The 57,140-nt window shown below is 61.5% G+C and carries 52 protein-coding genes and 2 tRNA genes (1 of these 54 cut by a window edge); 35 read left to right on the forward strand and 19 right to left on the reverse strand.

Translation table 11 applies throughout. From position 1 onward, the window contains the following. Positions 1 to 40: 40 nt before the first annotated feature. The 4 genes from RRB22_05325 to hemA form a co-directional block, all read right to left on the reverse strand. A complete protein-coding gene (locus RRB22_05325; protein ID MDT8383817.1) occupies positions 41 to 451 on the reverse strand; it encodes a hypothetical protein in 411 nt (136 codons plus the stop codon). A gap of 86 nt (positions 452 to 537) precedes the next feature. Further along, positions 538 to 1,407 (reverse strand): peptide chain release factor N(5)-glutamine methyltransferase, encoded by an 870-nt coding sequence (prmC, locus tag RRB22_05330; GenBank protein ID MDT8383818.1) that lies wholly within the window; start codon positions 1,405 to 1,407, stop codon positions 538 to 540. A gap of 8 nt (positions 1,408 to 1,415) precedes the next feature. After that, positions 1,416 to 2,501, reverse strand: coding sequence for a peptide chain release factor 1 (prfA, locus tag RRB22_05335; protein MDT8383819.1), 1,086 nt, complete (start codon positions 2,499 to 2,501; stop codon positions 1,416 to 1,418). 148 nt (positions 2,502 to 2,649) lie between these two features. Beyond that, complete coding sequence (hemA, locus tag RRB22_05340) at positions 2,650 to 3,918, reverse strand: glutamyl-tRNA reductase (protein ID MDT8383820.1); 1,269 nt, start codon at positions 3,916 to 3,918, stop codon at positions 2,650 to 2,652. A 481-nt stretch (positions 3,919 to 4,399) separates the two neighbouring features. Between hemA and RRB22_05345 the strand changes: the two genes are divergently transcribed. From RRB22_05345 to RRB22_05385, 9 genes are all read left to right on the forward strand, one after another. Next, positions 4,400 to 6,124, forward strand: a complete 1,725-nt coding sequence (locus RRB22_05345; protein ID MDT8383821.1) for a tetratricopeptide repeat protein — start codon at positions 4,400 to 4,402, stop codon at positions 6,122 to 6,124. A gap of 10 nt (positions 6,125 to 6,134) precedes the next feature. Then, positions 6,135 to 6,758, forward strand: coding sequence for a lipoprotein insertase outer membrane protein LolB (gene lolB / locus RRB22_05350; protein ID MDT8383822.1), 624 nt, complete (start codon positions 6,135 to 6,137; stop codon positions 6,756 to 6,758). 254 nt (positions 6,759 to 7,012) lie between these two features. Then, a complete protein-coding gene (ispE, locus tag RRB22_05355) occupies positions 7,013 to 7,942 on the forward strand; it encodes a 4-(cytidine 5'-diphospho)-2-C-methyl-D-erythritol kinase (protein ID MDT8383823.1) in 930 nt (309 codons plus the stop codon). A 49-nt stretch (positions 7,943 to 7,991) separates the two neighbouring features. After that, positions 7,992 to 8,066, forward strand: a tRNA-Gln gene (locus RRB22_05360). A gap of 135 nt (positions 8,067 to 8,201) precedes the next feature. Beyond that, entirely contained in the window at positions 8,202 to 9,140 is a 939-nt protein-coding gene (locus RRB22_05365; GenBank protein ID MDT8383824.1) for a ribose-phosphate diphosphokinase, read from the forward strand. Positions 9,141 to 9,348: 208 nt separating this feature from the next. Further along, a complete protein-coding gene (locus RRB22_05370; protein MDT8383825.1) occupies positions 9,349 to 9,984 on the forward strand; it encodes a 50S ribosomal protein L25/general stress protein Ctc in 636 nt (211 codons plus the stop codon). A 49-nt stretch (positions 9,985 to 10,033) separates the two neighbouring features. Continuing rightward, positions 10,034 to 10,615 carry an aminoacyl-tRNA hydrolase gene (gene pth / locus RRB22_05375; protein ID MDT8383826.1) on the forward strand — a complete coding sequence of 194 codons (582 nt, stop codon included), beginning with the start codon at positions 10,034 to 10,036 and terminating at the stop codon, positions 10,613 to 10,615. A 65-nt stretch (positions 10,616 to 10,680) separates the two neighbouring features. Continuing rightward, positions 10,681 to 11,772 carry a redox-regulated ATPase YchF gene (gene ychF / locus RRB22_05380; protein MDT8383827.1) on the forward strand — a complete coding sequence of 364 codons (1,092 nt, stop codon included), beginning with the start codon at positions 10,681 to 10,683 and terminating at the stop codon, positions 11,770 to 11,772. A gap of 189 nt (positions 11,773 to 11,961) precedes the next feature. Further along, positions 11,962 to 12,038, forward strand: a tRNA-Met gene (locus RRB22_05385). Positions 12,039 to 12,192: 154 nt separating this feature from the next. Here the strand turns inward: RRB22_05385 and RRB22_05390 are convergent. Both RRB22_05390 and RRB22_05395 read right to left on the reverse strand, forming a co-directional pair. After that, the gene (locus tag RRB22_05390; protein ID MDT8383828.1) at positions 12,193 to 12,738 is read right to left on the reverse strand and encodes a hypothetical protein; all 546 of its coding nucleotides are present in this window, start codon (positions 12,736 to 12,738) and stop codon (positions 12,193 to 12,195) included. 4 nt (positions 12,739 to 12,742) lie between these two features. Beyond that, positions 12,743 to 13,255, reverse strand: a complete 513-nt coding sequence (locus RRB22_05395; protein ID MDT8383829.1) for a phage tail protein — start codon at positions 13,253 to 13,255, stop codon at positions 12,743 to 12,745. A 655-nt stretch (positions 13,256 to 13,910) separates the two neighbouring features. Here RRB22_05395 and RRB22_05400 point away from each other — a divergent pair. From RRB22_05400 to RRB22_05455, 12 genes are all read left to right on the forward strand, one after another. Then, a complete protein-coding gene (locus RRB22_05400; protein MDT8383830.1) occupies positions 13,911 to 14,270 on the forward strand; it encodes a DUF2934 domain-containing protein in 360 nt (119 codons plus the stop codon). A gap of 148 nt (positions 14,271 to 14,418) precedes the next feature. Beyond that, positions 14,419 to 15,885, forward strand: coding sequence for a potassium transporter TrkG (locus RRB22_05405; GenBank protein ID MDT8383831.1), 1,467 nt, complete (start codon positions 14,419 to 14,421; stop codon positions 15,883 to 15,885). Next, positions 15,882 to 16,547, forward strand: a complete 666-nt coding sequence (locus RRB22_05410) for a TrkA family potassium uptake protein (GenBank protein ID MDT8383832.1) — start codon at positions 15,882 to 15,884, stop codon at positions 16,545 to 16,547. The genes RRB22_05405 and RRB22_05410 overlap by 4 nt, the downstream gene beginning before the upstream one ends. 69 nt (positions 16,548 to 16,616) lie before the next feature. Continuing rightward, positions 16,617 to 17,801 carry an acetate/propionate family kinase gene (locus RRB22_05415; GenBank protein MDT8383833.1) on the forward strand — a complete coding sequence of 395 codons (1,185 nt, stop codon included), beginning with the start codon at positions 16,617 to 16,619 and terminating at the stop codon, positions 17,799 to 17,801. A gap of 71 nt (positions 17,802 to 17,872) precedes the next feature. Continuing rightward, positions 17,873 to 20,257, forward strand: coding sequence for a phosphoketolase family protein (locus RRB22_05420; GenBank protein MDT8383834.1), 2,385 nt, complete (start codon positions 17,873 to 17,875; stop codon positions 20,255 to 20,257). A gap of 57 nt (positions 20,258 to 20,314) precedes the next feature. After that, on the forward strand, positions 20,315 to 21,388 hold the full coding sequence (corA, locus tag RRB22_05425) for a magnesium/cobalt transporter CorA (GenBank protein MDT8383835.1): 1,074 nt from the start codon (positions 20,315 to 20,317) through the stop codon (positions 21,386 to 21,388). A gap of 151 nt (positions 21,389 to 21,539) precedes the next feature. Beyond that, the gene (locus RRB22_05430) at positions 21,540 to 22,172 is read left to right on the forward strand and encodes a YchE family NAAT transporter (protein ID MDT8383836.1); all 633 of its coding nucleotides are present in this window, start codon (positions 21,540 to 21,542) and stop codon (positions 22,170 to 22,172) included. 37 nt (positions 22,173 to 22,209) lie between these two features. Next, the gene (gene glgP / locus RRB22_05435) at positions 22,210 to 24,723 is read left to right on the forward strand and encodes an alpha-glucan family phosphorylase (GenBank protein MDT8383837.1); all 2,514 of its coding nucleotides are present in this window, start codon (positions 22,210 to 22,212) and stop codon (positions 24,721 to 24,723) included. 90 nt (positions 24,724 to 24,813) lie between these two features. Beyond that, positions 24,814 to 27,123, forward strand: coding sequence for a GNAT family N-acetyltransferase (locus RRB22_05440; GenBank protein ID MDT8383838.1), 2,310 nt, complete (start codon positions 24,814 to 24,816; stop codon positions 27,121 to 27,123). A 46-nt stretch (positions 27,124 to 27,169) separates the two neighbouring features. Next, positions 27,170 to 27,805: a peptide-methionine (S)-S-oxide reductase MsrA gene (msrA, locus tag RRB22_05445; protein ID MDT8383839.1), complete on the forward strand. Its 636-nt coding sequence runs from the start codon at positions 27,170 to 27,172 to the stop codon at positions 27,803 to 27,805. Between the two features lie 246 nt (positions 27,806 to 28,051). After that, entirely contained in the window at positions 28,052 to 28,378 is a 327-nt protein-coding gene (locus tag RRB22_05450) for a hypothetical protein (protein ID MDT8383840.1), read from the forward strand. A 104-nt stretch (positions 28,379 to 28,482) separates the two neighbouring features. Then, positions 28,483 to 29,040: a hypothetical protein gene (locus tag RRB22_05455; protein ID MDT8383841.1), complete on the forward strand. Its 558-nt coding sequence runs from the start codon at positions 28,483 to 28,485 to the stop codon at positions 29,038 to 29,040. Between the two features lie 42 nt (positions 29,041 to 29,082). Here the strand turns inward: RRB22_05455 and RRB22_05460 are convergent, their stop codons facing one another. Beyond that, the gene (locus RRB22_05460) at positions 29,083 to 29,394 is read right to left on the reverse strand and encodes a hypothetical protein (protein MDT8383842.1); all 312 of its coding nucleotides are present in this window, start codon (positions 29,392 to 29,394) and stop codon (positions 29,083 to 29,085) included. 183 nt (positions 29,395 to 29,577) lie between these two features. Next, a complete protein-coding gene (locus RRB22_05465; protein ID MDT8383843.1) occupies positions 29,578 to 30,921 on the reverse strand; it encodes a sodium:alanine symporter family protein in 1,344 nt (447 codons plus the stop codon). A gap of 216 nt (positions 30,922 to 31,137) precedes the next feature. Between RRB22_05465 and RRB22_05470 the strand changes: the two genes are divergently transcribed. After that, positions 31,138 to 31,665 (forward strand): acyloxyacyl hydrolase, encoded by a 528-nt coding sequence (locus RRB22_05470; protein ID MDT8383844.1) that lies wholly within the window; start codon positions 31,138 to 31,140, stop codon positions 31,663 to 31,665. A gap of 96 nt (positions 31,666 to 31,761) precedes the next feature. Here RRB22_05470 and RRB22_05475 read toward each other — a convergent pair whose 3' ends face one another. Further along, the gene (locus tag RRB22_05475) at positions 31,762 to 32,133 is read right to left on the reverse strand and encodes a response regulator (GenBank protein MDT8383845.1); all 372 of its coding nucleotides are present in this window, start codon (positions 32,131 to 32,133) and stop codon (positions 31,762 to 31,764) included. Between the two features lie 321 nt (positions 32,134 to 32,454). Here RRB22_05475 and tsaA point away from each other — a divergent pair, with 321 nt between their 5' ends. Then, a complete protein-coding gene (gene tsaA / locus RRB22_05480; protein MDT8383846.1) occupies positions 32,455 to 33,171 on the forward strand; it encodes a tRNA (N6-threonylcarbamoyladenosine(37)-N6)-methyltransferase TrmO in 717 nt (238 codons plus the stop codon). 271 nt (positions 33,172 to 33,442) lie between these two features. Then, positions 33,443 to 35,830: a PAS domain S-box protein gene (locus RRB22_05485; GenBank protein ID MDT8383847.1), complete on the forward strand. Its 2,388-nt coding sequence runs from the start codon at positions 33,443 to 33,445 to the stop codon at positions 35,828 to 35,830. Between the two features lie 137 nt (positions 35,831 to 35,967). On the opposite strand, the gene RRB22_05490 is transcribed toward RRB22_05485, so the two are convergent. Beyond that, the gene (locus RRB22_05490) at positions 35,968 to 36,792 is read right to left on the reverse strand and encodes an arsenite methyltransferase (protein ID MDT8383848.1); all 825 of its coding nucleotides are present in this window, start codon (positions 36,790 to 36,792) and stop codon (positions 35,968 to 35,970) included. A gap of 91 nt (positions 36,793 to 36,883) precedes the next feature. Next, entirely contained in the window at positions 36,884 to 37,246 is a 363-nt protein-coding gene (locus RRB22_05495) for a metalloregulator ArsR/SmtB family transcription factor (protein MDT8383849.1), read from the reverse strand. A gap of 130 nt (positions 37,247 to 37,376) precedes the next feature. Between RRB22_05495 and rep the strand changes: the two genes are divergently transcribed. Further along, positions 37,377 to 39,386, forward strand: a complete 2,010-nt coding sequence (gene rep, locus RRB22_05500) for a DNA helicase Rep (GenBank protein MDT8383850.1) — start codon at positions 37,377 to 37,379, stop codon at positions 39,384 to 39,386. 155 nt (positions 39,387 to 39,541) lie between these two features. Next, a complete protein-coding gene (locus RRB22_05505) occupies positions 39,542 to 40,132 on the forward strand; it encodes a thioredoxin fold domain-containing protein (GenBank protein MDT8383851.1) in 591 nt (196 codons plus the stop codon). 26 nt (positions 40,133 to 40,158) lie between these two features. Here RRB22_05505 and RRB22_05510 read toward each other — a convergent pair whose 3' ends face one another. Both RRB22_05510 and RRB22_05515 read right to left on the reverse strand, forming a co-directional pair. Beyond that, positions 40,159 to 40,902, reverse strand: a complete 744-nt coding sequence (locus tag RRB22_05510; GenBank protein ID MDT8383852.1) for a LytTR family DNA-binding domain-containing protein — start codon at positions 40,900 to 40,902, stop codon at positions 40,159 to 40,161. Beyond that, a complete protein-coding gene (locus tag RRB22_05515) occupies positions 40,899 to 42,032 on the reverse strand; it encodes a histidine kinase (GenBank protein ID MDT8383853.1) in 1,134 nt (377 codons plus the stop codon). The genes RRB22_05510 and RRB22_05515 overlap by 4 nt, the downstream gene beginning before the upstream one ends. A 196-nt stretch (positions 42,033 to 42,228) precedes the next feature. Between RRB22_05515 and argH the strand changes: the two genes are divergently transcribed. The 3 genes from argH to RRB22_05530 all read left to right on the forward strand — a co-directional run bounded on the left by argH (position 42,229) and on the right by RRB22_05530 (position 46,314). Next, a complete protein-coding gene (argH, locus tag RRB22_05520) occupies positions 42,229 to 43,620 on the forward strand; it encodes an argininosuccinate lyase (protein ID MDT8383854.1) in 1,392 nt (463 codons plus the stop codon). Next, positions 43,602 to 44,630, forward strand: coding sequence for a DUF3187 family protein (locus RRB22_05525; GenBank protein ID MDT8383855.1), 1,029 nt, complete (start codon positions 43,602 to 43,604; stop codon positions 44,628 to 44,630). The genes argH and RRB22_05525 overlap by 19 nt, the downstream gene beginning before the upstream one ends. A 409-nt stretch (positions 44,631 to 45,039) precedes the next feature. Further along, a complete protein-coding gene (locus RRB22_05530; protein MDT8383856.1) occupies positions 45,040 to 46,314 on the forward strand; it encodes a DEAD/DEAH box helicase in 1,275 nt (424 codons plus the stop codon). Here RRB22_05530 and dbpA read toward each other — a convergent pair. Further along, positions 46,311 to 47,699, reverse strand: a complete 1,389-nt coding sequence (dbpA, locus tag RRB22_05535; GenBank protein MDT8383857.1) for an ATP-dependent RNA helicase DbpA — start codon at positions 47,697 to 47,699, stop codon at positions 46,311 to 46,313. The genes RRB22_05530 and dbpA overlap by 4 nt on opposite strands. A 19-nt stretch (positions 47,700 to 47,718) precedes the next feature. Then, the gene (locus RRB22_05540; GenBank protein ID MDT8383858.1) at positions 47,719 to 49,332 is read right to left on the reverse strand and encodes an ABC-F family ATPase; all 1,614 of its coding nucleotides are present in this window, start codon (positions 49,330 to 49,332) and stop codon (positions 47,719 to 47,721) included. Between the two features lie 367 nt (positions 49,333 to 49,699). Between RRB22_05540 and RRB22_05545 the strand changes: the two genes are divergently transcribed. Continuing rightward, positions 49,700 to 50,632 (forward strand): PDC sensor domain-containing protein, encoded by a 933-nt coding sequence (locus RRB22_05545; GenBank protein ID MDT8383859.1) that lies wholly within the window; start codon positions 49,700 to 49,702, stop codon positions 50,630 to 50,632. Positions 50,633 to 50,764: 132 nt separating this feature from the next. Then, complete coding sequence (locus RRB22_05550) at positions 50,765 to 51,793, forward strand: lipid A deacylase LpxR family protein (GenBank protein ID MDT8383860.1); 1,029 nt, start codon at positions 50,765 to 50,767, stop codon at positions 51,791 to 51,793. 113 nt (positions 51,794 to 51,906) lie between these two features. Here the strand turns inward: RRB22_05550 and ampE are convergent, their stop codons facing one another. Together ampE and ampD are read right to left on the reverse strand one after the other, a co-directional pair. Continuing rightward, complete coding sequence (ampE, locus tag RRB22_05555) at positions 51,907 to 52,881, reverse strand: regulatory signaling modulator protein AmpE (GenBank protein MDT8383861.1); 975 nt, start codon at positions 52,879 to 52,881, stop codon at positions 51,907 to 51,909. A 73-nt stretch (positions 52,882 to 52,954) separates the two neighbouring features. After that, a complete protein-coding gene (gene ampD, locus RRB22_05560) occupies positions 52,955 to 53,515 on the reverse strand; it encodes a 1,6-anhydro-N-acetylmuramyl-L-alanine amidase AmpD (GenBank protein ID MDT8383862.1) in 561 nt (186 codons plus the stop codon). An 86-nt stretch (positions 53,516 to 53,601) separates the two neighbouring features. On the opposite strand from ampD, the gene RRB22_05565 reads away from it, so the two are divergent. Beyond that, complete coding sequence (locus RRB22_05565) at positions 53,602 to 53,949, forward strand: glutaredoxin family protein (protein MDT8383863.1); 348 nt, start codon at positions 53,602 to 53,604, stop codon at positions 53,947 to 53,949. A gap of 17 nt (positions 53,950 to 53,966) precedes the next feature. After that, positions 53,967 to 54,194, forward strand: coding sequence for a DUF2835 domain-containing protein (locus RRB22_05570; GenBank protein ID MDT8383864.1), 228 nt, complete (start codon positions 53,967 to 53,969; stop codon positions 54,192 to 54,194). 28 nt (positions 54,195 to 54,222) lie between these two features. Here the strand turns inward: RRB22_05570 and RRB22_05575 are convergent, their stop codons facing one another. After that, a complete protein-coding gene (locus RRB22_05575) occupies positions 54,223 to 54,510 on the reverse strand; it encodes a pentapeptide repeat-containing protein (protein ID MDT8383865.1) in 288 nt (95 codons plus the stop codon). Next, complete coding sequence (locus RRB22_05580) at positions 54,507 to 56,087, reverse strand: sensor domain-containing diguanylate cyclase (GenBank protein MDT8383866.1); 1,581 nt, start codon at positions 56,085 to 56,087, stop codon at positions 54,507 to 54,509. Before RRB22_05580 ends, RRB22_05575 begins: the two co-directional genes overlap by 4 nt. 340 nt (positions 56,088 to 56,427) lie before the next feature. Here RRB22_05580 and RRB22_05585 point away from each other — a divergent pair, with 340 nt between their 5' ends. Next, positions 56,428 to 57,051, forward strand: a complete 624-nt coding sequence (locus tag RRB22_05585) for a hypothetical protein (protein ID MDT8383867.1) — start codon at positions 56,428 to 56,430, stop codon at positions 57,049 to 57,051. A 3-nt stretch (positions 57,052 to 57,054) separates the two neighbouring features. After that, positions 57,055 to 57,140 carry the beginning of a tetratricopeptide repeat protein gene (locus RRB22_05590; GenBank protein MDT8383868.1) on the forward strand. 1,426 nt of this gene lie beyond the right edge of the window, so only the first 86 of its 1,512 coding nucleotides appear in the window; its start codon is at positions 57,055 to 57,057; its stop codon lies off the right edge, out of view.

Consider the following 57,140-nt stretch of genomic DNA (forward strand, 5'->3'; position numbering starts at 1 on the left):
GTCGACAGCTCGGGGTCGGGAGCTTGCCGCCGGCAAGGGTTTACAGATAATGCCGCATATACTCCGGTCGTTGGTCACGACAGCCGTGTTGGCGCTGATGGTAACAGCTGACGAAGATGTCGAGTGTGGAGCTGGCCTGATCGTGCTGGTAGCCCCAGTTCACCAGCTGGGTCTCTTCCGTGTAGTAGAACAGTGCGCGTTTCATCTTGCTGAGCAGGCTGTTGTCGAGGTGATAGCCGACCTCCGAGAGCGCGGTCTCGATCACCTGCAGGCTGATCTGGCGAAGGTCGTACCGCACCTGGATGCACTGTGGCGTCAGTGCGCGAATATCCGCGATGCCGGACACTCCCATCAGCAGGCGCAGGGTCTCGCGCGCATCGTTGGCGGCGGGGTCCTCGTTGCGGAAGTGGATTTCGTGCTGCTTGATGAAATCGATGTGTGCCGGATCCATGCACTGATCCTAGCCCGAAAACGGCGCAAATTCTATGCGAAAGTGGGGTGCGCGTGCATGCGGGGCGGAGCGCGGGTGGTGGGGGATTAACCGGGCCAGCAGCCCAGGGTCACGCGTGGCTGGTGCGCCAGGTCCTCGATGGTCTGTACCTGCCGGTAGCCGAGCCCGGTGAGGCAGGCACGGGTCGCCGGACCCTGATCAAAGCCGTGTTCCAGCAACAGCCAGCCCGCGGCATGCAGGTGCTGGCGGGCGGTGTCGCCGATGGTGCGAATATCCGTCATGCCATCCGGGCCGGAGTGGAGCGCCGACAGCGGCTCAAAGCGCAGGTCGCCCTGTTGCAAATGGGGGTCGTCGGGATGCACGTAGGGCGGGTTGGAGATGATCATCTCGAAGCGTGTGTCCGCCAGTGGCGCAAGCCAGGCCCCCTCGACAAAACGGATATTGGGCACCGCGTAGCGCACGGCGTTGTCGCCGGCAACGGCCAGCGCCGCGGCGGAGAGGTCCGTCGCCACCAGCCGGCAGCCCGGCCGTTCGCGGGCGATGGCCAGGGCAATGGCCCCGCTGCCGGTGCCGAGATCGGCAATCTGCCAGCGGGCCTGCGGCGGAATCCTCTCCAGCGCCTGTTCCACCAGGGTCTCGGTCTCCGGGCGGGGAATCAGGGTGGCGGGCGTCACGCGGAGTGTCATGTCCCAAAATTCACGCTCGCCCGTGAGGTAGGCGATGGGTTCACCGGCACAGCGGCGAGCGAGCAGGGTCAGAAATGCGGCGGACTGTTCCGGCTGCGGTGCGTGTTCCGGCCAGGTGTATAAAAAGCTGCGGCTCTGGCGGAGCGCGTAGGCCAGCAGTATTTCGGCCTCCCGTCGGGCCTCGTCCGCCGTAGTGTGCGCGCCTAACTGCTGCTGCGCCGCCTGCAGGATGTCGCGGATACCGCCGGTACTGTGGCTGGCTTTGCCCATGACGGATGTTAGTCGTCGCTCAATTCTGCCAGCTGCTGAATCTGATGTTCGTTCACCAGCGGCTCGATGATCTGATCCAGATCACCGTGGGTGATCTCTTCCAGTTTGTAGAGGGTGAGATTGATGCGGTGATCGGTGACCCGCCCCTGCGGATAGTTGTAGGTGCGAATGCGTTCGGAGCGATCGCCGGAGCCGACCAGTGACTTGCGGGTCTGGGCCTGTTCGGCCGCCTGCTTCTCACGTTTGGCCGCGGTGATGCGCGCCTGTAACAGCGACATGGCCCGCGCCCGGTTTTTGTGCTGTGAGCGCTCATCCTGGCATTCCACCACGGTGCCGGTGGGCAGGTGGGTAATGCGGATCGCCGAATCGGTCTTGTTGACGTGCTGGCCGCCGGCGCCCGAGGCGCGAAAGGTGTCGACCTTCAGGTCGGCCGAGTTGATCTCGATTTGTTCCACCTCGGCCACCTCCGGCATCACCGCTACGGTGCAGGCCGAGGTGTGAATGCGGCCCTGCGACTCGGTTTCCGGCACGCGTTGCACCCGATGGGCGCCGGACTCGAATTTGAGCCGGGAATAAGCCCCCTGGCCGACGATGCGGACAATGATCTCCTTGTAGCCGCCGTGCTCGCCCTGATGCTCGCTGACGATCTCGGTCTGCCAGTGTCGGCGCTCGGCGTAGCGGGAATACATGCGGAACAGGTCGCCGGAAAACAGGGCGGCCTCATCACCGCCGGTACCGGCGCGAATCTCCAGGAAGATATTGCTGTCGTCATGCGGGTCGGTGGGCAGCAGTAATTTCTGTAACTCGATCTCCAGCTGATCCCGCCGGGTCTTTGCCGTCTTGAATTCCTCTTCGCCCATTTCACGCATGGCGGCGTCGCTGTCCTTGAGCAGGGCCTCGGCCTCAACAATATCGTCTAACGTGGATTGGTAGCTCTTGAAGCATTTCACCACCGGGCTGAGTTGTGAGTATTCCCTGGAAAGATCGCGAAACTGGTTTTGATCCGACATCACGCCCGGGTCAGACAGCATGGCGCCGACCTCTTCGAGGCGTTCGGAGAGGGTTTCAAGCTTGGCGTGGACGGATGGTTTCATGGGGGCGATTTATCAGGGTTTAGTATCAGGGTTCAGTATCAGGGTGCCAGGGGAGTATCGTTACAAACGGTAGCGGTAAAAAGGCCTGCTACGAAGGGTCAGTTGGCGCCGGTGCATTTGCGGCCGGGCAACCGGAGGGCACGCCGAGCTAATGCTCGTGATCTTTGAGGTCGAACAATTCGCGGGCGACATCGAAGACCTCTTTGCGATCCTCGTAACCGGCCTTTTTGAGTTGCACGCTGGGCTCGTGGATGAGCTTGTTGGTGAGGCGGCTGGCCATTTCGGCGAGCACCTGTTCGGCGTCTTTACCAGAGTGCAACAGGCGCACGGCGCGTTCCACTTCTTCATTACGCTGGGTCTCGGCATTTTCGCGCAGGGCGCGAATAGTGGAAACGGCGTTCAGCGATTGCAGCCAGTGCATGAAGTGTGACACTTCCGTGTCGATAATCTCTTCGGCCTGCAGGGCGGCCTCCTGGCGGGAACGCAGGCCTTCCTGAATGATGTCCTGCAGGTCGTCGACGGTATAGAGATAGACGTCATTGAGCTCGCTGACCTCGGGCTCGATGTCGCGGGGCACGGCGATGTCGACCATCAGCATGGGTTTGTGCTTGCGTTTTTTCAGGGCGCTTTCGACGCTGCCCTTGCCGAGGATCGGCAGCGGGCTGGCGGTAGATGAGATGATGATGTCCGCCTCGGCCAGATGATCGGTGATCTCCGGCAGGGAGATGGCATAGGCGCCGACCTCCTGGGCCAGGGCATGGGCATTTTCCAGCGTACGGTTGGCGATGATCATGCGCCCGATGCCGCTTTGGTGAAGATGGCGCGCGGCCAGTTCGATGGTTTCGCCGGCGCCGATCAGCAACGCGGTGCGCTGGTCGAATTCATCAAAGATCTGTTTGGAGAGACTGACCGCCGCGAAGGCGACGGAGACGGCGCTGGCGCCAATGGCGGTGTCGGTGCGCACCTGTTTGGCGACCGAGAAGGTGTGCTGAAAGAGGCGGTCGAGCTGGCCGCCCATGGTGCCGGCTTGGGTGGCGGTCATATAGGCGTCTTTTATCTGGCCGAGAATCTGCGGCTCGCCCAGCACCAGCGAGTCCAGTCCGCTGGCGACCCTCAGCATGTGGCGCACGGCCTCCTGGTTCGGGTGCAGGAAGAGGTAGGGCTCAATGTCCTGCTTTTCGAGCTTGTGATATTCTCGAAACCATTTAACAATGATCTCGTTTTTGTGAGACCCCACTCCGGAATGACAATACAATTCGGTGCGATTGCAGGTCGATACAATGGCGGCCTCCTGGATTTTAACGCTGGACACCAGGTCTTTCAGGGCATCGACCAGCTTGCCCGGCGCGAACGCCACGCGTTCCCGGATATCTACAGGGGCAGTCTTGTGATTAATGCCAAAGGCTAAAAGAGACATACGTAGCAGTGAAACCTCAATCGAGCGGCAAATTCTGAGCGAACTGGGGCGCGAATACAAGAGGACCGGTACATCGAGCCGATCCCCGGCCCTTCCGGCTGGAATCCGACGAGAGTATGTCCGGCCGTTTTTGGTCCGGCCCCGCGTCCAGGCGAGTGATCTTTCGCGGCACAATCTGTTGTTGCAGCCATTCGATGCGGCATTCGCGGTACAGAGTTCACTGCACCGGTGGGCGGCAGCGCGTCCGGTTCATCATGGCGTGAACGAGATGGACGGCTGATGGTCTGAGTGGGTGGCCGGTGACAGGCTGCCAAGAATGCAGGGGCGTGAGGGCGTTGATTGTCATAGCGCAAAGGCATTGATTGTCATAGTAAGGTGCGCGGTTGTGCATACCTTGATACTGGAGTGATCTATTTTGGGAGTATTTTTTTTGCAGGCATCTGTGTTGAAAGGCCCGGTCCTTAACCGGCGACGGGTAGTCATGAGGCCCTCCCTATTGCTACTGGCGCTGGCCCTCGCGTTGCTGGCAACGGGCTGTGCCACCACCGGTCCATCCGATGGCTCTTCCCCGGTCAACTCCGCCGCGTCGATGCCGGATGCAGACGACCTGCAATCGGCCGATTTCCCGCCGCAGGTCCTGTACCAGCTACTGGTCGCCGAGCTGGCGGGGCAGCGTGGCGAGATCGGCGTGGCCGTCGCCAATTATCTGGCCGCCGCCAGGGCCTCGCAGGACGTCAAGGTGGCGGAACGGGCCGCCCGTGTCGCCATTTTCGCGCAGGCGCTGGAGCAGGGGCTGGAGGCCGCGGAATTGTGGGTGAGGATGGCCCCTGCGGATGCCAGTGCCCGCGAGGTGTTGGCGCCGCTGTTGCTGGCCTTTGGCCGGGCCCCCGAGGCGGTCACGCATTACCAGCAGTATATTGCCCTTTCCGCCGATCAGCCTGATCGGGGTTTCCTGCAGATTGCCGGACAGTTGGCGCGGGACAAAAACCCGCTGGCTGCCCTGTCGGTAATGGATGAGCTGGTGGCCGGCCAGACCGATAATCCCTACGCCTGGCTGGGGCACAGTCAGCTGGCCCTGCATCAGGCCCGGCTGGATCTGGCGGCGGACTCCGTGGACAAGGCCCTGAACCTGAAAAGGGACTGGGCGCCGGCCGTGGTGGTGAAGGCGCGCATCCTGGCCTTACAGGGTGACAAGGATGGCGCGATCGACTACCTCGAGGCCCGTCGCGACGCTGGGCTGGGTGACGACATCACGGTGGGCCTGAGTTATGCGCGGCTGTTGACCGAGGTCAAGCAGCTGGAGAAGGCGCGTGACGAGTTTGAACGCCTGGCCGAGCGTGCGCCACGCAATGCCGAGGTGCATTACGCGGCCGGTGTGCTTGCCCTGCAGTTGAACGACCTGGACAAGGCGCAGCTTCGTCTGACCCGTGTGTTGCGTCTGGGACAGCGTATGCTGGAGGCGAATTATTATCTGGGCCGCGTCCACGAACAGAAAAACGAGCCGGAGACGGCGCTCAAGCATTATTTTGCCGTGCGGCACGGGGAATACTATCTCAGCGCCCAGTCGCGCGCGGCCAGTCTGCTGGCGGAACAGGGTGAGCTGGATCAGGCGCGGGAACACCTGCAGTCCCTGCGGGTTGCCAATGAGCAGGAGCAGGTCAGGCTGTATCTGGTCGAGGGTGAGCTGTTACGCAAGGCCGAACAGTATCAGCAGGCGCTGGAGTTTTTCACCGAAAAGCTGGAGGCGATACCCGACGACACCTCCCTGCGTTATGCGCGCGCGCTGGTGGCAGAAAAGGCCGACCAACTGGAGCTGGCCGAGCAGGACCTGCGGGCCATCATCGAACGCGAACCGAGCAATGCGCAGGCGCTTAACGCCCTGGGTTACACCCTGGCGGACCGCACCGAGAGACTGGAGGAGGCCCTGGGTTTCATCGAGCGCGCCCTGCAGGTTGAGCCTGAGGATGCGGCCATTATCGATAGCATGGGCTGGGTGCACTTCCGACTGGGCAATCACGCCAAGGCGGTGGAGTATTTACGCAAGGCCTTGTCCCTGATTGAAGACCCGGAGATCGCCGCCCACCTGGGTGAGGTGTTGTGGCAGATGGGCAACAAGGCTGATGCACTGAATGTGCTGGAGTCCGCGCTGGAGGCGAATCCCGATCACAAGGCCCTGCTGGATGCGATGAAGCGCCTGGGGTTGTGAAGTGAGCAAAATGCTATGCCGGCGGATAGGGCCGGGATTGCTGGCGGGAATCTTGGTGTTAACGGGCTGCGCCACCCCTCCCCGGGTGCCCCCCGCCGAGCTGGATCGGCTGTGGCAGCAGCACCGCCAGACCCTGCAGCACAAGGACGACTGGGCGCTGACGGCGCGCATTGCCGGCTCCACCGAAGAGGATGGCTGGAGTGGCAAGCTGTCCTGGCAACAGAGCGGCGAAAACTACCAGATCCATTTCCAGGCCCCCTTCGGGCAGGGCGCTGCGCAGTTGCTGGGTGGCCCTGAACGGGTGGAGATGCGCACCTCGGACGAGCAGGTGATCATCGCCGAGGATGCCGAGTCGCTGCTGTATCAGCAGTTGGGTTGGCGCTTGCCCCTAAAGGGGCTGCGCTACTGGGTGCTGGGCCTGCCGATGCCGGACACGCAGTCGACCGATGATGAGCCACTGCTGGTACTGGACCAGGCCGGCCATCTCTCCCGTCTGCAGCAATCCCACTGGCAGGTGAAGTACGAGGCCTATCGTCGGGTCGGCGAGGTCGATCTGCCGCAAAAGATCTATCTGCAAAATCACGCCCTGAATCTGCGTCTGGTGATCGATCACTGGCGGCTCAACGGACAGTGAGAGCCTGTGAAAAAATCGCCGGCCTACTGCGGGCGCCGCTTTGATGCAGGCCATCCCTGGCCTGCACCCTGCGGGCTACTGTCGCAGTCCCGTTTCGTTCCTGACGAAACGGTGCGGCTGCAACCGCGTTGCGCTACGTGAAAACGGCGGTCATATGGTCCACCAAACTCCCTTGTTTTCGCGTAGCGCGCCTTGTTTCGCTCGCAAATCGATGCCCTCGCTACGGCCGTCGAATTTTTCACAGGCTCTGAGCGATGTCGGATAGCGTTGCGTCACGCCCGTTTTCCGCGGCAAAAATCTGGCCGGCACCGGCCAAGCTCAACCTGTTTTTGCATATTACCGGGCGGCGTGCCGATGGCTACCACGAGCTGCAGACGGTGTTCCAGTTTCTGGATTATGGTGACGAGCTGCGCTTCCGGCACCGTGACGATGCACAGGTGCGCCGCGTCAATGACGTGGCTGGCGTGCCCGAGGCGGACGATCTGGTGGTGCGGGCCGCGCGTTTATTGCAGTCCGCAACCGACTGTCGGCAGGGCGCCGATATCCTGCTTGAAAAAAGGCTGCCCATGGGCGGCGGCCTGGGCGGCGGCAGTTCCGACGCCGCCACCACCCTGGTGGCGCTCAACCAGCTCTGGCAGCTGGGCCTGGATGAAGATCGGCTGGCGACCCTGGGGTTGAGGCTGGGGGCGGATGTGCCGGTCTTCATTCGGGGGCGGGCCGCCTGGGCGGAAGGTGTGGGCGAAAGGCTGGAGCCGCTGACTTTGCCGGAGCCCTGGTTTGTGGTGTTGGTTCCCCCGGTGCACGTCTCTACCGAGGCCCTGTTTGCCGACCCGCAATTGACACGTGATGCCCAACCCCTCAAAATAGCGGATTACCTTTCGGGGCTTGGTGCCGGTGGCTTTGGCCTTAATGATGGCCTTAATGATGGCTGTAAAAATGACAGCCCTGGCAGTACCCGCAATGTATTCGAGCCACTGGTGCGGCAAAGGTATCCCGAAGTGGATGCGGCGCTGACCTGGTTGACCCGGTTTGCGCCGGCGCGATTAACGGGCACGGGGGCCTGCGTGTTTGCGGCCTTTGCCGATGAGTCGCAGGCGCGCGCGGTTGAAAGGCAGGCTGAGGGACGTTGGCAGACCATCGTCGCCGTGGGTTGTAACCGCTCGCCATTGTTGGCGGTGTGTTAGCCGCGAACCTGTCGCCAGGTGACGGTAGAGAGTGTAATCACGATTTTTTTGGGGCGTCGCCAAGCGGTAAGGCACTGGGTTTTGATCTCAGCATGCGCAGGTTCGAATCCTGCCGCCCCAGCCATGAATTACAGTGCTAAGTGCTAAGTGCTAAGTGCTAAGTGCTAAGTGCCAAAAAATAGTTCATAGACAAAAGACCAGGTGTTGAGCACTGTTGGCTCAGCACTATTAACAGAGGTGTAGCGTGTCCGACGGTCGTATGATGGTGTTCACCGGTAACGCCAATATCCAACTGGCTCAGTCCGTGGCGAGTTATCTCAATCTTTCCCTGGGCAAGGCCCTTGTCGGGAAATTTAGTGATGGTGAAATCCAGGTCGACATTACCGAGAATGTGCGGGGGCGGGATGTCTTTATTATCCAGCCGACCTGCGCCCCCACCAACGACAATCTGATGGAGTTGCTGGTAATGATCGATGCACTGCGTCGATCATCGGCCTATCGCATTACTGCGGTGATCCCCTATTTGGGTTATTCGCGACAGGATCGTCGCCCGCGTTCTGCGCGGGTGCCGCTGACCGCGAAGCTGGTGGCCGACATGATTGTCACGGCCGGTGCCGATCGGGTGCTGACCGTGGATCTGCACGCCGATCAGATACAGGGCTTTTTCGACAAGCCGGTGGATAATATTTACGCCTCACCGATCCTGCTGGGCGACATCTGGCGCCGGGAATATCCGAACCTGATGGTAGTGTCCCCGGATGTGGGCGGTGTGGTGCGCGCACGGGCGATGGCCAAGCGCCTGGATGATGCCGATCTGGCGATCATCGATAAACGCCGCCCCAAGCCCAATGTAGCCAAGGTGATGAATATTATCGGCGACGTTAAAGGCCGCTCCTGCGTGCTGGTGGATGACCTGGTGGATACCGCCGGCACCCTGTGCCAGGCGGCGCGGGCATTGAAGGAACATGGCGCGGCCAAGGTCGTGGCCTATTGCACGCATCCGGTGTTGTCAGGACCAGCCGTGGCCAATATTAACGCCTCGGTGCTGGATGAATTGGTGGTGACCGACAGTATCCCGCTGGTAGGGGAGGCCGCGAGCTGCACCCGTATCCGTCAGCTGTCCATTGCTGAACTGCTGGCGGAAACCATGCGCCGTATCAACAATGAGGAATCGGTCAGTTCCTTGTTCATGGATTAAAGGGTTATGGATTAAAGGTCTGGAGTTCATCAGGCTGGATATCAGGAGACGCAAAGAATTGGATGTAAGGAATTGTTGTCGGTAGTGTCGTGAATAATCTTCACACATGCCGGTAGGAATACTTCCCCTTGGTCGCAAAGGGGGAGTGAACGCAAAGATCGCACAGCAGTGCGGTCTTTCTTGAAACACTAAAAGTTGGAGAAATATCATGTCAGTCGATTTTAATATTACTGCCGAAAGCCGTTCGGACGTGGGGAAGGGTGCGAGCCGCCGCCTGCGCCGTGACGGTAAAGTTCCGGGCATCATTTATGGTTCCGGTAAGGACCCTGTTTCCGTGATCACCAACCACAGCGAGTTGTTGCATCACCTGGAAAATGAGGCCTTTTATTCACACATCCTGACGCTCAAGCTCGACGGCAAGGCCGAAAAGGTTGTGCTCAAGGATCTGCAACGTCACCCGGCCAAACCACGCTTGCTGCATGTGGACTTTATGCGTGTCAGTGTCAGCGACGTGATTCACATGCAGGTTCCGGTGCATTTCATCAACGAAGATGTTTCCGTCGGTGTCAAGTCCGGCGGCATGGTGTCGCATTTGATGAATTCCATTGAGGTTGTCTGTAAGGCGCAGGATCTGCCGGAATATTTGACGGTAGATATCGCCGCACTGGAAGAGGGAGCCTCCCTGCATCTGTCGGACATCGTGCTGCCTAAGGGCGTCACTATCGCAGCCCTTACCCATGGCGAGGATCACGATCTGCCGGTGGTGAGTATTCATACTCCCAGAGGCGGTGGCGATACTGAGGCTGCTGAAGGCGAAGCGGCTGAAGGTGGCGAGGCCCAATAGTCAGCCCGCTGTTTTTAGCGCGGACGATCCGCAAAAAGAGAAGCCGACCTTGTCGTCGTGTGTGCAACTGATCGTTGGGCTGGGTAACCCCGGCCCAAAGTATGAGCAAACACGACACAACGTCGGCTTTGTCTTTGTGGACCAACTGGCGCGCAGCAAAGGCGCGCCCTTCAAGCTGGAAAGCAAGTTTCACGGCGAGGTGTGCAAGGTATCACTGGCCGGAACCGATGTCTGGTTACTCAAACCCACTACCTTTATGAACCTGAGCGGCAAGTCGGTTGCTGCGCTGGCAGGGTTTTACAAGATCGCGCCTGAATCCATATTGGTGGTGCACGACGAGCTGGATATCCCTCCGGGTCAACTCAGGTTGAAACGGGGTGGTGGTCACGGCGGCCACAACGGCCTGCGTGACATGATTGCCCAGCTGGGCAACAAGGAATTTTTACGTCTACGCGTCGGTATCGGCCATCCTGGGCACAGCCGGGAGGTGTCGGACTATGTGTTGGGCAAGGCATCGCCTGACGAGCGGATTGAGATTGAGGCAGCTGTCGATGAGGCATTGCGCACCCTACCGCTGATTCTCGAAGGTGAAATGCAGGCGGCCATGAATCATCTGCATAGCCGTAAATAGCCGTTCAGCGGCAGATTTTCATCCTCGGCAGTAACCATCAATAAACGAAATTAGAGAAAACGATCATGGGATTTAAGTGTGGAATCGTCGGTCTGCCCAATGTGGGCAAATCTACCCTGTTTAATGCGCTGACCAAGGCGGGTATTCAGGCGGCCAATTATCCCTTCTGCACCATCGAGCCGAACGTCGGCGTGGTGCCCGTGCCGGATCCCCGCCTGGAGGCCCTGGCGGAAATCGTCAAACCTGAACGGGTGTTGCCCACCACGATCGAGTTTGTCGATATCGCCGGCCTGGTGGCCGGCGCCTCCAAGGGCGAAGGTCTGGGTAACCAGTTTCTGGCCAACATACGCGAGACCGATGCCATCGCTCATGTGGTGCGTTGTTTTGAGGACGATGACGTGGTGCACGTGGCGGGCAAAATTGACCCGCTGGGCGATATCGAGGTCATCAACACCGAGCTGGCGCTGGCGGATCTGGAATCGGTCGACAAGGCCATCAACCGTGTCGGCCGGGTCGCCAACTCCGGCGACAAGGCCGCCAAGACCAAGCTGGCCCTGTTGCAGAGCATCAAGCTCGAACTGAATGAGGGCAGGCCGGTGCGGGCCATGGGGCTGGACAAGGAACAGCTGTCGATGTTGGGCGACATGTTCCTGCTCACCGCAAAGCCTACCCTGTATGTCGCCAATGTGGCCGAAGACGGCATGGAAAATAATCCCCTGCTGGATAAGGTGCGCGAATTTGCCGCCACCGAGGGTGCGGGGGTGGTGCCGGTGTGCGCCGCGATTGAATCCGAACTGTCGGAGCTGGACGATGCCGAACGGGATGAATTCCTGCAGGAACTGGGCCTGGCAGAGCCGGGGCTGAACCGGGTTATCCGCGCCGGCTATGCCCTGCTCAACCTGCATACCTACTTCACTGCCGGAGTGAAAGAGGTACGTGCCTGGACAGTGCCCGTAGGGGCCACGGCCCCCCAGTCGGCTGCGGCGATACACAGCGATTTCGAAAAGGGCTTCATCCGTGCCGAGGTCATCGCCTATGACGACTTTATTGCCTGCAAGGGTGAACAGGGCGCCAAGGAGGCCGGTAAGTGGCGCCTGGAAGGCAAGGACTACATCACCCAGGATGGTGATGTAATGCACTTTCGTTTCAACGTCTAGGAGGCTGTCGGGTTTAGGTGGATAGTGGGCCGCTCCCCCCGCTTCCGCAGCCAATTCATCCTAAATCCGACAGCCTCCTATATTATCGCGGTTTCTCCTCCCGCAGCGTCCCGCAAACTGGACAACAGTGGCCGGAAACCATACAATTTCGCCTCTTTTAAATCCGCCCCGCCGGATTGTCTGTTAAATGGCTACATAGCTCAGCTGGTTAGAGCACATCACTCATAATGATGGGGTCCCTAGTTCGAATCTAGGTGTAGCCACCAAATTCCCTCTCACGATCTTCCGGGTTGTCAAAAAACAGCCTGGAAATTTTTGTGCCATTCTGTGGCTATTGCATATGCGACCGTTGCGAGTCTTGCATTCAGATTGCCAACCTCCCAAGGTATTTAGCGGCAAAAAGATCTGAGCACGCAGTGCTTAGGTCTGAATCAGCTGCGCATTCCGATGGCGATATTGTTGATAGGCGGTCAATGCGGCCTGGCCCAGGGCATTGCCGCGAAGATCCTGCTCGGTGAGTACGCGCAGGGTAAGATCCACGCTGGCGTGGATGGGTTGAAGCTGGCTGTTATGGAGGAGCTCTTTGATCGTCAGCCGCTGTAGGCTCACCGGGATGATCCTCGCGCCGTAGGTCAATACCAGCAGCCCGGCCTTGCGTGATGGTGTTAACCAGGCGGGTAGATTGATCGGTAGTGGTTTTGAGGTTCGCGCCAGGAGTTCCTCCAGTGCCGCGATGTGTGGATAGATGCCGGTTTCCATCGCCGTTGGCAGGCCCTGTTCCATTCCCTGCATGGCATTCAGCACCAGCGTAAAATGAATCGATTCGCTCAGGGTTTTGGTCTGTTCGGTGTAGGCCTGGCGGCGGGTCAGCCTTTCGGGGTTGAATTGAAATACCACGCGTTGCTCGGGTTTTGCAGACGCATTCAGGTAACTCAACTCACCCTTGATAATTTTCGCGGATGGCATGGGATCAGTAACCGGGCTCAGTCGGTTCTGTCACAGCCGTGTCCCGTTCCCAGCCTTCATGCACAAGGGTGATGGACTGAATGGCCACTTCGGGGCTGTTCGCATCCAGGTCAGGCAGTGCCGTGTAGTCACTCACCCAGCAGCGATAAATTCTATAGCTCAAGACCACCTGGCCAGCCTCGTTCATCAGCTCAAGGATGATGTCCTTGCGAAAATCTTTTAGCGAAACCTCGGAACCCAGACCGGCACCAAAATTCCAGACCTTGCCGGCCCAGTTCTCGAATTCGGGATCGTGGGTCACGCCGCGCTCTAGGATGATCGGATCGTAATGGGTGAAGCCAGGCATCTGGCGAGACAGGCTGGGGTCGCCGCCCTGACGCCACTCGATCACGTCGGTATGGCGTGAGAGTCCGCTCACCACGCTGATGCCGGCCACATAGCGGCCGTCCCATTTGACCCGGAATTTGAAATTCTTGTAGGGATCGAAACGATGGGAGTTGACACTAAATTCTGCCATGGTTGCTTCCTTTCTTTAATTAGGCCGCGAATACAATTGCTGCGCGATCATTCGATGATGGTATGAAATATTCGGGCGAAGTATATGTCCGGGTCACTGTGTTGTCTCCCCCACACACCGGTCCCCTGATGCGCAGGTGGGTGCCTTGCGTCGGATGCCAAGTGCTGAGAGCCTGTGAAAAAATCGTCGACCTACTGCGGACGTCGCTTTTCGGCTGCAACGGTGTTGCGCTACGTGAAAACGGCGGTCATTTGGTTCACCAAACTTCCTTGTTTTCACGTAGCGCGCCTTGTTTCGCTCGAAAATCGACGCCCTCGCTACGGCCGTCGATTTTTTCACAGGCTCTGAGTGCTGAGTAAAGAGCGTTCAGACGTTTCGGGAGTGGGTATTTTCCATTCTGCGCACTGTGGGAGCCGAGCCCCCTCGGCGATTCAATCTCAACAATTTCACTAACCCGACCCATCGGCCAGGGGGCTGGCCTCCTACTCAGCACCCACACACTAAGCACAAACGGCGCGATGCCCTCCGGTTATTGCGCCCAAAGATCGGGCCACTTTAATGGCGGGTGCGTCTAGCCAGGGCGACCGGCGTGCACTACATTCTAGGTGTGCTATCGATAGCAAATTTGGAAACAAGGTAACTAGGAGAACGACCCATGGTTCGGCAGACGCAGCAGACGAAGAAAGAGACCGCAAAAAAGCCGGCGGTTAAAAAACCGGCAGCAGCAGCGAAGAGCGCAGACAAGAATGCAGCAAAGAGTGCAGCAAAGAGTACGGCAAAAAGTGCGACAAAAAGCGCAGCAAAGGCGACAGACACCACAGCAAAGGCCCCGGCAAAAAAGGCGACCGCCGGGCGCCAGAAGGCGAGGGCTGTTACGCCTGAGCAACGCCAGCAGATGATCGCCGAAACCGCCTACCATATTGCCGCAGGGCGTGGTTTTCAGGGTGACGACGCGATGGGCGACTGGTTGCAGGCGGAGATGGAGGTGGATGCCCGGTTCGCCGAGCGGCATTGATGCAGTAGCGGCAGGCACGGCACCTCTACGGCACCTCTGTTGAAATGATAGAGGTGCATCGGTCGCGCCACGAGGTCGCTACGACAGGTGCCATTGGTGCCTGATACCCTTTCAATATCAGCATAAAAGAGTCAGCGGACGCACGCGCATGGAACAACGCATCAGTGTCCTGAGCTATGCCGTCCGTGGCCGGGTGATCCTGAAATACGGCGGTCAGCTGGCCTTGATGCTGGCGCTGTTGACCCTGGCGCCATTGGGTTTTTCCCTGCTGGAGTCGGAGTGGGCGCGGGCGCTACGTTACGCGGTTATCTGCGTGGGCCTGTTGCTGGGGGGCGGCTATCTGGCCCGGTTGTCGGCACCGGATCGCCTCCAGGCCAACGAGGCGCTGAGCATCGTCGCTGCCGCCTTCCTGCTTTCTCCCCTGTTGATGTCCTGGCCCATGATGGCCGGCGACATCGGCTTTGTGGATGCCCTGTTCGAAGCGGTTTCCGGGGTGACCACGACGGGGTTGTCGACCCTGGGGAGTGTCGAGCATCGCCCGGCCGGCTTTCTGTTCGCCCGAGCCTGGATGCAGTGGTATGGCGGCCTGGGGATTGTGGTGTTGTCGGTGGCCCTGCTCATGGGGCATCACATTGCTGCCCGGCGGCTGGCCGATCCGGCGGGCAGTGGAGAGATGCTGGTGGGCACTGTGCGGATCCATGCGCGACACAGTCTTATCGCCTACCTGGGGCTGACCCTGCTGGGGCTGGTGGTGGTCTGGCCCCTGACCGGTAACGGTTTTGATGCCCTGCTGCATGTCCTGGCGGCGGTCTCCACCGGCGGGTTTTCCCGTTTTGACGCCAGTCTGGCCGGGCTGGGGTCGATGGCCGCTGTGGCGATCATGGCGATCTCGTTTCTGGGCGCGGTCTCGCTGCCGCTATACTGGCGTGTGATCCAGGCAGGATGGGGCGGGGGATGGCGCACCCTGGCCGGTGATGTCGAATTACGCGCTCTGCTCGGTGGCGCGCTGCTGGTGAGTGCCCTGCTGAGCGGGCTGGCCTGGCAGCATGGCGTTGAGGCGCCCTGGTATCACGGGCTGATGATGGGCTTTTCCGCCCAGACCACCACCGGTTTTGGCACCCTGCCGGTGGCGGAGATGGATCCCGTCTCGAAGCTGGTGATGATCATGTCCATGCTGGTGGGCGGCAGCATCGGCTCGTCCGCCGGTGGGTTTAAGCTGCTGCGGCTGCTGATCCTGTTGCGGATGCTGCAATTGATGATACGCCGTTCCAGCATGCCGACCCATGCCGTGGCCGAACCCTATCTGGCCGGGCAGAAACTGGAAACCGATGACCTGCTGCGGGCCCTGCAGCTGATCCTGTTATTCATCGGCATCATGTTTCTCTCCTGGCTGCCGTTTGTGGCGCTGGGCTATGACCCCCTTGATGCCCTGTTCGAGGTCGCCTCGGCGACGGGCACGGTGGGCCTGAGCACCGGCATCGCCCGACCGGAGCTGGAAACCGTGCTCAAGGGCGTATTGTGTTTCGACATGCTGGCCGGGCGTCTGGAGATTGTTGCCCTGCTGGTGGTGTTGTATCCACGGAACTGGTTGGGACGACGGGAGGAGTCGACATGAGAGCGGTATTCATCGGCGCGGGAGAGCTAACGGCCCTGACCGCGCAGGAATTGATCAACAACGGTTATGAGGTGGTCATTATCGAAAAGGATAAGGCGCGCATTGATGAATTGACTGAAGCACTGGATGCCGGGTTCATCGTCGGTGACGGGAGCAAGCCGGCAATCCTGCGCGAAGCGGATCCCGCCGCAACGGACTTTCTGTTCTGCCTTTCCGGCAACGACCAGAGCAATATCATTGCCAGCCTGGTGGGCCGCTCGCTGGGATACCGGCGGGTGGTGACCCGCATTGAAGACCCGTCTTACGAACACATCTGCATCGAGCTGGGGCTGGAAGATACCATTATCCCGGACAGCACCATGGCTCGCTATCTGGCGGACCTGTGCGCCGGGCAGAATCCGCTGGAGGTGTCGGCCCTGATCAAGGGCGATGCACGGGTCTTCTCCTTCGTCGCCGATAAAGAGGATGAGAGCCCGATTGCCGCGCTGAAACTGCCCGATGATTGCCGGGTGATCTTTCTCTACCGCAATGAGGCGCTGGTGCTGCCCGAGGCGGATACCGCGCTAAAGAAAGGCGATGAGGTGGTGCTCATCGCCCACAGCAAGGCCCTGCCTGAGCTGAAGGAACGCTGGGGTCACGTGCCGGATGCGCCGGCCCAATAAAAACCCAGCTTGGGTTTAGGGTATCCATTGCATGTATCGCAGTCATAAGACATTACCAGGAGAGTACTGATGCAGGATGCGATTTTGGTGATCAACGCCGGCTCTTCCAGTATCAAGTTTGCGGTTTATTCCCGGGCCGCGGCGAAGAAAGAGCCATGCCGTCTGTATCATGGCAGTGTGGCCGGTATCGGGGCGCAGGCGCGCTTTCGCACGAGCCAGGCCGGGCAGGCGGACAATCCTCCCCACGAACAGGAAGTGGACGCCGGGAACCATGCCCAGGCGCTGACGATCATCCTCGAGTGGCTGGAGCAAACGGCCAGCGGGATGCGCTTCGTCGCCGCCGGCCATCGTGTGGTGCATGGCGGCGCGCACTTTTCACAGGCGGTGCGCATTGATAACAAGGTGCTGGAACAACTGAAGGGACTGGTGGTGCTGGCGCCGCTGCACCAGCCCCACGCCCTGCAGGCCATCGAGGCGCTGCAGGCGCAACGCCCGCAGCTACCGCAGGTGGCCTGCTTCGACACCGCCTTCCATGCCACCCTGCCGCTACGGGAACAGCGCCTGCCCCTGCCCCGCGCGCTGGCCGGGCAGGGGATACGGCGGTATGGGTTCCATGGTCTGTCCTATGATTACATTAGCCGTGTCCTGCCGGACCATCTGGGCGAGGGTGCCGACGGCAGGGTGGTGATCGCCCATCTCGGCCACGGGGTCAGCCTGTGCGCGCTCAGGGACAGGCAGAGCATCGCCACTACCATGGGCCCGACCCCGCTGGATGGCCTGCCCATGGGTACCCGCAGCGGCGCCATTGATCCGGCCATCGTGCTCTATCTGTTGCGGGAGGGCAGGACGGCGGAGGAGATCTCCGATCTGCTGCATCGCCAGTCCGGGCTGCTGGGCCTGTCGGGGATCAGTGGGGACATGCGTGAGTTGCTGGCCAGCAAGGAGGCCGCGGCGGCGGAGGCGGTGGATTATTTTTGTTACCGCATCTGGCGTGAACTGGGCTCGCTGGCGGCGGCGCTGGGCGGCCTGGATGCCGTGGTCTTCACCGGCGGCATCGGGGAACATGCCGCGCCGGTGCGGGCCGCGGTCTGTGAGGGCAGCGCCTGGCTGGGGGTGGAGATCGATGCCGCGGCGAATCGGGCGCAGGCCGTGCGTATCAGCACGGATCACAGCCGGGTATCGGTGTGGGTGATCCCCACCGACGAGGAACAGGTGATTGCCCGGAGCACGGCGGCGATCCTGTTTGGGGATTGAGAGCCGGTGAATGGCGTTGCCTAACACCCATTCACACAGACAAGGAGGGTCAACACATGGACGAGATAGTGATGAAAACAGAGATGAAAACAGACAGCCAACCCCTGAGCGCGGAGATGCTGGCGCGCATGCATGCCTACTGGCGGGCGGCCAATTATCTCTCGGTCGGGCAGATCTATCTGCTGGACAACCCCCTGCTGCGCCAGCCGCTGACGCTGGAGCATATCAAGCCCCGGCTGCTGGGCCACTGGGGGACCACGCCGGGGTTGAATTTTATCTACGTGCACCTGAACCGGCTGATCAAGGCCCAGGATCTGAACATGATCTACGTGGCGGGACCGGGCCACGGCGGGCCGGGTATGGTGGCCAATACCTATCTGGAAGGGACCTACACCGAGCTGTTTCCCAACATCACCCAGGATGCCGCGGGCCTGAAAAGGCTGTGCAAACAGTTTTCCTTTCCCGGCGGCATCGGTAGCCATGTGACGCCGGAAACGCCGGGCTCGATCCATGAGGGCGGCGAGCTGGGTTATTCCGTGTCCCATGCCTTTGGCGCGGCCTTCGATAACCCGCAGCTGGTGGTCGCCTGCGTGGTGGGCGACGGGGAGGCTGAAACCGGGCCGCTGGCCACCGCCTGGCACTCCAACAAGTTTCTCAACCCGATCACTGACGGCGCGGTACTGCCCATCCTCCACCTCAACGGCTACAAGATCGCCAACCCCGCCCTGCTGGCACGCATCAGCCCCGAAGAGTTGCAGAGCCTGTTTGTCGGCTACGGTTACAGGCCCTATCTGGTGGAGGGTTCCGACCCCGAACAGATGCACCAGAAAATGGCCGCCACCCTGGATGTGGTAATGGCCGAGATCAGGGCCATCCAGCAGCAGGCGCGCCAGTCGGGCATCGCCACGCGCCCGCGCTGGCCCATGATCATCCTGCGCTCACCCAAGGGCTGGACCGGCCCCAAACAGGTGGATGGCAAAAAGGCCGAGGGCTCCTGGCGTTCGCACCAGGTGCCGTTCTCCGACATGTCGGTCGCCTCGGGACACCTGCAACTGCTGGAGCAGTGGCTGAAGAGTTATCGACCCGAAGAACTGTTTGATGACAGCGGTCGCCTGTTGCCGGAACTGGCCGCGCTGGCGCCACAGGGTGAACGGCGCATGGGCGCCAATCCCCATGCCAATGGCGGGCTGCTGCTGCACGATCTGAGGCTGCCCGATTTTGCCGACTACGCGGTGGCCGTGGACCAACCCGGTCAGGTGGTGGCGGAGGCGACCCGGGTGATGGGACAGCTGCTGCGCGACGTGATGGAGCTCAATGCCGAGCAGCGCAATTTCCGCGTGGTCGGCCCCGATGAGACCGCCTCCAATCGTCTCGGTGCGTTGTTTGACGAAACTGATCGCACCTGGATGGCCGAAACGCTGCCTGATGATGACCATCTGGCGACGGATGGCCGGGTGATGGAGATCCTCAGTGAACACACCTGCCAGGGATGGCTGGAGGGCTATCTGCTCACCGGTCGGCACGGGTTTTTCTCCTGCTATGAGGCGTTTATCCATATCGTCGACTCCATGGTCAACCAGCACGCCAAGTGGCTCAAGGTGAGCAAGGAGATCCCCTGGCGGCGTCCCATTGCCTCGTTGAATTATCTGCTGACCTCGCACGTCTGGCGTCAGGACCACAACGGTTTTTCCCATCAGGACCCCGGCTTCATCGACCATGTGGTGAATAAAAAGGCCGACGTGATTCGCGTCTATCTGCCGCCCGATGCCAATACCCTGCTCTGCATCACGGACAAGTGTCTGCGCTCGCGGGACTTCATCAATGTCATCGTGGCCGGCAAACAACCGCAACCGCAGTGGCTGGATCTGGCGGCCGCCATCCGCCACTGCACCGCCGGTATCGGCATCTGGGAATGGGCCAGTAATGACCGGGGCGCGGAGCCGGATGTGGTGATGGCCTGCGCCGGGGATGTGCCGACCCTGGAAACCCTGGCGGCGGTCGACCTGTTGCGCCAGCAGATACCCGAGCTGAAAATTCGGGTGGTCAATATCGTCAACCTGATGACCCTGCAGCCGAAGGAGGAACATCCGCACGGGCTGTCGGACAAGGAGTTCGACAGCCTGTTCACCACCGACAAGCCCATCATCTTCGCCTATCACGGTTATCCCTGGCTGATCCATCGGCTGTGTTATCGTCGTACCAACCACCGCAATCTGCACGTGCGCGGCTACAAGGAGGAGGGCACCACCACCACCCCCTTCGACATGGCGGTGCTCAATGATCTCGACCGTTTCCATCTGGTGGGCGATGTGATCGATCGCGTCCCCAAGCTGGGCTATGTCGCCGCCTATACCAAGCAGTTTATTCGCGACAAACTGATCGAGCACCAGCACTACATCCGCCAGCATGGCCAGGATATGCCGGAGATACGTAACTGGAAATGGCCGCATAGTTAGGCCGCAGTTTTCACTAGTACTCCATCATATTAGGTTGATGGAGTACAAGGATACCCAATGAGTTTTTTTACCAAACGCTATCATCCGCCGGGAACCCCGCCGGGTACCCTGACCGCACCGTCGGTGACGGCGGCTGCACCGCTACAGATACGGCTGGTCGATTTTTCCGCGCAGCAGATCGCGGTCCGCGAGGAGGTGAGCGTCGCGGACTGTGTCCCCTACCTGCAACGCACCACTGTCACCTGGGTGCATGTGCAGGGCCAGCCTACAGAGGCGGTGCTGCGTGAGCTGGGGGAGAGCTTTCATTTGCATGCCCTGGCGCTGGAAGATGTGCTCAACAGCGGCCAGCGGCCCAAGCTCGAAGCCTTTGATGACCAGCTATTTATCGTTATGAGTCTGCCGTTGATGCGGGACGGTCTGGTCGAGGTGCAGCAGGTCAGCCTGTTTTTTAACGGTACTTTCCTGGTGAGCTTCTGTGCGGGGGACTTTCCCCCTTTTCAGATGATCGTCACGCGCCTGCAGGACAGCAGTAGTCGGTTGCGCGCACGGGGTGTCGATTTTTTATTGTACAGCCTGCTCGATGTGGTGATTGATCAGGGCTTTCCGGTGCTGGAAAATTTTGGCCTGCAGCTGGAGGAGGTGGAGGAACAGATTCTCGATGCCGCCAGTCGCGACACCCTGGAGAAGATCCATCTGCTCAAGCGCGAACTGATTCTGCTGCGGCGCATGTTGTGGCCGCAGCGCGAGGTGATCAACCAGTTGCTGCGCGATGACCATGTGCTGGTGCAGGACACCACCCGGATTTATCTGCGTGACTGCTACGACCATACTATCCAGGTGATGGACCTGCTGGAGACTTATCGCGAGATGACCGGCAGCATGCTGGATATCTACCTGTCCAGCGTCAGTGTCCGCATGAACGACATCATGCGGGTGCTGACCGTGATCGCGACCATCTTTATCCCGCTCACCTTCATCGTTGGCGTCTATGGCATGAACTTCGATCGCGCCGCCGGCCCCTGGAGTATGCCCGAGCTGGGCTGGCCCTACGGCTATCTGCTCATATGGGGGGTGATGATCGCGGTGGCGGGATTGATGCTGGTATTCTTCCGTCGTCGCGGCTGGTTCTGAGGGAAGGCTCGCAGCCTAAATGTGTTAACGCTGTCCAGCACCGTGGTGTAACGCATACGTCATAATCCAGATCTATCATTCCAGTGGGTTAAACTCGCAGCTTAAACCTGCAACATACGCCCGCAACTTAAGCCGTAGAGACAAACAGCACATGCTGGATTACGCAGAGTACATCAAAATATTTATTGGCCTGCTGGCGATCGTTAATCCGTTCGGGGCGATACCGCTGTTCATCAGCATGACTGCCGAGGAAAATGCCCGGCAGCGTCGTACCACTACCAAGATGGTGGCCCTTGGGGTGGGCATCATCCTGCTGGTGGCGCTGTTTTTCGGCGAGTGGCTGTTGCACTTTTTTGCCATCACCATCGACTCCTTTCGCGTCGGTGGCGGTATCCTGATCCTGCTGATGGCGATCGCCATGCTGCATGCGAAAACCAGCCAGATCCGCCAGACTGTGGAAGAGGCCGACGAGTCCATCGAGAAGGAATCGGTGGCCATCGTGCCCCTGGCCATGCCGTTGCTGGCCGGGCCCGGCGCCATCAGTACCGTGATCCTGGCGGCGCACAAGTCCAGCGGCGTGGTCCATTACCTGGCCGTCGCGCTGGGCATTGTTGTGCTGAGCCTGGTGGTGTGGGTCGTGTTGCGGGTGTCGCCCTGGATCACACGGCGCATCAGTGCCACGGGGATCAATATCTTCACCCGCATCATGGGGCTGATCCTGGCGGCGATTGCCATCGAGTTTATCGCCAACGGCCTCAAGGGACTGTTTCCGGCGCTGGCCTGAGCGCCTATGTATTGAGGGAACATCGAGAGAACCGAGTATGCAGACCAACCACTATTTTCCCCGCGCCCTGCCCGAACCCCTGCACGGTCTGGCGACCCTGGCGCTGGACCTGCGCTGGAGCTGGAACCATGGCGCCGATGCCCTGTGGCGACAGGTGTCGCCTGAGCTGTGGGAGGCGACGGCCAATCCCTGGTTGATTCTGGAAACGGTCTCTGACTCGCGTCTGCGAAAACTGGCCAGCGATGCCGGATTCATCGAAAAACTGCAGCAACAGCTCGATACGCGCGAGGACCATTTTGTTGAGACATCGTGGTTCACCGAAAGTATCGGCACTGCCTTTACTGGTTATGTCGCCTATTTCAGCATGGAGTTTGGCATCTCCGAATCGTTGCCGATTTACTCCGGTGGGCTGGGCGTGCTGGCGGGAGACTATCTGAAGACCGGCTCAGATCTCAACGTACCCTTGATCGGGGTCGGCCTGCTCTATCAGCAAGGCTACTTCCGTCAGGCGATCAATCCTGTCGGCGAGCAGCTGGAGTTTTATCCCTATAACGACCCGACCATGTTGCCGATCGTACCCTTGCGTGACGATAGCGGCGAGTGGGTGCGGGTGACGCTGGAGCTGCCGGGGCGGCCCCTGCGCCTGCGCACCTGGCGCGGTCAGGTGGGGCGTCGTACCTTGTTATTGCTGGACAGCAATGATCCGCTCAATGACCCCGGCGACCGCGCCATCACCAGCGAACTCTATGGCGGCGGCGAGGAGATGCGTCTGCAGCAGGAGATGGTGCTGGGCATTGGCGGCTGGCGACTGCTGCAGGCCCTCGGTATCGACGCCCCGGTGTGCCACCTCAATGAGGGTCATGCGGCGTTTGCGATCTTCGAGCGCGCCCGGCAGTTCATGCAGGACACGGGGCAGCCATTTGCGGTGGCCCTGCGCGCCACCCGAGCGGGCAATCTGTTTACCACCCATACGCCGGTGGCGGCGGGTTTTGATAGTTTCAGCGCGGAGCTGTTTGCCCTCTATTTCCGGGACTACGCGGCCCCGCTGGGCGTGGAGCTGGAGCAGCTCCTGCGTCTGGGTCGCCTCGATCCCGCCGACAGCGGCGCGCCCTTCAACATGGCCTACCTCGCGGTGCGCGGTGCCGGCGCGGTCAACGGTGTGAGCCGCCTGCACGGCGCGGTCAGTCGACGCCTGTTTCAGCCGCTGTTCCCGCACTGGCCGCAGGCCGAGGTGCCGGTGGGTCATGTCACCAATGGCGTACACATGCCGAGCTGGGACTCGGCATGCGCCGATGCGTTGTGGACCGAGGCCTGCGGCAAGTCCCGTTGGCGCGGCACGCTGGATGACGTGGAGATAGAGCTGCGCCAGGTGTCCGATGAGGACCTGTGGCGATTTCGCGTCGAGGGACGCCGGCAGCTCATCGAGTTCCTGCGCAAGCGGCTGGTCCGCCAGCACCGTGGCCGCGGCGTGGCCCGGGCGAGGATTCAGGAGTGTGACTCCTTGCTCGACCCCGATGCCCTGACGCTGGGTTTTGCCCGGCGTTTTGCCGAGTACAAGCGCCCCAACCTGCTGCTACAGGATGCGCAGCGGCTGGTGCGACTGCTCTGCAATCGCGATCGGCCGGTGCAGCTGGTGATCGCCGGCAAGGCCCATCCCCAGGATACGGTGGGTAAACAGCTGCTGCACCAGTGGCAGAATTTCCTGGAAGACAACGGCATGCACGAGCGGGTGGTGTTCGTCGAGGATTACGACCTGGGAGTGGCCGAAAAACTGGTGCAGGGGGTGGATGTCTGGATCAACACCCCCCGCCGTCCCTGGGAGGCCAGCGGCACCAGCGGCATGAAGGTGCTGGTCAATGGCGGGCTGAACCTGTCGGAGCTGGACGGCTGGTGGGCCGAGGCCTATGCGCCCGAGCTGGGCTGGGCGCTGGGGGATGGTCTGGAACATGCCGATATCGCCGGCTGGGACGCCGCCGAGGCGGAGCAGCTCTATCGGCTGCTGGAGACCGAGGTGGTCCCCTGTTTCTATGAGCGCGATGCGGCCGGCCTGCCCAGCAAGTGGGTGGGCCACATGCGCGAGAGCATGGGCAGCCTGACCGCGCAATTCTCCTCCAACCGCATGCTGCGGGAATATACTGAGCACTACTATCTGCCCCTGGCCGCCGCCTATCGCCAGCGTGCCCCCGAGGCCGCCGCTGCGCTGGAGGACTGGCACCAGCTGCTCGCGCAGCACTGGCAACGCATCCACTTTGGCAGCGTCACCGCCACTGCGGTCGAGGCCGGTTATCGGTTCGAGGTGCAGGTGTATCTGGACGATCTGACCGCCGAGGCGGTGAGTGTTCAGCTCTACGCCAATCCCCTCGACGACGGTCCGCCGTTTTGCCAGGCCCTGCAACGCGGCGAGCGGCTGGCCGGGGCGAGCAATGCCTATATCTATCAGGGCAGCGTGCCCGCAGACAGGCCGGACACCGATTACACCCCGCGCATCATCCCCGCCCAGACCGGCGCGACCGTTCCCCTCGAGGCCGGTTTTATATTGTGGTACCGGTAACAGCAACGGTGAGCGCGACGCTAAGCGCGCGGGTAGTGGCATCGCCGTGGCCGGCGGTAGCGGGCAGACCGGCGGTGATATGATGCGCCGATGAACCGCTCGCCGACCGTACTGGACACGCCCCCCTCGGACACCCTGAGCACATGGCTGGCGCGGCTGCGCGCCGCGCGTCATCGCGGCACCCTGGTGTTTGCCGGCGAGGCCGACGGGTGCCGGCAGGCGGCAGCGCAGACGGTGCGGGATGCGCGGCTGGCGCGGGTCAGCTGGATATCCGGGGTGGTCCATCCAGGGATACAGGCAGGGGCACCGGCAGGGATGGAGGTGCTCGCCGCCAGACAGGCCCGCGGCCTGCTTGGCCAGGAGCGTGACCTCATCGTGTTTGATGCCCATGCCGGTTTTGACGCCGATGCCTTCGGCGCGGTGAGCGGCAGTATCGTGGGCGGCGGACTGTTAGTGCTGCTGTGTCCGCCGCTGGAGGCGTGGCCGCAGTGTGCCGACCCGGCGGCCGAGGCCATCGCGGTGTGGCCGCACACCATCCATGACCTGCCCGGGCGTTTCCTGCAGCGACTGTCGCGCCTGCTGGGACAGGCCATCGCGGTCGGTGGGCAGACGGTGCTGGTCAGCGCCGACGGCCAGAGGGACGCGGCGGTGCAGGCGATGCTGGACTCGGCGCCGCCCCCGCCAGCATTGTCACTGGACAATAAACCACCCGCTGCGCCGCCCGAGGCAGGGATGCGCAGCGCCGATCAGCAGGCGGCGGTGGCGGCGATCGAACACGTGCTGCAGGGCCATCGCCGCCGCCCCCTGGTACTGGTGGCGGATCGCGGACGGGGCAAGACGGCGGCGCTGGGCATCGCTGCGGCGCGGCTGATGCGCGGCGCGGTGCAGGGGCCGGCGGCGGCCGGCCCGCACCCGATGGCATGCTTTCGCGTCGTGGTGACCGCGCCGCGGCTGGCCGCGGTAGCACCGCTGTTTCAGCATGCCCAGGGGCTGCTGCCCGGCGTCATCGCCCATGCCGGTCACCTGCAGTGGGGGGCGGCCGAGCTACGGTTTGTGGCACCAGATGAACTCTGCGCCGCCCTGCCAGCGGCGGACCTGCTGCTGGTGGATGAGGCCGCGGCCATTCCGGCGAGCCTCCTGCAGACCCTGCTCCGGCACTATTCCCGTCTGGTGTTTTCCACCACCACCCACGGCTATGAAGGCACGGGGCGGGGGTTCGCGGTGCGCTTCCGCCAGACCCTGGAGGCGCAGGCACCCGGCTGGTCAGAGCTGATATTGCGCGAGCCGATCCGCTGGGCCGGCGATGATCCGCTGGAGCAATGGGTGTTCGACAGCCTGCTGCTGGACGCCAGTTGCGCGGAGGATGGCCGCGTGTCGGCGGCCGCGCCCGGCAACGTGCAGGTGGAGCGCCTGGCGCGTGACCGGCTGGCGGCCGACGAGCCGTTGCTCAAGCAGCTGTTTGGTCTGCTGGTGGTGGCCCATTACCGCACCCGGCCCAATGACCTGCGCAACCTGCTCGATGGCCCGGGGCTGGCGGTCTACGCCATGCGCTATCAGGGGGCGGTGGTCGCCACCGCCCTGGTGGCGATGGAGGGCGGATTTGATCGGCCCCTGATTGAGGCGATGGCGGCCGGGCGACGCCGCCCGCGGGGGCACCTGATCCCCCAGTCGCTGGTGACGCACCTCGGCCTGCGGGCGGCGGGTGGGCAACGCTGCGCGCGGGTGATGCGCATCGCCGTGCACCCCGCCGTGCAGGGGCGTGGCCTGGGCCGTGGCCTGTTGCGGCATATCCGCGCTGAGGCAACGGCCCAGGGTGCGGACCTGATCGGCGCGAGTTTTGGCGCCACCGCGCCCCTGCTGAGATTCTGGCGGGCGGAGGACCTGTGGCCGGTGAGGCTGGGTTTTCGTCGCGACCATGCCAGCGGCGAACATTCGGTGATGGTGTTGTCGGCCCTGAGTGCGGCAGGGGCGTCCGTGCTTGCCGCGGCGCGGGGTTGCCTGCGGGCCGACCTGCCGCAGACCGTGGCGAATGCCCTGTCTGATCTGGACCCCGCCGTGGTCGCCCTGCTGTTGCAGGACCGGCCCGGGGAGTCCGACCACGAAGACCCCGTCCCCAGCGCCCGCGACCACGACAATGTGCGCGCCTTTGTAGAGGGCGAGCGCAGCTATGAGGACTGCCTCGCCTCCCTCTGGCGCTATACGCTGTGGGCCCTGCGCGCGCCGACAACATCACTGACAGATCCGCAACTGACCATCCTGGTCTGCCGGCTGTTGCAACACCATTCCTGGGCGCAGCTGGCCCACGCCACTGGCCTGGCCGGAAAGGCCGAGCTGAAGGGGGTCCTGCAGTCGGCCCTGCGGCAGCTGCTGTCATCCACTATTAAAGAGGACAAGCTATGACATCCATCAGCTTCACGGGCCGCAGTCTGCGGCGGCGCGGGCTAGCATGAGCCGCCGGGATTCGCCCGCCATGCCCCGTGCGGAACAGGCCCTGCCGGGACGGGATAGCGCCATGCCGGTGGCGGAGCGTCACGCGGTGCTCGGCCACCCGCTACAGGAGCCGTTCCCGGCAGGCCTGCAGCTGGCGATGTTTGGCATGGGCTGTTTCTGGGGGGCGGAAAAATGCTTCTGGCAGCAGCCGGGCGTGTACTCCACCGCGGTGGGCTATGCGGCGGGTTTCACCCCCAACCCGACCTATCAGGAGGTGTGCAGCGGCCAGACCGGTCACAACGAGGTGGTGCGGGTGGTGTTTGATCCACAGCAGATCGCGTATACCGAGTTGCTGTGCCTGTTTTGGGAGGGGCATGATCCGACCCAGGGGATGCGCCAGGGCAACGACCGGGGCACCCAGTATCGCTCGGGGATTTATGTCTATGATGACGCCCAGCGGCGGCTGGCGGAACAGGCGCGGGACCGCTTCCAGCAAGCACTCACCGCGGTGGGGTTTCCGCCCATCACCACCGAGATCCTGCCCGCGCCGCCGTTTTATTTTGCCGAGGACTACCACCAGCAATACCTGGCAAAAAATCCCGCGGGGTATTGTGGCATGGGGGGCACCGGGGTCAGGCTGCCGGCACAATGAAGCGGACGCCTGGGTCGGGCGCGAGCCTCCATCCTGGCTTGTCGGCGTTACGGCATGTGGTTACACTTTCGGCCTGAAAAAAGCAGCGGATGGCGGCATGGCTCGTGGCAGGACAAGGGGTAGCGAGGACCAGCATTCGAGGCAGACATCGCGCCGCTGTTTAGCGCATAGGGTAAGGCGCGGCTTTTACGGCATGAACAGCAACGGCATAAAAGCAATGCGGCATGCACCAATTGAGAGGCAGAAATGATACACGATCAGTTAAGAGGTTTTGATGAAGAGGTGCCGAAATGGGATATCGCCCTGGCGGCGCTGGTCAATGAAGAGGTGCAAAAGCTGGGGCGCGGTCTGCGTATCGCTGATTTCAAGCGCCTGGCCGCCGACCATGCGATACGTTTCGACGACATCATGGTCACCCTGTTTGAGCTGGTGATCAATGGAGAATGGCGCTACGAACATCCCGATGGCGTGGAGCAGCCCATCAGTCGCGACGAGGTGGAAAAGCTGTACGTCGGCGGTCGCCTGGTGGATGCGGATGTGGATGAATATGTGGGGCTGTGGCTGCCGGCATAGGTTACCGGTATAGCTTAGTAGTAGAGGCAGGGTCGGCCCGTGCAGAGGCGGCATGGGGATACCCGACCTGAATCGGTTTTTCGGCATTGGCCAATGGGACGATTATGACATTGAATAGACTCAGTCGGGCTGCCGCGCGTGCCGGTGGCCTTTTTCTTTTGACGGGGATGATGGTGTTGTCGGCGAATGCGGCGGCAGAGCCCTTTGCCTCGCGGCCGCAGATCCCGGCCGAGGTGGGCGACAGCTATCAGGCACAGAGTGCCCGTGACGCGGTGATCCCCGAGCAGGCGCAGGTGGGTGTCCCCGCCTATCCGGGTGCGGTGATCATTCGCACCTTTGCGGTGAAAGAGCGGCCACCCAAATACGAGGGCCTGTCGATCCTTGAGCTGATTTCCACCGATGACTATGAAACCGTCATCGCCTTTTATAAGGACCAGCTGCCGACGTGGAAAAATGCCGAGCTACTGTCGGCCTATTATTTTGCCCAGCACGGCAATCTCAACTTCTTCAAACCCGAAGAGCCCCACGTGGGCATCCACAAGATGGAGAACTATTATCGGGCGGGGGATAAGGAGTTGCTGCGCAAGCTGCTGCCGGGCGCGCAGACCCTGATCAAGGTGTTTTACGGCGAAGGCCTTACCGCCGCCACCACCGCCCCGTAAAGGGGTCGGCCCGGTGGGGCGGAGGACTCTAACTAATAGCGGTTAGTGCTGGGCGGCTTCCTTGTTCACCCACACCTGCACCTGACCGGCATCCTTGTCCAGCGCCCGGCGGCCCTTGCGGCTTTGCTTGCTGACCATCTCCAGGTCGCCACACTTTGGACACTTGGTGGTGTTGAATTTGACCAGGTGGTAAAGGGTCCATGCGGCCGGGATGGCCAGCGCCGGCATCAGGCCGGTCATCAGCGCGAAACTGCCGACAATCCCCCAGATGAAGGCATCGACCAGGAAGCTCTCAATACACTGTTTGACGGGTTTGCCCTCAAAACCACAGGACGTACAGACGCGATCTTTCATGACATTGCTCCAGCTAGATTAATGAATATTAATATTCGAGATTACTAATTTGCGGCGCATGATAAGGCATGGATTCGGCTTTGGCCAGTGATTGGCCACAATTTAACCATTGAAGTTTTTTATCCCTACACCGAATCTGTGTATGGGTGAAGGTGGCCGGAGAGGCCGAATAGTTGATTGAATTTATTGGGTATTTTTCGAGAAGTGGGCGCGGGTCAGCTGGAAGACCACCGGGCTGAGCGCCACCAGGGCGATGAGGTTGGGGATGGCCATGAGCCCATTGAGCACGTCGGCCAGCAGCCAGATGATCTCCAGTTTGCCCAGTGCGCCGACCACAATGGCGGCGAGCCATAGCACGCGATAGGGCAGGATGACGCGGATGCCGAACAGGAATTCGGCGCAGCGTTCGCCGTAATAGCTCCAGCCGAGGATGGTGGTGAAGGCGAAGACCGCCAGGCCGAAGGTCACGATATGAGCACCAAAGTCGGGCAGGCCGCTGCTGAAGGCCAGCATGGAGAGGGCGGCGCCGGTTTCACCGCTGGTCCAGGCGCCGGTGAGGATGATCACCAGCGCGGTCATGGTGCAGATAATGATGGTGTCGATGAAGGTGCCGAGCATACCGATCATGCCCTGCTGCACGGGGTCATTGGTACGCGCCGCGGCGTGGGCAATGGGGGCGCTGCCCAGACCGGCCTCGTTGGAGAAGATGCCGCGGGCGACGCCGAAGCGAATGGCTGCCCATACCGCCGCCCCGGCAAAGCCGCCGGTGGCCGCCGTGCCGGTGAAGGCGTCGCCGATTATGCTGCCCAGTGCCGCCGGCACCTCGCCGAGGTGCGAGACAATGATCCATAGCGCCCCGGCCACATAGGCGAGGGCCATGAACGGCACCAGGCGGGCAGCCACCACGCCAATGCGATGGATGCCGCCGAGAATCACCACTGCGGCCAGCAGCATCATGACCACGCCGCTGATCCAGTCGGGGACGGCGAAGGCACTGCCCATCGCGTCGGCCACGGAATTGGCCTGCACCATGTTGCCAATGCCAAAGGCGGCAATCATGCCGAACAGGGCGAAGGCAATGCCCAGCCATTTCCAGTTATTGCCGAGACCGTTCTTGATGTAGTACATGGGGCCGCCCACGTAGCGACCGCGCTCATCGACTTCACGGTATTTAACCGCCAGCAGGGCCTCACTGTATTTGGTGGCCATGCCCAGCAGTGCGGTGATCCACATCCAGAAAACGGCGCCGGGTCCGCCGAGAAAAATCGCGGTGGCGACGCCGGCGATGTTGCCCGTGCCGATGGTAGCGGCGAGCGCCGTCATCAAGGCCTGAAAAGGGGTGATGTCGCCATTGGCGGTGGAGGCCCGCCCGCGCCACAATAGCGCGAAAGCCGCGAGCAGATGCCGCCAGGGCATGGCCCTGAGGCCGACGCTGAGGAATATGCCCGTGCCCAGCAGCAGCACCAGCATCATGGGGCCCCAGATCAGCCCACTGATGGTATTCAAAAATTGAGTGATGGCCTGCATGGTTTGTTTCTCCCCACGGATACAGACGGGCTGTATCGATGGCAGTGTCTGGATCCCGCTGGGGCGCTTGGTTATACTTCCGGCTTCTGTAAAATCATACGGTATCGTAAGTTTATGCGCCTTATTGCTTTAGCATCAAGATCCACCCTGATTGTATTTTCACTTTTCCTTTTTATCCTGCCTCAGGCGCATGCCAATCAGCCCATAGAGTCCTTTTTGTGGAAGGCCTCCGCGGCGGCGACGGCGGTGTTGATCGCCACCACCAATCCGCTTCAGGCTGACAGGGTGTCGATGGAGCTGGGCGGGGGCGAGCATGTGTATGTGGTTCGCGCCGGCGCGGAATGGGACTGGAATGACAATCTGATGACCGTCTTTGGCTGGCGATTAAGCACCTATTGGCAGTTAGATTTTTCCAAATGGCAGAGTACCCGGGATGCCAGTCAGGATGGCGCCAATGTCACCGTGGGATTTACGCCGATGTTCCGGTTTACCGGCCGGACTGGCTATATCGAGCCCTATCTTGATGTGGGCGTAGGCGTGTATCTGTTTACCGTTAGTCGCCTGGAAGACCATGAATTTGGTTCTAACTTCCAGTTCTCGGATCTGTTCGGTGTAGGAATGCGTTTCGGTGAGCGTAAGCAATGGGCCCTGGGTTACAAGTTTCAGCACTATTCCAATGGTTCGGTGCGGGTGCCGAATCACGGCATCAACTTCAATTTCCTGACCCTGTCCTACAAATATTGACGGCAGTCTGTTGCCATCGTGCTGACCGGCATTCTACCTGTCAGACAGTGGGGGCACAGGGCGATTTTGGTCTGGCGCAGGTGCCGCGTGGCAGTTTCAGACAGCCTTTAGTTTGAGGGTGTCGAAAATGGTGGCAAAGAATTGACCGCGATCGACGGGCTTGGTGAGAAAGGCATTGGCGCCCACCCGTTTTCCCCAGAACTGTTCGGTAGCCTGCTGTTCCCCGCTGACGATGATGATGGGAATGTGTGAGGTGGACTCCGCCTTGCGAATCTGCCGCGTTGCCTGAAAACCATTGAGCCCCGGCATTACCACATCCATCAACACAAGATCCGGCAGATCCGCCTTGGCCCTGGCCACACCTTCGATGCCATTGCTGGCCGTGATCGTTTTAAATCCCGCCTGGGTAAGCACCTTGGTGAAGGCGGCGACCACGGTGCGTGAATCATCAACAATCAGGATTGTCAGATCGTAGCCCCCCTCGGGGCGTGCGCGCTGTCGGCGTTCCTTGAATTTGTTGGCCTCGGTGGAGCGTTTGAACAGGTTTTTAAAGGTGAAGCGTTTCATTGACGAGGCTATCCTGCGCTGGGGATTCAGGTTCTAAGGCAGGCCATCATAGAGTCAGCCAACCACTGAATTCAAATTTGGTGTATTTTGCGTGATATTGCGCCGCCTGCGCCAGCGTTATCGATCATGGCCTGGGTGCAGAAGCCGAGGCCGACACGGGTGTGCAGCGACGGTTGCGCGGCCGCGCAGCGATGAGTGATGAGACCGAAACGACGAGACTTGATGATGCCCCTTTCTTTCCAGCCCATTGGCGTAATCCATTCCTGTTTTAAGGAAAAGTTTGGCATCCCCCGCCAGCCGGGTTTGGTGACGGCGGCGCAGGCAACACTGGAATTATATGCACCCTATGACTGTCCCGAGGCGCTGGCCGAGCTGGAGGGTTTCTCGCATATCTGGGTGGTGTTCGTGTTTCATCGAGCGCTGCGTGAGGGCTGGAAGCCGACGGTTCGGCCGCCGCGCCTGGGTGGCAACCGACGCGTAGGGGTGTTCGCCTCACGCGCCCCGTTTCGGCCGAACCCCATCGGCCTGTCAGCGGTGGAACTGGAAGCTATAGATTGCCGATCCGGGCACTGCCGATTGCAGCTACGCGGTGCCGACCTGCTGGATGGCACGCCGGTGCTGGATATCAAGCCCTATGTGCCCTATGCCGATGCCTTGCCCGAGGCACGGGGCGGGTTTGCCGCACAGGCGCCGGTATCCGGTCTGACGGTGGGCTTTAGTGAGTTGGCGGAGCGGCAATGCGCCGCCCTGGCGGCCGACATCCCCGACCTGCGGCTGCTGATCGAACAGATACTGCAGGCCGACCCACGCCCGGCCTATCGCGCGGATGACGAATCGCCGCAGACCTTTGGCATGCGTTTGTATGACGTTGACCTGCAATGGCGGGTAACGGGTCATCGCATCGAGGTGCTGGCATTGCGGGCGCTGAGCGAGTTGTAAAATTTGTGTCTGCGGCTCAAGGTTTTTACGTTATGCTCGATATAGATATCCGAAAAATGAAAATAGTCACAGGTATCAGCTTCACGGATGAACCTGTATTGGCCCACTGATTTGGGCACGCCAGTGCGGGGACGGAGGTCTTGAGTGCTGGCGGTTTTATTAGGGGTATTCGGAATGTCTGCTGCGCCAATGGGTGTTCCCGTCATCTATGTCACAAGCTAGCTTGAATTTGTCCTCTCAGCATCACGCCGTCGCCTCGATTGAGCGTTGTGTGCGAGCCAATTTCCCCGGAATCCGACGTCAGCTGCCCTACGGCGAGCATATTGTGTTTGCGCATGATGTCGATAATGGCTGCCTGTCGATGGTGGTGCATGGTTCGAAAAGCGTGCCATTTGATGCGCAGATTGCGATCCCGGTTGACGGTTCATCGATCATTCCCCGGGTGTTTGCTGCCGGTGGCGCCGCGGCCTTCGAGTTGTCCGCCCCGGTGCCTGAGGAAGAGTCCGCGTTTGCGGCATTGTTTTCTATCGTAAAGTTGCTGGCCGTACCGGTGCAGGCGGCAGGCACGGTGTACGCAATGATGATTGTCGGTCGTGCCGATGCCGATCCCCCGTTTTCTGACAAGGAAATTGCCGGTGTGGATCAGTTGGCCCGGCAGCTGGCGAATCGCCTGGCGGAATATCTGAAAAACGAGCGGTTGGAGGCGGGCGCCTCGGCGCCGCTTCCTTCATCTCATGCGGTGGTGGATGTTGAGCATGAGATGCAGCGGCAGGAGCGTTTTCGGCTGCTAAACGAAATGGCCTCCTGCCCCATCGTGTTGCTGGATGAGGCCCTGACGGTGATGGAGGCCAATACGGCCGCAACCACACTGTTCAACACCGATGCTGATACGCTGATCGGTGCTCAGCTGGATGGCTACTTTTCCGATGGCGCCCAAAGCCTGAAGGCCCTGCGTGATATTCGACACAATGGCGCCACCTATTTCGAGGCGGTGATCCAGCGGCCGGGCGAGGCGATAGTGTATGTCGACGTGCATGCCAATCTGTTGATGCTCAACAATGCGCCGATGATCAAGGTGTTTCTGCGCGATGTCACCGCGCGCAAGACAGCGGGTTATGACCTGTTGCGTGCCAATCAACAGCTGACGCATATTCTTGAATCCACCAATGATGCCTATCTTTCCGTGAGCGCGGATTACGTGATCGAATACTGTAACCAACAGGCGGAAAAATTATTTCAGGTATCGCGCCATGAGGTGCTAAACAGTGTGCTGTGGGATCGGTTTCCCGGCCTGTCCGCAACCTTTGTAGAGCAGTTTCAGAGCGCGATACAGGACGATGTGCAGGTCGCCTTTGAGGCCTATTACGCACCGTCCGACACCTGGGTGGAGACACAGGCCTACCCGCATCCCAGCGGCCTGTCGGTATTTTTTCGCGACATCACCGAACGTCGGCGTGCCGAAAATCTGTTGCGGGGACGCGAACTCCATTTTCGGGCCCTGCTGGACAATATGATGGATGGGGTGATGACCATTGATGCCAATAGCATCGTGCAAACCTTCAATCCGGCGGCGGAACATATTACCGGTTACCTGGCCAGCGAGGTGGTGGGCAACTGTGTCAGCCAGTTCGCCTGTGACATCAATACGGGCGCCTGCGAGCCCGGTCTGTGGCATTTCCTGGGGCAGGAGCAGCTGGCCGATGTGGGCAGGCGACACGAGATCCAGCTTGCCCGCAAGGACAATACGCGCTTCCCGGTCGAGGTCTCGGTAGCGGAAATGCAGATCGGCGATAACTGGAGTTATATCGTTACGCTGCGCGACATCAGTGAAAAGAAACGGGCCGAGGATGAACTGCACGCCCACCGTCATCAGCTTGAGGAGCTGGTGCGTGATCGCACCGCCGATCTGCAGATCCTGCGTGAACAGGCCGAACAGGCCAATCGCGCGAAAAGCACCTTCCTGGCCAATATGAGTCACGAGCTGCGTACCCCCCTGAATGCGATTATTGGTTATAGCGAGCTGCTGAATGAAGATGCCCGCGCACTGGGCGCCAACGATCTGGCGGATGATCTGGAGAAGATCTATTCCTCAGGTCACCATCTGCTGAAGCTCATCAATAGTATTCTGGACCTCTCCAAGATTGAGGCCGGCAAGATGGAGATACATCTGGAGCGGTTCAGTGTCGCCGATATGGTGAAGGATGTGGTGAGCACTGCCGGCATGCTGGTGAAGGAAAATAACAACCGGTTGCTGGTCAGCTGTGAGGGTGAGCTGGGTGAAATGGAGGCCGACAGCATGTGGGTGCGTCAGTCAATTTTGAATCTGTTGAGCAATGCGGCCAAGTTTACCCGCCAGGGCACGGTCGAGCTGAACGTGTGCCGCACCGACGATGATGATGGCGGCACCCTGTTTTTTACCGTGACCGATAGCGGCATGGGGATGAGTGCCGAGCAGGTGTCCGGCCTGTTTCAGGCATTCCAGCAGGCGCACAGCCACCGCTCGGGGCAGTTTGGCGGCACCGGTCTGGGGCTGGTCATCAGCCGCACGCTGTGCCGGACGATGGGCGGCGATATTCATGTGAGCAGCACAGAGGGCAAGGGCTCGACGTTTATTGTCAGCCTGCCGGCGGTGGTCACGCTGGAAAACGACTGGTCCTGATGGTTGGCGGGCGGCCATTGCCGGTGTCCCTGTGCTGCGCCGAACCTGAGTCGCGGTATCAGTGAGTACAAAAAGGGTCCCGCCAAATATTATTGGTGGGGCCCTTTTTTGTAGTTAGGTCTGGGAGTGGTAGGCGCCTAGCAACAACACCCGCCGCCGGGTTTGATCGCCTCGATGGTGGCGGATAATACATAGTCCTCGACGCCCCGGTTAGGGGCCCAGTCCTTGATGAACGCCCGCGACTCATCTTTCGGCGCGATGTGAATCGCCTCAAAGCCGGCGGCGGCGATCATCTTTTCCAGTTCCTGCACCAGTTCCGCACCGGCCATGCAGCCGGCGTGCAGCAGGGGGTCGTTCTTCATGTCCTCCGGCATCTCGGCGCTGGCGACCACGTCAGAGATGGCCAGCCGACCGCCGGGCTTGAGGACGCGGAAGGCGTCACTGAAGACCTGGGCCTTGTTGGGCGACAGGTTGATGACGCAGTTGGAGATGATGACGTCGGCGCTGTTGTCGGCGATGGGCAGGTGCTCGATCTCGCCAAGCCGGAATTCGACCTGGGCATAGTGGCCCTTGAGCGCATTGGCCCGCGCCTTGCTGATCATGGCGGGGGTCATGTCCACGCCGATGACGTGGCCGCTGGCGCCGACCTCCTGAGCGGCGAGAAAGGCATCGAAGCCGCCGCCGCTGCCCAGATCCACCACGGTCTCGCCGGGCCGCAGGCCGGCAATGGCGCGGGGATTGCCGCAACCCAGACCCATGTCGGCACCGCTGGGCACGACATCCAGATCGCCCTGCGAGTAACCCATGCGGGTCGAGATGAGGGTGTTGATGGCGGTGTCATCAGAGACCCCGCAGCAGCTGGCCTCGACGCCGCAGCAGCTGCCGGCGTTGCTGGCCTCGGCGACCTCGGCGTAACTCTCGCGCACGTTCTGGCGGATGTCGTCGTGGGTTTTCTGGTCCATGTGATTCTCCTGATCGTTGTTCAATCTGTGATTTACTGTGGTGTCGCGTGTTGTGATTATTAGCAGGGTGTCGGCCGTTGTCAGCGCCGGGTCATTTGTCCGATTTATCCGCCACGGGCGGCGCGCCCGGCTGGAAAAACTGACTCAGGGCCTGCACCGTTTCGGCCTCGACCCAGCAATCCACGTGCTGGCCGCGACGCTCCATCTGGATCAGCCCGGCCCGGCTCAGTTCCTTGATGTGGTGCGAAAGGGTAGACGCCGCAATGTCCAGTCCGTTACCCAGATCGCCCACGCAATGGCGGGCGGCCTGTTCGGGGGAGCAGACCGTGCCCGGCGTGCAGCAGCCCAGCAGCTGCTGGAATATCCTCAGCCGATGCGGGTTGGACAGGGCCTTGAAGGCCTCGGCCAGGGTGGCGGCGTCCCCATTTAGGAGGCTCGTTAGATAATTCGACATGTTTCGAACTATAGTGCGGTGCGCCGTATGGGTCAAGGTGGCGCAGAATTTTTTTGCCCGGGCGTTTAAGCGCCACTGGCTTGGGGTAGAATAGCCGACTCCATTCCCCGTAGTTGGTCATTAGTCCCCGATGTTTGATCTCAACCCCCGTCAGAAAGAGGCCGTGCGTTATATCGATGGCCCGTTGCTGGTGCTGGCCGGCGCCGGTTCCGGCAAGACCCGCGTGATTACCCAGAAGATCGCGCACCTGGTACAGAACTGCGGTATCAAGGGCCACCACATCACCGCCGTGACCTTTACCAACAAGGCGGCGCGCGAGATGCAGGCGCGCATCGCCGGCGAGCTGGTGGCCAGGGAGCGGCGCGGCATGCGGGTCTCCACCTTCCACAATCTCGGCCTCAATATCCTCAAGCGCGAGGGCAAGGTGCTGGGGCTGCGCAAGGGTTTTTCCATCTACGACAGCCAGGATTCACAGGCCCTGATTAAGGAACTGATGCGGCGCGCCTTCGATGCCGACGAGCAGACCCAGGAGATGCAGTGGCAGATCTCCCACTGGAAAAATGACATGGTCAGCCCGGCGCAGGCCCAGCTGCTGGCCAACGGCGATCCCAGGCTGACGGCCGCCTCGATGCTGTTCGAGGAGTACGACCGTCACCTGCGGGCCTATAACGCGGTGGATTTCGATGACCTGATCGGCCTGCCCGCACAGCTGTTCAGTGACTATCCCGAGGTGCTGGATCGCTGGCAGAACCATATCCGCTATCTGCTGGTGGACGAATACCAGGACACCAATAGCGCCCAGTACCGCCTGGTGCAGAACCTGGTCGGGGTGCGCGGCGCGCTGACCGTGGTGGGTGATGACGACCAGTCCATCTACGCCTGGCGCGGTGCCCAGCCGGAGAATCTGGCCCTGCTGAAGGAGGACTTTCCCACCCTCAAGGTCATCAAGCTGGAGCAGAACTATCGCTCCAGCGGGCGTATCCTCAAGGCCGCCAACCAGCTCATCGGCAACAATCCGCACGTGTTTGAAAAACGGCTGTGGTCGGAGCTGGGTTACGGCGATCCCATCAAGGTGGTGCAGGCGCGCAATGAAGAGCACGAGGCCGAGCAGGTGGTGTCGCGCCTGCTGGCGCACAAATTCCAGCGCGGCGGTCGGTTCAGCGATTACGCCATTCTGTATCGCGGCAATCATCAGTCGCGGCTGTTTGAAAAGGGCCTGCGCGAGAACCAGCTGCCGTACCAGATCTCCGGCGGAGCCTCGTTTTTCTCCTATCAGGAGGTGAAGGACATCATGGCCTACCTGCGGCTGATGGTGAACCCGGATGACGACACGGCCTTTGTGCGCGTGGTCAACACCCCGCGCCGCGAGATCGGCCCGGCCACGCTGGAGAAGATCGCCACCTATGCCGGCAGCCGCGGGGTGAGCATGTGCGACGCCTGTGACGAGCTGGGGCTGGAAACGCAGTTGAGCTACCGGGCGATGACCCGGGTGCGGGAATTCATCAACTGGCTGAAGGCGAAGGCCGAGCTGGCCGAACGCGGTGACCCGGTGGCCGCGGTGCGCGAACTGATCAGCGATGTGCGTTACGAGGACTGGCTACTGGACGTCAGCAACGACCCAAAGACCGCCGAGCGGCGCATGGGCAATGTCAACGACCTGGTGGACTGGCTGGCGCGCATGGCGGAAAAGAGCGAGGACAATGCCAGCCTCGGCGAACTGGTGGCGCAGATGACGCTGATGGATATCCTGGAACGCAACGAGGAAGAGGCGCGAGATGACTGTATCTCGTTGATGACCCTGCATGCCGCCAAGGGGCTGGAATTCCCGCACGTGTTTATCGTCGGCATGGAGGAAAATCTGCTGCCCCATCACGCCAGCCTGGAGGCGGACGATGTAGAGGAGGAGCGCCGCCTGGCCTACGTCGGCATCACCCGGGCGCAGAAGACGCTGACCTTCACCATGGCCGCGCGGCGGCGCAAGCACGGCGAGGTGGTGGACTGCGAACCCAGCCGGTTTTTGACCGAGTTGCCCGAGGATGACCTGTCCTGGGAAGGCCGGGGCCATGAGGCGGACCCGGTGGAACAGCAGGAGCGCGGCCGGGCCCACCTGTCGAATCTGCGCGAGATGCTGGGCCAGTGAAGGGCCGATAACATGGGTGATCCTGCGGCGGCGATGCGGAATGCGGGCTATTCTCGGCGGTGCAAATAGATTTCTAGACGGGTGTCCAGGAAAATGGCCAGGGAACTAATGGTTTATGCCAGTGATCCTATTAACACCACTCAGGAGGGCATGACATGTCGTCTTTTCTATCATCTCTATCATCATCTCTACCGTCCAGCGACCTCACCCAGCCCCCCGGCAGGCGCCTGAGGCTGCGCCGGATCGCCATGCTGGGGATCGGCATCGTCTGCGCCGGCCTGGCCCTCGCCGCTGCCGCTGCTGACGATGAGTATGCTGATAGCGATACCGTGGCCGAGGCCTTGCGGGTGACGACGACGAAAGACCTGGCCGCGCTGGGTGCCCTGGCGCAGGAAAAGGGCGTGCCCATTCTGCTCATGTTCTCCACCGAGGACTGCGGCTACTGCAAGCGGCTGGAGGCCGAGGTGCTGGGGCCGATGCGCAAGGCGGGCGTGGATCCGCAACGCGTCATCCTGCGCAAGGTAATGCTGGACAGCTACGGTAGTCTGCGTGATTTTTCCGGCCACAAACGCAGTGCGGACAGTTTTGGTACGCGCCGTGGCATTGATGTCGTGCCCACCCTGGAGCTGGTGGATGCCAGCGGCAAGCCCCTGGTGCCCAAGATTGTCGGCTACCAGACTCCGGGCCTGTATGACGAGTATCTGGAACAGGCGATCGACGTCTCCCACTCCCTGTTAGGGCAATAGCCCGTCGCTGATTTTTTCACGGGCTCTCAGACCTTGCCCATTTCCTTCAGGCGCCGGCGTGTCGCGGCGACCATGCGGCGACTGACCTCGATCCGGTTATCGATGCTGCGAAAGCAGATGTGATAGCGGCCGTCACTGTCTTTTTCCAGGCCATCGATGTAGTTGACGGCCACCAGCGAGTTGCGGTGGACCCGCAAAAAGCGCTCACCGTACTCATCCTCCAGTGATTTCAGTGAATCATCGATCAGCAGCTGTCCCTCGGTGTGGTGTGCGGTGACATATTTCTGCTCGGCCTGGAAATAGAAGATATTCTCCGAGGGCACCAGCTGTAAATTGCCGCCCATGTAGGCGCTGATATGGCTGCGAGACTGGCTGACCGCTTCCTGCTTGCCCAGCTCCAGCAGCTGGGCGCGGTTGATTTTTTGCGCCTTCTTGAGCGCCTCTTCCAGGCGTTCGCGGCGAATAGGTTTGAGCAGGTAGTCCACGGCGTTGGCCTCGAAGGCGGCCAGGGCGTGTTCGCTGAAGGCGGTGGTGAAGATCACCGCCGGCGGATGGCGCAGTTGTGACAGGTGCAGCGCGGTTTCCAGTCCGCTCATCTCCGGCATGCGAATGTCCAGCAGCACAACATCGGGGTGCAGGACGCTGGAGCGCAGCAGCGCCTCCTTGCCGCTTTTGGCCTCGCCCACGATGTCGGCATGCAGCACATCCTGCAACAGCCGGTTCATGCGCGCGCGGGCCAGGGGTTCATCATCCACAATAAGTATTTTCATGCGTGGGCTGTCTCGGGGTGAGCGTCCGTCAGGCCGCGTTGAAAGGGAAAGATGAGGGTGATGATGTAATCGCTTGCATCTTCCTGCACGCTGAGCTTTCCGGACTCACCATAAATAGCGGCCAGCCGCTGGCGCACATTGTCCTGCGCGATCTGGTTGCCCTTTTTCTGCTCGTTGTTGTGTTGTGCGGGGCGCGGATTGCTGATGGAGATATAAATCTCCCGATCATACACGTGGCCATCAATGCCGATGGTGCCGCCGTTGCTCATCGGTTCGATGCCGTGGTAGATGGCGTTTTCCAGTAACGGTTGCAGGATCAGCCGGGGCACCGAGGCCTCGGCCGGAAGCTCGTCGATGCTCCAGCGCAGTTGCAGGCGCTCACCGAGACGCAACTTTTCGATATCGAGATAGCGCCGGGTCAGTTGCAGTTCGTCGGCGAGGGTGATGTACAGGCTGGCATCGGCCAGGTTGTTGCGAAACAGGTCGGCCAGATTTTCCACCGCCGCCTCCGCCTGGTCGGCGTCGATCTGGGTGAGGCTGGCGATGGTGTTGAGGCTGTTGAACAGAAAGTGCGGGCGAATCCGTGACTGTAATGCCTGTAACCGCGACTGGGCCTCGGCGCGTACATTCTGTTTCCATTGGAGCTGGATATAAAAATAACGCAGCACGATGGCGCTGACGATGGCGCTGATGCCGAGATTGCGCAGCAGCAGCTCCTGTTGCCAGTCGCTGGGTTGCCAGAAATTGGGCTGCCAGTTATCCAGCTGCACATAACCCCCCACCCAGAAGGCCAGCTCGGTGATCAGCAGGGTGGTCATCAATAACAGAAAGTAGCTTATCGTGGCGGCGCGGGTCTCCGACATGCGCGCCAGCCATGGGCGCGCCATGCACAGTACCGCCGCGCTGCTCAGCCCGACCCACTGTATAAACAGGGAGATGATGCTGAGGTCATTCCAGCGGCTGACAGCGGTTTGCGGGGGGGACAGGGTGAGCACGATGGCCAGCAGTTCGCTGATCACCACCACCGCAAACACCATGCGCACATTGCAGAAATCCGGCAGAAAAAAATTATCGCTGGCCTTGCTGGCTGGCGGCTGTGGCCGGGGTGCGGTGTCTGGGCGTTGGCTCATTGTCGGTCAGTCTATCGGAGTGTGGCCCGCATTGCAGTAGGGCCCAAGGTCATTATCGTCTATAATGCGCGGCATCTTGAGGACGCCGGTCGGAGTCTGTAGATTGGCTCGGCAAATGCCGTTCATGGACATGGCCGGCGATCTGGCGACGACACCCGCACCCACATAAGCAAATATAAAAAGGGCCATAACACCTATGAGCGATACCGTTGAAAAACCCTGGGGCGGGCGTTTCACCGAACCCACGGATGCCTTTGTGGAGGCCTTTACCGCCTCTGTGGGTTTTGACCAGCGCCTGTATGCGCACGATATCGCCGGTTCCATCGCCCACGCCAGCATGCTGGCGAAAGTGGGGGTGCTCACCGCGGCTGAACGCGATGCCATTCATGCGGGGCTGGAGACGATTCGCGGCGAGATCGAACGCGGTGAATTTCAGTGGTCGATCAGCCGTGAAGACGTGCACATGAATATCGAGGCGCGGCTGATCGAAAACATCGGCGAGGTCGGTAAAAAGCTGCACACCGGGCGCTCCCGCAACGATCAGGTGGCGACCGATATCCGCCTCTATCTGCGCGACGAGATCGGCACCATCATCGCCGAGCTGCGGCGCCTGCAAACCGCCCTGGTGGACCTGGCCGAGCAGGAGGCCGATACCATCATGCCCGGCTTTACCCATCTGCAAACCGCCCAGCCGGTGACCTTTGGCCACCACCTGCTGGCCTGGTTTGAAAACCTCAAACGCGATCATGGCCGGCTCAGCGACTGCGCCGGGCGCGTCAACGTGATGCCCCTGGGCGCCGCGGCCCTGGCGGGCACCTCCTATCCCATCGATCGCCACTACACGGCCGAGTTGCTGGGATTTGACGCCCCCGCGGAAAACTCGCTGGATGCGGTCAGTGACCGGGATTTCGCCATCGAATTTGTTGCCGCCGCCGCGCTGACCATGGTGCACCTCTCCCGCTTCTCCGAGGAATTGATCCTGTGGGCCTCGGCGCAGTTTGCCTTTATCGAGCTGGGCGACAGCTTCTGCACCGGCTCATCCATCATGCCGCAGAAGAAGAATCCGGATGTGCCCGAGCTGATCCGGGGCAAGGCCGGGCGTGTTACCGGCAATCTCATGAGCCTGCTGATGTTGATGAAGGGCCAGCCGCTGGCCTACAACAAGGACAACCAGGAGGACAAGGAACCCCTGTTCGACACGGTGGACAACCTGCGCGCCAGCCTGCGGGTGTTTGCCGACATGATCCCCGCGATCAGTCCCAGACGCGACAATATGCGCGAGGCGGCGCGGCGGGGGTTCTCCACCGCCACCGATCTGGCCGACTATCTGGTGCGCCAGGGGGTGGCGTTCCGTGATGCCCACGAGGTGGTGGGCAAGGCCGTGCGCCTGGGGGTAGAGACGGGGCGCGACCTGTCGGAGATGGCGCTGGAGGAATTGCAGGGCTTTTCCGCCCATATCCAGGCCGACGTGTTTGAGGTGCTGACCCTGGAAGGTTCGGTCGCCGCGCGCGACCATCTGGGCGGGACCGCGCCGGCACAGGTGCGCGCCGCGGTGCAGCGTGCGCGTGCGTGGCTGGCGGCAGACTGAGGGCCTGCGGAAAAACCGCCGGCCTGCTGTGGCCGGCAGTTTGCGTCGTCCTATTCCCCACGTTCCCCGCGCCCCTCGCGGCGCAGCCGCTCAGCCCGTTTTTCAGTTTCAACCAGAGCCCCATCATCCAGATCCACGGCCTGCCGGCGATCGATAACGCCCGCGTGCTGGACGAGGCACAGGCGCGTTATCGCCTGGTGCACGATCTGGCCAACAACTACACCTTCCGGCAAACGGCCGATGAGGCGCTGCTGTTCGACGGCGAGACCAGCCGCACCACCTTTGTCTATGCGCGCGGCATCGGCGGGGGTTGGGAGTGGGGTATGCAGATCCCCTATGTGCGCCATGCCGGCGGCTCGCTGGACGCCTTCATCGAGGACTGGCACGACACCTTTTTCCTGCCCCAGGGGGGGCGCGATACCGCCCCCCGCAATCGACTCACCTATTCCTATCAGCGCAACGGCGTGACCGAGCTGCTGCTGAACGAGCCGGTGTCGGGCATCGGGGATCTGCGCCTGACCCTGGGCAGGCAGTGGTCGCCGCCGGGGGCCCCCACCCGCGTGGCGCTGCGCGGTGCCCTGAGCCTGCCCAGCGGCGACAGCGCCGAGCTGCGCGGCAGCGGGGCGGTGGATGCCGCGCTGTGGGCCAGCGCCGACCGGGCACGGTCGTGGTGGGGCCTCGCCGGCAGCCTGTATGGCGGTGGTGGCCTGTTATGGATGGGTGACGGCGAGGTGCTGGCCGACCAGCAGCGTCGCCTCGCGGCCTTTGGCAGCCTGGGCGCGGGCGCGCGGCTGCGGCCGTGGCTGGCGCTGAAGCTACAGCTCGACCTGCACAGCCCGCTGTATGACCACAGCGGACTGGTGCAGGTCAACGCCGCCGCCGTGCAGCTGCTCATGGGCGGTGAGCTCCAGCTGGGCCGCAACACCCGGCTGGAACTGATGGTGGGCGAAGACCCCACCGTGCACGCCTCGCCGGATGTGGTGTTTCACCTGGGGCTGGTGGTGGAATAATCGCCTCAGAGCCTGTGAAAAATTCGACGGCCGTAGCGAGGGCGTCGATTTGCGAGCGAAACAAGGCGCGCTACGCGAAAACAAGGGAGTTTGGTGGACCAAATAACCGCCGTTTTCGCGTAGCGCAACGCCGTTGCAGCCGCACCGTTTCGTCAGGAACGAAACGGGACTGCGTCAGTAGCCCGCAGGGTGCAGGCCAAGGATGGCCTGCATCAAAGCGGCGTCCGCAGTAGGCTGGCGATTTTTTCACAGGCTCTCAGTGGAGTCCGCCCGCCGCATGGCAGCGACCCGCGAGTTGCGCTAAACTCGGCGGCCGCCGGCCGGAGGGGTTGGGGCCGTTCCCGGCTGCTCTTTCGCTTGCGCAGCCCATTCATCCTGAATCCGACAGACTCCAGAGACCTTCCTATCTATGTCTACGCATTTTGCCGACCTGGGACTATCCGCCCCCCTCCTTAAGGCCGTTGCCGAAAAGGGCTACGACACCCCGACCCCGATCCAGCTCGAGGCGATTCCCGCCGTGCTGCAGGGCCGGGATGTGATGGCGGCCGCGCAGACCGGTACCGGCAAGACGGCGGGTTTTACCCTGCCCATTCTGGAATTGCTGTCGAGGGGCGAACGTGCCCCGGCCAACCAGGCGCGCGCCCTGGTGTTGACGCCGACCCGCGAGCTGGCCGCCCAGGTGGGCGAGAGTGTGGCGACCTACAGCCGACATCTGGCGCTGCGTTCCGCGGTGGTGTTTGGCGGCGTGAAGATCAATCCGCAGATGATGCAGCTGCGCAAGGGGGTCGACGTGCTGGTCGCCACCCCCGGACGGCTGCTGGACCTGTATCAGCAGCGGGCGGTGCGTTTCGATCGGCTGGAGGTGCTGGTGCTGGACGAGGCCGATCGCATGCTGGACATGGGATTTATCCACGACATCCGCAGGATTCTCGCCGCCCTGCCCGCGCGTCGGCAGAACCTGATGTTCTCGGCGACCTTCTCCACAGAGGTGCGCAGCCTGGCCAAGGGCATGGTGCAGCAGCCGCTGGAGATCGCCGTCAGCCCCCGCCAGACCACGGCGACCACGGTCGAGCAGTGGATCTGCCCGGTCGACAAGAAACAGAAGCCCGCCCTGCTGGCCCAGCTCATCCTCGACAACGACTGGCAGCAGGTGCTGGTGTTTGCTCGCACCAAGCACGGCGCCGACCGCCTGACCCGTTACCTGATGGAGCGGGGGATTCGGGCGGCGGCGATCCACGGCAACAAGAGTCAGGGGGCGCGCAGCCGGGCGCTGGCCGATTTCAAACAGGGCAAGATCCGCATCCTGGTGGCCACGGATATCGCGGCCCGCGGTCTGGACATCAGCCAGCTGCCGCAGGTGGTGAATTTCGACCTGCCCAACGTGGCCGAGGACTATGTGCACCGCATCGGCCGTACCGGCCGCGCCGGGGCCGCCGGCAAGGCGGTGTCGCTGGTGAGCGCGGACGAATTCAAGCAGCTGTCGGACATTGAACGGCTGATCCGGCAGCTGTTGCCGCGCCGCCTGGTGGACGGCTTTGAACCCGTGCATGATGTGCCGCCCTCGCGGCTGGATACGCGGCCGATCAAACCGAAACGGCCGAAGAAGCCCAAGCCAGGGCATCGGGATGGCCAGCGTTCGGCCGAGGTCGCGCGCGGGCACCGAGCGGTGCGGAAAAAGCGCTAGACCTGAATCTGCCGCACCCTGAACGAACGCCCCTTGAGCTTGCCGTCGGTCAATTTTCTGAGCGCGGTGCGGGCGGCGGTTCGCTGCACCGCCACGAAGGCCCAGTTATCCGCCAGCATGATCTTGCCGACCTGGTCGCCGTCGATGCCCTTTTCGCCGGTGAGCGCGCCGAGGATATCGCCCGCCCGCAGCTTCTGTTTTTTGCCGCCGTCAATCTGCAGGGTCACCATGCTGGCCGGGTAGGCGGGCGTGTCCAGCAGCTCCAGCGGCGGCAGGCCCTGGGGGTCGATGGCATGGCCCAGATAGTCTGCCAGCAGGGCCAGCCGGTAGCTTTCCTGCTCGGTGTACAGGGTGCAGGCCAGGCCCTTGTTGCCGGCCCGGCCGGTGCGGCCGATGCGGTGCACGTGTACCTCGGTATCGTGGGCGAGCTGGTAGTTGATCACCGCATCCAGGGCGTCGATGTCCAGGCCGCGGGCGGCGACATCCGTGGCCACCAGTACCGAGGCGCTGTGGTTGGTGAATCGCACCAGGGTCTGGTCGCGGTCACGCTGCTCCATATCGCCGTGCAGGGCCAGGGCGCTGAAGCCATGGGCGATGAGCTCGTCCGCCAGCTGCTGGGTTTCGCGCTTGGTGTTGCAGAATACCAGGCTGGATGTGGGCCGATGCTGTAGCAGCAACAGGCGCACGGCGGTCAGCCGCGCCGGCTCGTCGTCGAGTTTATAGAAGCGCTGCTCAATGCTGCTTGCATCATGGCTGGCGGTGGCCTGCGCCATCACCGGCTGGTGCATGATGCGCGCGGCAATTGACTGGATCTTTTCCGGGTAGGTGGCGCTGAACAGCAGGGTCTGACGGCGGGCGGGGGTCTGCGCGATGATGGCATCCAGGCTTTCCTGAAAGCCCATGTCCAGCATGCGATCCGCCTCGTCCAGCACCAGGATCTTCAGTCGCTCCAGCACCAGGGTGCCCTTGCGCAGGTGTTCCTCGATGCGCCCGGGAGTGCCGACCACGATATGCGCGCCGTGTTCCAGCGAGCCGACCTGGGGGCCGAAGGGCATGCCGCCGCACAGCGTCAGCACCTTGATGTTCTGAATGCCGCGGGCCAGACGGCGCAGCTCTCTGGACACCTGGTCGGCCAGCTCGCGGGTGGGACACAGCACCAGGGATTGCACGCGGAACTGTTTCGGGTTGAGCGCCGCCAGCAGCCCCAGACCGTAGGCCGCAGTCTTGCCCGAGCCGGTCTTGCCCTGCGCGATGGTATCCTTGCCGGCCAGAATCGGCGGCAGACTCTGCGCCTGGATGGGGGTCATCGTCGCGTACCCCAGCGAGGCGAGGTTTTCCAGTAACGCAGCGCCCAGCGGGAGCGAGGAAAAGTCGGTGGGGTTCATGCTGGCGAGCCGCGAGAGGTCAGGCGCTGATCCTGCCATTGGCGGATGGCGCGGCCTTGCTGCGCAGGTAGTCTTCATAGTCGCCGTGGATGTCGTTGATGCCGGTCGGCGTCAGCTCGATAATGCGGGTGGCCAATGAAGACACGAACTCGCGGTCATGGCTAACGAAAATTAGCGTGCCTGGATAGTTCTCCAGCGCCAGGTTGAGCGCCTCGATGGATTCCATGTCCAGATGGTTGGTGGGTTCATCCATTACCAGGATATTGGGGCGCTTCAGCATCAGTTTGCCAAACAGCATGCGACCCTGTTCGCCACCGGAAATGATCTTCACCGATTTGTTGATGTCGTCCTGGGAAAATAATAAACGCCCGAGCGTGCCGCGAATGATCTGCTCGTCATCGCTGTCCTTGCCCCAGTCGTCCATCCAGTCATAGAGGGTCTTGTCTTGCGCAAAGTCGGCGGCGTGGTCCTGTGCGTAATAACCGATCTCGGCATTTTCCGACCATTTCACCTTGCCCGCGTTGGGTTGCAGATCGCCGACCAGACATTTCAGCAGGGTCGACTTGCCGATACCGTTGGGGCCGATCACGGCAACCCGCTCGCCTACCTCGACGGTGAGGTTGAGTCCGGAAAACAGTTCTTCATCGAAGTGTTTGCTCAGGCCTTCTACCTCCAGGGCCAGGCGGTGTAATTTCTTGTCCTGTTCAAAGCGGATGAAGGGGCTCTGGCGGCTGGAGGGTTTTACCTCCGTCAGCTGGATCTTGTCGATCTGCTTGGCCCGCGAGGTCGCCTGCTTTGACTTGGAGGCATTGGCCGAGAAGCGGCTGACGAAGGCCTTGAGGTCGGCAATCTGGGCGCTCTTCTTGGCATTGTCCGCGGCCAGTTGTTCGTTCACCTGGGTCGCGGCGGTCATGTAGGCATCGTAGGAGCCGGGATAGATGCGCAGCTCACCGTAATCCAGATCCGCCATGTGGGTGCAGACGCTGTTGAGGAAATGACGATCATGGGAAATGATGATCATGGTGCAGTTGCGTTCGTTTAACACACCCTCCAGCCAGCCGATGGTGTTGATGTCCAGATTGTTGGTGGGCTCGTCCAGCAGCATGATGTCGGGTTCGGCAAACAGCACCTGGGCCAGCAGCACGCGCAATTTCCAGCCCGGGGCGATCTCGCTCATCGGTCCAAAGTGCTGCTCCACGGGGATGCCCACGCCCAGCAGCAACTCGCCGGCGCGCGCCTCGGCAGTGTAGCCGTCCATTTCGGCGAAGTCGTGCTCCAGCTCGGCGGCCCGCATGCCATCTTCCTCGGACATCTCCGGGTTGGCGTAGATCGCATCGCGTTCGGCCTTTACCTTCCATAAATCCTCGTGACCCATGATCACGGTATCCACTACGCTGAACTGCTCGTAGGCAAACTGGTCCTGTTTCAGCTTGCCGATGCGCTCGTTGGGATCCTTGGAGACATTGCCCGAGGTGGGTTCGAGGTCGCCCCCCAGGATCTTCATGAAGGTGGATTTACCGCAGCCATTGGCGCCGATCAGGCCATAGCGGTTGCCGTCGCCGAACTTGACGGAGACGTCCTCAAATAATGGCTTGGCGCCAAACTGCATAGTGATATTCGCTGAAGCTAACAAGGTCTTATTCCTACCGGGATTGTTGATGGAGATGATTAATGGCCGCAGACTCGCCGCGGCTGTCGTCAGGCGGTGGGGTCCGGTCTGTGGAACATCCGCAGAACAGCCCGTAGAGCAAAAACGCAGCGACGAGGTGAAAATGTGGCGCGCAGTATGCCATAAATGGATAAAAACTGTGCATATATTAACGGGCGGGCGGCTGCCGGGCCGACGCTTTGCCGCCCAGGGTCGCCCGATTGCGCTACTCTGGGTCTTACAGCAGCCCTGCGAACCATCGTTTACCGGGGCATTGGAAAAGAGTGGAAAGGGGAGTCAGACACGCGTGCACACATCCTGGAAAGACAGCATCCGCAAACAGCGGGCGGTAGTGTATGGCCTGCTCGAGGAGCCGGTGCAGCGGGCCGCCCTGGCCTGCGAGCAGGCCTGGCCTGGGCGGGAGGCGCTGACCCAGGTGCTGTTGTCCCGGTTTGAGACCATCCCCTATTGCACCTACCTGTATGTGGTGGACCTGCAGGGCGTCCAGCTATCGGATAACGTCGGCAGCGCGGGGCGCATGCCCGGACACTTCGGCCGTGACCGCGCGCCGCGCCCCTACATGAAAGAGGTGCGCGCGGATCGGGACTATGTGCTTTCCGAGGCCTATATCAGCCTGTCGGCCCGCCGTCCCTCGCTGACTGCCCTGCACACGCTCTATCGGGAGGGAGCGGCGGTGGGTTATCTGGGGGTCGATCTCGATCTGCGCAACCTGCCCTCCATGGGCGAGCTGTATGAAGAGCCGTCGAAATGGCAGCAGCTCAAGGGCGATCCCTCGATCCGCGGCACGGTCTTCCAGCAGACCCGGGTGGAGAGCCTGCTGGATAAACATATCGATCAGGCGGTGTCGATTCTGGAAGAACTGGTGGTCGCCCACGGCGTGTTTCAGTGCGTGCTGCACTTTTCCAGCAGCCGGGCGACGGTGTGGACCATGGACGACCCCTATCGTTATCGCATCCTGCAGGGCGACGCCTTTTCCGACCCCAACGTCTGCCTGGCCTATCCGCGCCGGGACTATCCGCAGGACGCCCTCATCCCCTGCGAACAGATCAGCGCGGTGCTGGGCGGATTACAGGCACTGCGCTTTGCCGACGACACCATCTACCTGCGCTCGGCCTCACTGAACATCTTCAACGGCCTGGTCAGCCTGACCTTCTCCTGTGATGGGTCTCACTACCTGCCGTATGCGGAGTTTCTCGACAAGGATGCCGCGTTCTGGTTCGGCCGGGAGGGTGCGGGAGAGGGGATTGCCGGCGAGCCGGTCTGAAGCCCGGGCCGGACGTAATTAGAAGAAGCCTTATTTAATTCCTGAATCCGTGGCTTAAATGCGGAGCCAGGCACTGCATTTAAACCACGGATTCAGGTTAATCTTTTGCCGGGATCAACAGGCCTGTTGACTATGCAAACACTCAAGTTTGTTTATCTATTGTTATGTCTGATCGCCACGCCTGGCCTGGCTCAGCTCCTGCCTGAGGATCAGTGGGGGGCTGGGCTGTATCTCGATCAGGATCTGGCGGTGCCGTTTCTCAATGAGGACCGCGACTACACCATGGGGATAGCCGCCGAGTTTTTCTGGCAGGACAAAAAGACCGGCCTCTACCCGCTGGACGGTGCCGTGGAACGCATCGGTCTCTGGATGGGCTTGCACGCAAAACAGGACACGATCGTGCGCAGTTTTATGCTCGGTTCCGTCACCTATACACCGAAGGACCTGTCCGACCCGAACCCGATCTATAATGACCGGCCGTATGCCTCGCTGTTTTACCTCACTAATAAACGGGTGCGGGTCAACCGGGAAAACGCCGTCGGGGTTGAGCTCCAGCTGGGGCTGCTGGGCGCGGACCTGGCCGACGATGTGCAGACCGCGCTGCACCGTTTGTGGCGCGATGCCGCTGACAGCGACCGACCCGTGGACCCCCAGGGCTGGGGTCACCAGATCTCACAGGGCGGCGAACTCACCCTGCGGGCCCGGCTCAGCAATTCACAGCTACTGTTTGAAGAGCATAACAACTGGGACATCGCCAGCGCGGGCAGTCTGACGCTGGGCTATCAGACCAACCTCAGCCTGGGGCTCTCGGCCCGCGTCGGTCGGCTTGCCAGCCCCTCCTGGACGCTGCCGTTTGACCCGGTCAATCGCGGCAATTTCCTGCCCTCGCTGGCCGGCACTGAATGGTACGGCTGGGCCGTGTATCGCCTGCGACTGGTGGGCTACGACGCCTTCCTGCAGGGCCAGTTCCGCGACAGCGAAGTCACCTTCCGCTGGAACGAGATCGAACCCATCCTGCATGAGGGCGGCCTTGGCTTTACCTTCACCTACCAGCCCCTGCAGTTCACGCTGGCGGTGAATGCCAAATCGCCTGAGCTGAAGCATGGCCTCAATCACCGTAACCACTACTGGGGCGGCCTGTACATGGTGTATCGGTTTTAGCGGGATCGTAGGAAGTCTACAGGTGCAGCCGGAGAAACAGAGGAGGCGCTGGACGCAGTGCCTGAGCATGTCGCGTTATGTCTCTGCCTCTGTCGTGGTCGTGTCGCCGACGCTCAGCTGGCCCATCCGGCCAGGGTCATGATGGCCAGCAGGGTGATCCAGGCGACCAGGCTGCGCCCGCAGAGGCCGAGGGTTTCACGTATCGCGGTGTTGTCCTGGGGTGGCCGGGTGTCGAATTGCAGGGCGGCCATGCCGATGCGCAACAGCAGGCGATGGGTTTCGGGGAGGGCGTCTGATGCTGGTGCTGTTTGTTCCACCGTTTGTAACGGTAAGGATTCGGCTGGCGTTGCCAGCGGTTCCGCGATCGCTTCATTAAAGCGATTCTGCCAGGCGTGCAGGGCGTGCACAAAACTGCCCATGATGGCGTAGCTGAATGCGGTGAGATGGCTGGGTATCCAGCTGAGCAGATGGTGCAGGCGGGTGACGGTATGGTTGAATTCGCGGCGGTCGCTAGTTGTCGTTTGAGTGTTCGGGTCGTCGATCGCGGGGGGCAGCAGCGCCAGGGTGAGCCGGTACAGTACGGCACCCATGGGACCGAGCACCACAAACCAGAACAGTACGGCCAGCACCCGGTCGTGGGTGAGGATAAGGATGGTCTCGATCAGGCGCTGGATGCGTGTTTGCTCATCCGCAGGCGCGTTGTGGTGGCCGTGTCCGCCGGCCTGCAGCACCGCTGTCAGGGCCCTTTCTGCGCTTTCGGGGTCGTCGTTGTCGATGGCCTCCAGATACTCGTTGACGCGGCGGTGTTCGTCGGCAGGGCCAAGGCAATAGGTGAGCACGATGACGCTGAACAGAAACCCCAGCAGGGCCAGCAGCTCATTGAGAAAATGTTGCAGGGCGGCGATGCCGACGACGGGCAGCAGGACGATGATCAGCAGGCTGGGGACGCCCTGCCATTTTTCATGGTGCTCGAAGCGGGATCGAACCCATAACTGGTAATGGTCAAACCAGGCCAGGCTGCGCAGCCCATTGAGGGTAGGCAGTAATTTTTCCAGGGTGAGGCTGATCAGTATTGCAAGCAGGAACATGGTGACTGACTACTCTCTGTTGTGATGCTACCCATCATAGCGGAATTTCGCGGTCGGGGTCGGGTTGTCGGGGTTAGAGCGACGGGTCTTCCAGCAGTTGCCACAGCCGTGCCCAGTCGAAATGGGGACCGGGGTCGGTTTTGCGGCCGGGGGCGATGTCGCTGTGGCCGATGATGTGCTCGCGGCTGATCCTGGGGTAGGTCTGCATCAGCGCCTGGGTGAGTTGGGCGAGGCGTTGGTACTGGATGGCCTCGAAGGGGTGGTCGTCGCCGCCTTCCAGTTCGATGCCGATGGAAAAATCGTTGCAGCGTTCGCGGCCCTGAAAGGTGGATTTTCCCGCATGCCAGGCCCGTTGCTGGAAGGGGACATATTGCACGATTTCGCCGTCGCGACGGATCAGCGCATGGGCGGAGACGCTCAGGCCGCAGATCTCGGCGAAATCGGCATGGGCGCCGGCATCGAGCCGGTTGCAGAACAGGTCATCGATCCAGGGGCCGCCGAATTGTCCAGCGGGCAGGCTGATGGCGTGGATCACCAGCAGATCGACGCCGCAGTCTTGCGGGCGCGCATCGTAGTTGGGCGAGGGCCGTTGTCGGGCATCGCTGAGCAGGCCGGTGTTGGGATCGATATGCATAATGAAAATGTCTGTCCGTCGGGCTAGTATTACGGCTCGTTTTTCCTGTCGTGATCGATGACATTGTAATCCATGACGAGTCCACAATGAAAAAGACCTTGATCAGTCTGGCGGTAATGGTTGCGCTGGTCGGCGTGTTGGCGCTGAACTGGGGTGCCGTGCATGAGCTGCTGGTGGCGCGCCCCAATTTCGCGGCGCTGCATGCGGAGCCGGTGGTGCTGTATGGCACCAGCTGGTGCGGCAACTGCAAAATGACCCGCGCCTATCTGCGCCGCAACGGCATCGCCTTTTTCGAATACGATGTGGAAAAGTCCGTCGAGGGGCAACGTCAGTTCAAGGCCCTGCAGGGCAATGGCGTGCCGCTCTTGCTGGTGAACAACAATGTGCTGCGGGGTTTTGATCCGGCGGCGATTGAAAAGGCCTTGCGCCAGTAATCCGGATGGTGGCGCCGATGCATGAATACCGCTTTCATCTGGCCATTCCGGCCGAAGAATATCTCGCCTATTACGAGGGTGTAATGCGCGCCGTGGTGGTGAGCCTGGCCAGCGGGCAGCGGCTGCAATTCCCGGCCGAAAGCCTGCGGCCCTTTGTCTCGCGCGAGGGGGTGTACGGCGAATTTGTCATGCGTGTGGATGGGCAGAATCGTTTGCAGGGCATCGAGCGCGTGATGCGCAAATAGTGGCGCGGGGAGGCCGGTCGGCGCGGGCCTACTGGCTGATGGGCAGCAGCGGGCGATCCGCCTTTACGCCGTCCAGCCTGGCGCCCATGAAGTCGGCGGCACTGAGGTCGGCGCCGCGCAGATCAGCCCCACTGAGGTTGGCCAGTCGCAGGTCGGCGCCGACCAGATTGGCGCCGCGCAGGTCGGCCCCCTGCAGGTCGTATTGCACCAGATTGGCGTTTTCCAGGTTGGCCTCGCGCAGGTCGGCCCCCTGCAGGGTATCGACCTCGAGGCTTAGCAGGGTGCTGAGCCCCTTGCGGTCGTGGATGGTGATCATGCGGCGATGATACAGCGTTCGGCGGACAGCTGTGCCTCGTCCAGGGCGGCCTCGGCCCGTTTGAGCACCTCGGCGGCGCTGTTGTCGCGGTGGGCATGGATCAGGGTGTAGCCGAAGTGCAGGCTGCAGATCAGGGTGTCGGGGAGGGCGGGGTGCTGGGTCTGCAGCTCCAGAAAGGATTTGCGCATCCGCTCCAGGCAGGGGGCGGTGCCTTCGGCGGACATGCCGAACATCAGTAGCGAGAATTCATCGGCGTCCAGGCGGGCGACGTGATCGACTTTGCGGGTGTGTTCCTTGAGCGCCTTGCTCAGCAGTTTTACGGCCTGCTCGGTCTGCTGTGCGTTGAGCCGGTCCAGCCCGTGCAGATGCAACCGCACCACGCATACCGAGGTGCCGCGGCGGGCAAAGTTGTAGGCGCGGGCAAACTCGATGTTGAACTGGCGCCGATTGGGCAGGCCGGTGAGTTCATCGCTGAGCTGCCGGTGCTGGAGCAGCTGTTGTTTTTTCTCGATGCCGCGCTGGATGTGGCTGATGGCGGGCAGGATCTCTGCCGTCTCGCGCAGCTGCGGGGTGGCGAATTCTTCCGCCATGGGGCCGCCTTCGGCCAGGGTGTTGAGCAGGGTCTTGATCTGGCTGAAGTCGGTGCCCAGGGTGCGCAGGGCATAGCGCACCAGGAAGGCGACGATGCCCAGGGTGAGCAGTAGGGCGGAGATATTAAACAGTGTGAGGCTCAGGAAGCTCGGCAGGGAGCGGTCGATGTTCTCGGTGAGGCTCAGCTGCCAGTCGCTGTTGCTGAGCCTGGTTTCCAGTTGGCGAGTCTTGTCGGCCTCATTGACCCGGTTGTGCTGGCTGATGATGTTGCCACGACCGTCGCGCAGGACCAGTCGTTGACCGCTGTTGGTATTGTTTTGCAGCGGCGGCTGCAGGGTCTTCAGGCCATAGCTGACGAATACCATGCCGAGCGGGTTGCCCGATTCATCCCGCACCGGGGCGACCAGGTCAAAGTGGCTGGTGGCCTCGGTGAGCCGATGTACGGGCGGCATGCTGATGGGCTCGCCCTGGCTGAGTTTGGCGAGGTCGGTGAGGCTTTGCGGGCCGAGCTGGGCATCGGCAGGCGCGCCCATGATCTTGCCGGCATTGGTGAGCAGCGCGACGCCCAGGGCCTGGGGCAGGAAACGCCGCATCTGCAGGGCCCAGGTCTGGGCGCCGAGGCCGTCATCGTGTTCGAGGATATCCTGGGTGGTCGGCTGGGCCGCCACGTGATCCACGATCTGCTGAAAAAAGGCCAGCTGGGTCTCGATCGCCCGGGTCTTGTCCGCCAGTCGCAGGCTGAGGCCGTTGTCTTCCGGTCCCTGATAATAGGTCTTGGCCAGCAACAGGTTGGTGACGGTGATCGACAGAAACAGAGTGATGATGACGGTAGCGCTGGTGTAGGCAATCGCCTTGAGGGAAAAGCTGCCAAAAAAGGACCTGCGTTCGGCAGCAGGGCTGATCGATGCCGTGGGCGAGGGGGCTGGCGCCGACGTCGGGTCTGTGACGTAGACAGCGGGGCCGCTGTGCTCGTTTGCCTGAAACATCGATGCCTGTTCCTTCCGGTTGGGGGCGGGTTATTAATCGTAGACTACAGGGACGACTTTTTTAGGGTGGCGGGTCTGATCGAGCGTCAATCCACCTAAACCCGACAGCCTCCCAGACTGTGTCGGTTGATGCGGAAAAATGTTGAATTCTGCCCTGAGGCGGCGATTTTACGATACATCGCTGCCGGATAGGAACCCGTTGCCGGGAAAAGCTCGGCAGAAAACCGGCCGTGGCTTGTCGGCGTCGGGGCAATGGCCGACGTCGCCCGTGGTGGGCATTGGGTTGTCGCGAATGTTGGGGTATGCTCGAACGATATTGATTAAGTCTGAGTGGGACAGTATGAGACAGGCAAGTGCAGGGCGGCCGCTGTTGGCGCTTTGGTTTCGGGGGGCGTGGATCGCGGCGTTGAGGCTGATGGTGCTGGTGGTGCTCGGGGTTTCTGTGGCGGGGCCGGTGTATGCGGCGCCGGAGGCCCCTGCCGCCCAGGCCACGAACGCCGGTGGAGATCCCGCGCCATTCCAGCAGCTGGACGCGCAGGTGGAACAGATCCTCGATGAGGTGGTGAACCTCGGTGGGGAAATGGCCGTGCTGGAAGAGACGCGTGCGCTTTCGCCCAACACACAGTTGTTGGTACTGGTATCGATCGAGCCCAGCGCCTTCTTTCAGTTGGAGGCTATTCAGCTGGAGATCGATGGCAAGACCACCTCGTTTCACCAATATTCCGAACCGGAACTGGACGCCCTGTCGCAGGGCGGCAGCCACCGCCTGTTCTGGGACAATGTGCCGGCGGGGCGTCATCAGCTGGTGGCATCGGTGATGGGGCAGGTGCCCAAGGATCCCGATTTTCAGCGCCAGGTGACACTGATGGTTGATACCGGTGAGGGGCGTCGCGTGCTTGAGCTGCGGGTCGCCACCGGCAAGAATCAGGTGTTTCCCGAATTGCTGATCAAGGAATGGAAATAATTCATGCGCGGTCTCGTCTTCAGTCAACGGCCTTTCCCAAGACGGCATACAGGACGCTGGGCAGGGCTGTTGCTGGGTGGGCTGTTGCT

This window comes from Gammaproteobacteria bacterium, assembly GCA_032250735.1.
GTDB lineage: Bacteria > Pseudomonadota > Gammaproteobacteria > SZUA-152 > SZUA-152 > SZUA-152.

Bases quoted from the DNA above. Each gene is read 5' to 3' on its own strand.
- RRB22_05585 (MDT8383867.1), top strand. From the start codon at position 56,428: ATGAGACAGGCAAGTGCAGGGCGGCCGCTGTTGGCGCTTTGGTTTCGG.
- RRB22_05465 (MDT8383843.1), bottom strand. From the start codon at position 30,921: ATGCAGGCCATCACTCAATTTTTGAATACCATCAGTGGGCTGATCTGG.
- RRB22_05490 (MDT8383848.1), bottom strand. From the start codon at position 36,792: ATGGACCAGAAAACCCACGACGACATCCGCCAGAACGTGCGCGAGAGT.
- RRB22_05365 (MDT8383824.1), top strand. From the start codon at position 8,202: ATGATGGTGTTCACCGGTAACGCCAATATCCAACTGGCTCAGTCCGTG.
- dbpA (MDT8383857.1), bottom strand. From the start codon at position 47,699: ATGAACCCCACCGACTTTTCCTCGCTCCCGCTGGGCGCTGCGTTACTG.
- RRB22_05515 (MDT8383853.1), bottom strand. From the start codon at position 42,032: ATGAGCCAACGCCCAGACACCGCACCCCGGCCACAGCCGCCAGCCAGC.
- RRB22_05570 (MDT8383864.1), top strand. From the start codon at position 53,967: ATGCATGAATACCGCTTTCATCTGGCCATTCCGGCCGAAGAATATCTC.
- RRB22_05415 (MDT8383833.1), top strand. From the start codon at position 16,617: ATGCAGGATGCGATTTTGGTGATCAACGCCGGCTCTTCCAGTATCAAG.
- RRB22_05345 (MDT8383821.1), top strand. From the start codon at position 4,400: ATGAGGCCCTCCCTATTGCTACTGGCGCTGGCCCTCGCGTTGCTGGCA.
- RRB22_05390 (MDT8383828.1), bottom strand. From the start codon at position 12,738: ATGCCATCCGCGAAAATTATCAAGGGTGAGTTGAGTTACCTGAATGCG.
- RRB22_05440 (MDT8383838.1), top strand. From the start codon at position 24,814: ATGAACCGCTCGCCGACCGTACTGGACACGCCCCCCTCGGACACCCTG.
- rep (MDT8383850.1), top strand. From the start codon at position 37,377: ATGTTTGATCTCAACCCCCGTCAGAAAGAGGCCGTGCGTTATATCGAT.
- argH (MDT8383854.1), top strand. From the start codon at position 42,229: ATGAGCGATACCGTTGAAAAACCCTGGGGCGGGCGTTTCACCGAACCC.
- RRB22_05495 (MDT8383849.1), bottom strand. From the start codon at position 37,246: ATGTCGAATTATCTAACGAGCCTCCTAAATGGGGACGCCGCCACCCTG.
- RRB22_05455 (MDT8383841.1), top strand. From the start codon at position 28,483: ATGACATTGAATAGACTCAGTCGGGCTGCCGCGCGTGCCGGTGGCCTT.
- hemA (MDT8383820.1), bottom strand. From the start codon at position 3,918: ATGTCTCTTTTAGCCTTTGGCATTAATCACAAGACTGCCCCTGTAGAT.
- RRB22_05575 (MDT8383865.1), bottom strand. From the start codon at position 54,510: ATGATCACCATCCACGACCGCAAGGGGCTCAGCACCCTGCTAAGCCTC.
- prmC (MDT8383818.1), bottom strand. From the start codon at position 1,407: ATGGGCAAAGCCAGCCACAGTACCGGCGGTATCCGCGACATCCTGCAG.
- RRB22_05530 (MDT8383856.1), top strand. From the start codon at position 45,040: ATGTCTACGCATTTTGCCGACCTGGGACTATCCGCCCCCCTCCTTAAG.
- lolB (MDT8383822.1), top strand. From the start codon at position 6,135: ATGCTATGCCGGCGGATAGGGCCGGGATTGCTGGCGGGAATCTTGGTG.
- RRB22_05505 (MDT8383851.1), top strand. From the start codon at position 39,542: ATGTCGTCTTTTCTATCATCTCTATCATCATCTCTACCGTCCAGCGAC.
- glgP (MDT8383837.1), top strand. From the start codon at position 22,210: ATGCAGACCAACCACTATTTTCCCCGCGCCCTGCCCGAACCCCTGCAC.
- RRB22_05420 (MDT8383834.1), top strand. From the start codon at position 17,873: ATGAAAACAGAGATGAAAACAGACAGCCAACCCCTGAGCGCGGAGATG.
- RRB22_05580 (MDT8383866.1), bottom strand. From the start codon at position 56,087: ATGTTTCAGGCAAACGAGCACAGCGGCCCCGCTGTCTACGTCACAGAC.
- RRB22_05395 (MDT8383829.1), bottom strand. From the start codon at position 13,255: ATGGCAGAATTTAGTGTCAACTCCCATCGTTTCGATCCCTACAAGAAT.
- RRB22_05325 (MDT8383817.1), bottom strand. From the start codon at position 451: ATGGATCCGGCACACATCGATTTCATCAAGCAGCACGAAATCCACTTC.
- ispE (MDT8383823.1), top strand. From the start codon at position 7,013: ATGTCGGATAGCGTTGCGTCACGCCCGTTTTCCGCGGCAAAAATCTGG.
- RRB22_05510 (MDT8383852.1), bottom strand. From the start codon at position 40,902: ATGAAAATACTTATTGTGGATGATGAACCCCTGGCCCGCGCGCGCATG.
- RRB22_05400 (MDT8383830.1), top strand. From the start codon at position 13,911: ATGGTTCGGCAGACGCAGCAGACGAAGAAAGAGACCGCAAAAAAGCCG.
- msrA (MDT8383839.1), top strand. From the start codon at position 27,170: ATGAGCCGCCGGGATTCGCCCGCCATGCCCCGTGCGGAACAGGCCCTG.
- ampE (MDT8383861.1), bottom strand. From the start codon at position 52,881: ATGTTCCTGCTTGCAATACTGATCAGCCTCACCCTGGAAAAATTACTG.
- RRB22_05410 (MDT8383832.1), top strand. From the start codon at position 15,882: ATGAGAGCGGTATTCATCGGCGCGGGAGAGCTAACGGCCCTGACCGCG.
- RRB22_05460 (MDT8383842.1), bottom strand. From the start codon at position 29,394: ATGAAAGATCGCGTCTGTACGTCCTGTGGTTTTGAGGGCAAACCCGTC.
- ampD (MDT8383862.1), bottom strand. From the start codon at position 53,515: ATGCATATCGATCCCAACACCGGCCTGCTCAGCGATGCCCGACAACGG.
- RRB22_05430 (MDT8383836.1), top strand. From the start codon at position 21,540: ATGCTGGATTACGCAGAGTACATCAAAATATTTATTGGCCTGCTGGCG.
- ychF (MDT8383827.1), top strand. From the start codon at position 10,681: ATGGGATTTAAGTGTGGAATCGTCGGTCTGCCCAATGTGGGCAAATCT.
- RRB22_05405 (MDT8383831.1), top strand. From the start codon at position 14,419: ATGGAACAACGCATCAGTGTCCTGAGCTATGCCGTCCGTGGCCGGGTG.
- tsaA (MDT8383846.1), top strand. From the start codon at position 32,455: ATGATGCCCCTTTCTTTCCAGCCCATTGGCGTAATCCATTCCTGTTTT.
- corA (MDT8383835.1), top strand. From the start codon at position 20,315: ATGAGTTTTTTTACCAAACGCTATCATCCGCCGGGAACCCCGCCGGGT.
- RRB22_05550 (MDT8383860.1), top strand. From the start codon at position 50,765: ATGCAAACACTCAAGTTTGTTTATCTATTGTTATGTCTGATCGCCACG.
- RRB22_05565 (MDT8383863.1), top strand. From the start codon at position 53,602: ATGAAAAAGACCTTGATCAGTCTGGCGGTAATGGTTGCGCTGGTCGGC.
- RRB22_05370 (MDT8383825.1), top strand. From the start codon at position 9,349: ATGTCAGTCGATTTTAATATTACTGCCGAAAGCCGTTCGGACGTGGGG.
- RRB22_05450 (MDT8383840.1), top strand. From the start codon at position 28,052: ATGATACACGATCAGTTAAGAGGTTTTGATGAAGAGGTGCCGAAATGG.
- prfA (MDT8383819.1), bottom strand. From the start codon at position 2,501: ATGAAACCATCCGTCCACGCCAAGCTTGAAACCCTCTCCGAACGCCTC.